This window comes from Streptomyces sp. NPDC051322 (assembly GCF_040689485.1).
Lineage (GTDB): Bacteria > Actinomycetota > Actinomycetes > Streptomycetales > Streptomycetaceae > Streptomyces.
The window spans coordinates 244,878-302,548 of the sequence record NZ_JBFBAK010000001.1 but is presented as its reverse complement, the minus strand read 5'-3'; the positions used below and the strand labels follow the sequence as shown (position 1 = coordinate 302,548).

The 57,671-nt window shown below is 70.2% G+C and carries 55 protein-coding genes (2 of these 55 cut by a window edge); 44 read left to right on the top strand and 11 right to left on the bottom strand.

What is annotated here, in order from left to right; genetic code table 11:
* The 16 genes from rsmH to AB0436_RS01315 all read left to right on the top strand — a co-directional run.
* Positions 1-728 carry the 3' portion of a 16S rRNA (cytosine(1402)-N(4))-methyltransferase RsmH gene (gene rsmH, locus AB0436_RS01390; protein ID WP_366465581.1) on the top strand. 229 nt of this gene lie to the left of the window's left edge, so 728 of the gene's 957 nt are visible here — the last part of the coding sequence; its start codon lies off the left edge, out of view; its stop codon occupies positions 726-728.
* Positions 725-1,342, top strand: coding sequence for a hypothetical protein (locus AB0436_RS01385; protein WP_366465580.1), 618 nt, complete (start codon positions 725-727; stop codon positions 1,340-1,342). The genes rsmH and AB0436_RS01385 overlap by 4 nt, the downstream gene beginning before the upstream one ends.
* Before the next feature lie 4 nt (positions 1,343-1,346).
* Positions 1,347-3,284: a penicillin-binding protein 2 gene (locus AB0436_RS01380; RefSeq protein WP_366465579.1), complete on the top strand. Its 1,938-nt coding sequence runs from the start codon at positions 1,347-1,349 to the stop codon at positions 3,282-3,284.
* Between the two features lie 51 nt (positions 3,285-3,335).
* Positions 3,336-5,009, top strand: a complete 1,674-nt coding sequence (locus AB0436_RS01375; RefSeq protein WP_366465578.1) for a UDP-N-acetylmuramoyl-L-alanyl-D-glutamate--2,6-diaminopimelate ligase — start codon at positions 3,336-3,338, stop codon at positions 5,007-5,009.
* A 4-nt stretch (positions 5,010-5,013) separates the two neighbouring features.
* Positions 5,014-6,447: a UDP-N-acetylmuramoyl-tripeptide--D-alanyl-D-alanine ligase gene (gene murF, locus AB0436_RS01370; RefSeq protein WP_366465576.1), complete on the top strand. Its 1,434-nt coding sequence runs from the start codon at positions 5,014-5,016 to the stop codon at positions 6,445-6,447.
* Entirely contained in the window at positions 6,444-7,514 is a 1,071-nt protein-coding gene (mraY, locus tag AB0436_RS01365; RefSeq protein WP_365855489.1) for a phospho-N-acetylmuramoyl-pentapeptide-transferase, read from the top strand. The genes murF and mraY overlap by 4 nt, the downstream gene beginning before the upstream one ends.
* A complete protein-coding gene (gene murD / locus AB0436_RS01360; protein ID WP_366465575.1) occupies positions 7,511-8,926 on the top strand; it encodes a UDP-N-acetylmuramoyl-L-alanine--D-glutamate ligase in 1,416 nt (471 codons plus the stop codon). The genes mraY and murD overlap by 4 nt, the downstream gene beginning before the upstream one ends.
* A 62-nt stretch (positions 8,927-8,988) precedes the next feature.
* Positions 8,989-10,323: a putative lipid II flippase FtsW gene (gene ftsW / locus AB0436_RS01355; RefSeq protein ID WP_366465574.1), complete on the top strand. Its 1,335-nt coding sequence runs from the start codon at positions 8,989-8,991 to the stop codon at positions 10,321-10,323.
* A 6-nt stretch (positions 10,324-10,329) separates the two neighbouring features.
* Positions 10,330-11,418 carry an undecaprenyldiphospho-muramoylpentapeptide beta-N-acetylglucosaminyltransferase gene (gene murG, locus AB0436_RS01350; RefSeq protein ID WP_365855495.1) on the top strand — a complete coding sequence of 363 codons (1,089 nt, stop codon included), beginning with the start codon at positions 10,330-10,332 and terminating at the stop codon, positions 11,416-11,418.
* Positions 11,419-11,452: 34 nt separating this feature from the next.
* Positions 11,453-12,253, top strand: coding sequence for an FtsQ-type POTRA domain-containing protein (locus tag AB0436_RS01345; RefSeq protein WP_366465572.1), 801 nt, complete (start codon positions 11,453-11,455; stop codon positions 12,251-12,253).
* Positions 12,254-12,528: 275 nt separating this feature from the next.
* Positions 12,529-13,737 (top strand): cell division protein FtsZ, encoded by a 1,209-nt coding sequence (ftsZ, locus tag AB0436_RS01340; protein ID WP_366465571.1) that lies wholly within the window; start codon positions 12,529-12,531, stop codon positions 13,735-13,737.
* Between the two features lie 36 nt (positions 13,738-13,773).
* Positions 13,774-14,499, top strand: a complete 726-nt coding sequence (pgeF, locus tag AB0436_RS01335; RefSeq protein WP_366465570.1) for a peptidoglycan editing factor PgeF — start codon at positions 13,774-13,776, stop codon at positions 14,497-14,499.
* Between the two features lie 6 nt (positions 14,500-14,505).
* The gene (locus tag AB0436_RS01330) at positions 14,506-15,225 is read left to right on the top strand and encodes a YggS family pyridoxal phosphate-dependent enzyme (RefSeq protein WP_366465569.1); all 720 of its coding nucleotides are present in this window, start codon (positions 14,506-14,508) and stop codon (positions 15,223-15,225) included.
* Between the two features lie 140 nt (positions 15,226-15,365).
* Complete coding sequence (gene sepF / locus AB0436_RS01325; protein WP_366465568.1) at positions 15,366-15,971, top strand: cell division protein SepF; 606 nt, start codon at positions 15,366-15,368, stop codon at positions 15,969-15,971.
* 70 nt (positions 15,972-16,041) lie between these two features.
* Positions 16,042-16,326, top strand: coding sequence for a YggT family protein (locus AB0436_RS01320; protein WP_365855507.1), 285 nt, complete (start codon positions 16,042-16,044; stop codon positions 16,324-16,326).
* Positions 16,327-16,375: 49 nt separating this feature from the next.
* Positions 16,376-17,614, top strand: a complete 1,239-nt coding sequence (locus AB0436_RS01315; RefSeq protein ID WP_366465567.1) for a DivIVA domain-containing protein — start codon at positions 16,376-16,378, stop codon at positions 17,612-17,614.
* Positions 17,615-17,793: 179 nt separating this feature from the next.
* Here AB0436_RS01315 and ileS read toward each other — a convergent pair whose 3' ends face one another.
* Positions 17,794-20,970, bottom strand: a complete 3,177-nt coding sequence (ileS, locus tag AB0436_RS01310; RefSeq protein ID WP_366465565.1) for an isoleucine--tRNA ligase — start codon at positions 20,968-20,970, stop codon at positions 17,794-17,796.
* A 557-nt stretch (positions 20,971-21,527) separates the two neighbouring features.
* Between ileS and AB0436_RS01305 the strand changes: the two genes are divergently transcribed.
* From AB0436_RS01305 to AB0436_RS01285, 5 genes are all read left to right on the top strand, one after another.
* A complete protein-coding gene (locus AB0436_RS01305) occupies positions 21,528-22,094 on the top strand; it encodes a TraR/DksA family transcriptional regulator (RefSeq protein ID WP_366465564.1) in 567 nt (188 codons plus the stop codon).
* Between the two features lie 85 nt (positions 22,095-22,179).
* On the top strand, positions 22,180-22,821 hold the full coding sequence (lspA, locus tag AB0436_RS01300; RefSeq protein WP_366465563.1) for a signal peptidase II: 642 nt from the start codon (positions 22,180-22,182) through the stop codon (positions 22,819-22,821).
* 58 nt (positions 22,822-22,879) lie between these two features.
* Positions 22,880-23,821 (top strand): RluA family pseudouridine synthase, encoded by a 942-nt coding sequence (locus AB0436_RS01295; RefSeq protein ID WP_365855515.1) that lies wholly within the window; start codon positions 22,880-22,882, stop codon positions 23,819-23,821.
* Positions 23,821-24,297, top strand: a complete 477-nt coding sequence (locus tag AB0436_RS01290) for a GNAT family N-acetyltransferase (protein WP_366465562.1) — start codon at positions 23,821-23,823, stop codon at positions 24,295-24,297. The genes AB0436_RS01295 and AB0436_RS01290 overlap by 1 nt, the downstream gene beginning before the upstream one ends.
* Positions 24,298-24,397: 100 nt before the next feature.
* Positions 24,398-25,981 (top strand): Na+/H+ antiporter, encoded by a 1,584-nt coding sequence (locus tag AB0436_RS01285; RefSeq protein WP_366465561.1) that lies wholly within the window; start codon positions 24,398-24,400, stop codon positions 25,979-25,981.
* A gap of 43 nt (positions 25,982-26,024) precedes the next feature.
* Here AB0436_RS01285 and AB0436_RS01280 read toward each other — a convergent pair whose 3' ends face one another.
* Entirely contained in the window at positions 26,025-27,173 is a 1,149-nt protein-coding gene (locus AB0436_RS01280; RefSeq protein ID WP_366466110.1) for a mechanosensitive ion channel domain-containing protein, read from the bottom strand.
* Between the two features lie 9 nt (positions 27,174-27,182).
* Here AB0436_RS01280 and AB0436_RS01275 point away from each other — a divergent pair, with 9 nt between their 5' ends.
* On the top strand, positions 27,183-27,752 hold the full coding sequence (locus tag AB0436_RS01275) for a dienelactone hydrolase family protein (protein WP_366465560.1): 570 nt from the start codon (positions 27,183-27,185) through the stop codon (positions 27,750-27,752).
* A gap of 41 nt (positions 27,753-27,793) precedes the next feature.
* Here AB0436_RS01275 and AB0436_RS01270 read toward each other — a convergent pair whose 3' ends face one another.
* From AB0436_RS01270 to AB0436_RS01260, 3 genes are all read right to left on the bottom strand, one after another.
* Entirely contained in the window at positions 27,794-28,603 is an 810-nt protein-coding gene (locus tag AB0436_RS01270; RefSeq protein WP_366465559.1) for a thioredoxin domain-containing protein, read from the bottom strand.
* 46 nt (positions 28,604-28,649) lie between these two features.
* Entirely contained in the window at positions 28,650-29,342 is a 693-nt protein-coding gene (locus AB0436_RS01265) for a hypothetical protein (protein ID WP_366465558.1), read from the bottom strand.
* Positions 29,343-29,405: 63 nt separating this feature from the next.
* Complete coding sequence (locus AB0436_RS01260; protein ID WP_366465557.1) at positions 29,406-30,731, bottom strand: DUF2252 domain-containing protein; 1,326 nt, start codon at positions 30,729-30,731, stop codon at positions 29,406-29,408.
* A gap of 181 nt (positions 30,732-30,912) precedes the next feature.
* Here AB0436_RS01260 and dnaE point away from each other — a divergent pair, with 181 nt between their 5' ends.
* On the top strand, positions 30,913-34,449 hold the full coding sequence (dnaE, locus tag AB0436_RS01255) for a DNA polymerase III subunit alpha (RefSeq protein WP_366465556.1): 3,537 nt from the start codon (positions 30,913-30,915) through the stop codon (positions 34,447-34,449).
* A 98-nt stretch (positions 34,450-34,547) separates the two neighbouring features.
* On the opposite strand, the gene AB0436_RS01250 is transcribed toward dnaE, so the two are convergent.
* Entirely contained in the window at positions 34,548-34,736 is a 189-nt protein-coding gene (locus AB0436_RS01250) for a hypothetical protein (RefSeq protein ID WP_366465555.1), read from the bottom strand.
* 247 nt (positions 34,737-34,983) lie between these two features.
* Between AB0436_RS01250 and AB0436_RS01245 the strand changes: the two genes are divergently transcribed.
* From AB0436_RS01245 to AB0436_RS01230, 4 genes are all read left to right on the top strand, one after another.
* Positions 34,984-36,237 (top strand): NYN domain-containing protein, encoded by a 1,254-nt coding sequence (locus AB0436_RS01245; RefSeq protein WP_366465553.1) that lies wholly within the window; start codon positions 34,984-34,986, stop codon positions 36,235-36,237.
* Positions 36,238-36,324: 87 nt separating this feature from the next.
* Positions 36,325-37,296 (top strand): ABC transporter ATP-binding protein, encoded by a 972-nt coding sequence (locus tag AB0436_RS01240; protein WP_366466109.1) that lies wholly within the window; start codon positions 36,325-36,327, stop codon positions 37,294-37,296.
* An 8-nt stretch (positions 37,297-37,304) separates the two neighbouring features.
* The gene (locus AB0436_RS01235; protein ID WP_366466108.1) at positions 37,305-38,114 is read left to right on the top strand and encodes an ABC transporter permease; all 810 of its coding nucleotides are present in this window, start codon (positions 37,305-37,307) and stop codon (positions 38,112-38,114) included.
* Positions 38,115-38,148: 34 nt separating this feature from the next.
* On the top strand, positions 38,149-38,829 hold the full coding sequence (locus AB0436_RS01230; RefSeq protein ID WP_366465552.1) for a hypothetical protein: 681 nt from the start codon (positions 38,149-38,151) through the stop codon (positions 38,827-38,829).
* Positions 38,830-39,025: 196 nt separating this feature from the next.
* Here AB0436_RS01230 and ybaK read toward each other — a convergent pair whose 3' ends face one another.
* The 4 genes from ybaK to AB0436_RS01210 form a co-directional block, all read right to left on the bottom strand.
* Entirely contained in the window at positions 39,026-39,523 is a 498-nt protein-coding gene (ybaK, locus tag AB0436_RS01225; RefSeq protein WP_366465551.1) for a Cys-tRNA(Pro) deacylase, read from the bottom strand.
* 37 nt (positions 39,524-39,560) lie between these two features.
* Positions 39,561-40,304 carry an LON peptidase substrate-binding domain-containing protein gene (locus tag AB0436_RS01220; protein ID WP_366465550.1) on the bottom strand — a complete coding sequence of 248 codons (744 nt, stop codon included), beginning with the start codon at positions 40,302-40,304 and terminating at the stop codon, positions 39,561-39,563.
* Between the two features lie 5 nt (positions 40,305-40,309).
* Positions 40,310-41,338 carry a hypothetical protein gene (locus AB0436_RS01215; protein ID WP_366465549.1) on the bottom strand — a complete coding sequence of 343 codons (1,029 nt, stop codon included), beginning with the start codon at positions 41,336-41,338 and terminating at the stop codon, positions 40,310-40,312.
* 153 nt (positions 41,339-41,491) lie between these two features.
* Positions 41,492-43,090, bottom strand: coding sequence for an oxidoreductase (locus tag AB0436_RS01210; RefSeq protein ID WP_366465548.1), 1,599 nt, complete (start codon positions 43,088-43,090; stop codon positions 41,492-41,494).
* Between the two features lie 124 nt (positions 43,091-43,214).
* Between AB0436_RS01210 and hisD the strand changes: the two genes are divergently transcribed.
* From hisD to AB0436_RS01165, 9 genes are read left to right on the top strand one after another with little or no spacing between them, the layout of a single operon-like run.
* Positions 43,215-44,552 carry a histidinol dehydrogenase gene (gene hisD, locus AB0436_RS01205; RefSeq protein ID WP_366465547.1) on the top strand — a complete coding sequence of 446 codons (1,338 nt, stop codon included), beginning with the start codon at positions 43,215-43,217 and terminating at the stop codon, positions 44,550-44,552.
* Positions 44,549-45,685: a histidinol-phosphate transaminase gene (locus AB0436_RS01200; RefSeq protein WP_366465546.1), complete on the top strand. Its 1,137-nt coding sequence runs from the start codon at positions 44,549-44,551 to the stop codon at positions 45,683-45,685. The genes hisD and AB0436_RS01200 overlap by 4 nt, the downstream gene beginning before the upstream one ends.
* A 5-nt stretch (positions 45,686-45,690) precedes the next feature.
* Positions 45,691-46,284, top strand: a complete 594-nt coding sequence (gene hisB / locus AB0436_RS01195) for an imidazoleglycerol-phosphate dehydratase HisB (RefSeq protein ID WP_365855934.1) — start codon at positions 45,691-45,693, stop codon at positions 46,282-46,284.
* Between the two features lie 2 nt (positions 46,285-46,286).
* The gene (locus AB0436_RS01190) at positions 46,287-46,454 is read left to right on the top strand and encodes a hypothetical protein (protein ID WP_365855549.1); all 168 of its coding nucleotides are present in this window, start codon (positions 46,287-46,289) and stop codon (positions 46,452-46,454) included.
* Positions 46,445-47,107, top strand: a complete 663-nt coding sequence (gene hisH / locus AB0436_RS01185; protein ID WP_366466107.1) for an imidazole glycerol phosphate synthase subunit HisH — start codon at positions 46,445-46,447, stop codon at positions 47,105-47,107. The genes AB0436_RS01190 and hisH overlap by 10 nt, the downstream gene beginning before the upstream one ends.
* Positions 47,107-47,844 carry a bifunctional 1-(5-phosphoribosyl)-5-((5-phosphoribosylamino)methylideneamino)imidazole-4-carboxamide isomerase/phosphoribosylanthranilate isomerase PriA gene (priA, locus tag AB0436_RS01180; protein WP_366465545.1) on the top strand — a complete coding sequence of 246 codons (738 nt, stop codon included), beginning with the start codon at positions 47,107-47,109 and terminating at the stop codon, positions 47,842-47,844. Before hisH ends, priA begins: the two co-directional genes overlap by 1 nt.
* On the top strand, positions 47,841-48,236 hold the full coding sequence (locus AB0436_RS01175) for a RidA family protein (protein WP_366465544.1): 396 nt from the start codon (positions 47,841-47,843) through the stop codon (positions 48,234-48,236). The genes priA and AB0436_RS01175 overlap by 4 nt, the downstream gene beginning before the upstream one ends.
* Entirely contained in the window at positions 48,233-48,988 is a 756-nt protein-coding gene (hisF, locus tag AB0436_RS01170; RefSeq protein WP_366465543.1) for an imidazole glycerol phosphate synthase subunit HisF, read from the top strand. Before AB0436_RS01175 ends, hisF begins: the two co-directional genes overlap by 4 nt.
* Before the next feature lie 4 nt (positions 48,989-48,992).
* Positions 48,993-50,246, top strand: coding sequence for an MFS transporter (locus AB0436_RS01165; protein ID WP_366465541.1), 1,254 nt, complete (start codon positions 48,993-48,995; stop codon positions 50,244-50,246).
* A gap of 58 nt (positions 50,247-50,304) precedes the next feature.
* On the opposite strand, the gene AB0436_RS01160 is transcribed toward AB0436_RS01165, so the two are convergent.
* Positions 50,305-50,937, bottom strand: a complete 633-nt coding sequence (locus AB0436_RS01160; protein WP_366465539.1) for a TIGR03085 family metal-binding protein — start codon at positions 50,935-50,937, stop codon at positions 50,305-50,307.
* Positions 50,938-51,020: 83 nt separating this feature from the next.
* On the opposite strand from AB0436_RS01160, the gene hisI reads away from it, so the two are divergent.
* The 8 genes from hisI to trpA form a co-directional block, all read left to right on the top strand.
* Positions 51,021-51,380: a phosphoribosyl-AMP cyclohydrolase gene (gene hisI / locus AB0436_RS01155; protein WP_366465538.1), complete on the top strand. Its 360-nt coding sequence runs from the start codon at positions 51,021-51,023 to the stop codon at positions 51,378-51,380.
* A 50-nt stretch (positions 51,381-51,430) separates the two neighbouring features.
* Complete coding sequence (locus tag AB0436_RS01150; RefSeq protein WP_366465537.1) at positions 51,431-52,915, top strand: anthranilate synthase component I; 1,485 nt, start codon at positions 51,431-51,433, stop codon at positions 52,913-52,915.
* Between the two features lie 86 nt (positions 52,916-53,001).
* Positions 53,002-53,658, top strand: coding sequence for a TIGR02234 family membrane protein (locus AB0436_RS01145; protein ID WP_366465536.1), 657 nt, complete (start codon positions 53,002-53,004; stop codon positions 53,656-53,658).
* A gap of 135 nt (positions 53,659-53,793) precedes the next feature.
* A complete protein-coding gene (locus tag AB0436_RS01140) occupies positions 53,794-54,042 on the top strand; it encodes an HGxxPAAW family protein (protein ID WP_366465535.1) in 249 nt (82 codons plus the stop codon).
* A gap of 95 nt (positions 54,043-54,137) precedes the next feature.
* Positions 54,138-54,593, top strand: coding sequence for a DUF2752 domain-containing protein (locus AB0436_RS01135; protein WP_366465534.1), 456 nt, complete (start codon positions 54,138-54,140; stop codon positions 54,591-54,593).
* A gap of 115 nt (positions 54,594-54,708) precedes the next feature.
* A complete protein-coding gene (gene trpC, locus AB0436_RS01130; RefSeq protein WP_366465533.1) occupies positions 54,709-55,518 on the top strand; it encodes an indole-3-glycerol phosphate synthase TrpC in 810 nt (269 codons plus the stop codon).
* A gap of 237 nt (positions 55,519-55,755) precedes the next feature.
* Positions 55,756-57,000 carry a tryptophan synthase subunit beta gene (gene trpB / locus AB0436_RS01125; protein WP_366465532.1) on the top strand — a complete coding sequence of 415 codons (1,245 nt, stop codon included), beginning with the start codon at positions 55,756-55,758 and terminating at the stop codon, positions 56,998-57,000.
* A protein-coding gene (trpA, locus tag AB0436_RS01120) for a tryptophan synthase subunit alpha (protein WP_366465531.1) crosses the window boundary here: on the top strand, positions 56,997-57,671 show its 5' portion. It continues 138 nt past the right edge of the window; only the first 675 of its 813 coding nucleotides appear in the window; it begins with the start codon at positions 56,997-56,999; the stop codon falls past the right edge of the window. Before trpB ends, trpA begins: the two co-directional genes overlap by 4 nt.

Genomic DNA, 57,671 nt, shown 5'->3' with positions numbered 1-57,671 from the left:
CGCTGGTGCACGCGGTCTACGACGAACTGCCCGACGTCCTCGACCGCCTGGCGATTCCGCGCGTCCAGGGAGTCCTCTTCGACCTCGGTGTCTCCTCGATGCAACTGGACGAGGCGGACCGCGGGTTCGCGTACGCGCAGGACGCTCCGCTCGACATGCGCATGGACCAGACGACCGGGATCGGCGCCGCCGAGGTGCTCAACACCTACCCGCCCGGCGAACTCGTCCGAATCCTCCGGGCGTACGGCGAGGAGAAGCAGGCCAAGCGCATTGTGTCGGCCATCGTGCGGGAGCGCGAGAAGGAGCCCTTCACCAACAGCGCCCGGCTGGTCGAGCTGATCCGTGACTCCCTGCCGCAGGCCGCCAAGCGGACCGGCGGCAACCCGGCCAAGCGCACCTTCCAGGCGCTGCGGATCGAGGTCAACGGGGAGCTCACCGTGCTGGAGCGGGCGATCCCCGCCGCGGTGGCCTCGCTGGCGGTGGGCGGCCGTATCGCCGTCCTCTCGTACCACTCGCTCGAGGACCGCCTGGTCAAGCAGGTCTTCGCGGCCGGGGCCGCCAACACGGCGCCGGCCGGCCTGCCGGTCGTGCCCGAGCGCTACCAGCCACGGCTGAAGCTGCTCACCCGCGGCGCGGAACTCCCGACGGAGGAGGAGATCGCGGAGAACCGGCGTGCGGCCCCCGCGCGTCTGCGGGGTGCGCAGCGGATTCGCGAGGAGGCCCCGTGAGCACACCGGCCAAGGAGCTGAAAGGCCGTGCCGCCCGGCTGGCCAGGCTGCTGCCCGCCCGACCGAGCAGAGCGGCCCGGACACCTTTCGTCCTCCTGGTCGTGCTGCTGCTCGGCGGCGGGCTGATCGGCCTGCTGATGCTGAATTCCGCGCTCAACGCGGGGTCCTTCCAGCTGAGCAAGTACGAGAAACGGAACACCGAGCTCACCGACGAGGAGCAGGCGCTGCAGCGGGATGTGGACGACCGCTCGGCGCCCGGGGCGCTGGCGAAACGCGCCGGTGAACTCGGCATGGTGCCGGGCGGCGGTCCGGTCTTCCTCAATCCGGACGGCACGGTCCGGGGCGTCCCCGCGCAGGTCACGGCGGAGCCCGCCAGGGCGTTCGCACCGGAATCCGAGCCCGCCGCGACACCGGACGCGACCCTGCCCGACACCGCGCCCGACACCACGCCCGGGACGCCGAGCGGAACACCGGCCGGGACACCGGCCGGGATGCCCGGCGCGGACTCGCCCGTGACCCCGCGGGGGACGGCGGCGAACGGCGCGTCGGCGCCCGCCGCATCGCTCGCCCCGGCCGATCCGACCACAGAGCCGACCCCGACCCCCGGCAGGTGACGCAGTGCCGTCCAAGGAACCACCGCGCCGCCGAGTACCGGTCCCCGCGCGCTCGGCGAGGCCGGCAGCACCGGCGCGCCCGGTGCGGCGCCGGCCGGCCCCGCCCGGAAAGAGCACCCGGACGCTGCGACTCGGCAGCCCGCGCCCCAGGCTGCGGCTCATCAGCCTCTGTCTGACCCTGGTGATGGGGATCTTCGTCGTACGGCTGCTCCAGGTGCAGGCCGTCGACGCAAGCGCCTACGCGACCAAGGCCGACAAGAACCGCTATCTCAGCCACACACTGACCGCGGACCGCGGTGAGATCACCGACCGCAGCGGTGTTGCGCTCGCCGCCAGTGTCGATGCCTACGACATCACCGCCGACCCCACGATGTTCACTCCGAAGCAGACCCACGTGGCGGACGCCCCTCAGCAGGCGGGCGCGCTGCTCGCACCGATCCTCGGTGTGGACGCCGACACCCTCGCCAAAAAGCTCGCCACCCCCCGAACCCGCTATGTGCGGCTGGCGCGCAGGCAGACCCCCCAGGTCTGGAACCAGATCAAGGACCTGCAGAGCGTGCTGCTGCAGAAGGCGAGCGCGAAGAAGGGCGCCAACGTGCTGGCCGGAGTCTTCCACGAGCCGACCACCAAGCGGGTGTACCCGAACGGTGACCTCGCCGCCGGGGTACTCGGCTGGGTCAACGCCGCGGGCAAGGGCGCGGGCGGCCTCGAGTCCTCCCTGAACAAGGAGTTGGCCGGGCAGAACGGCAAGATCACCTACGCCCAGTCCGGCGGCCGTCAGGTGCCCACCGCGGGCCGGAGCGAGGTCCCCGCCGTCGCCGGCTCGGACGTCCAGCTCACCCTGGACCGGGACATCCAGTGGGCCGCGCAGAGCGCCATCTCGGCCCAGGTGAAGAAGTCCAAGGCCGACCGCGGCTACGTGGTGGTGCAGGACACCAGGACCGGCGAGGTCCTCGCCATGGCCGACGCCCCCGGCTTCGACCCCAACGACCTCCGCCATGCGAGCCCGGCCAACCTGGGCAACGCCGCGCTCCAGGACGCCTTCGAGCCGGGTTCCACCAGCAAGGTCATGTCCATGGCCGCCGTCATCGAGGAGGGGGTGGCCACCCCCCGTACCCACGTGACCGTACCCAACCGGCTGCACCGTGGTGACCGGCTGTTCCACGACGACATCGACCACGACACCTGGTCGCTGACGCTCAACGGGGTACTGGCCAAGTCCAGCAACATCGGCACGATCCTGGCCGCCGGACAGCTGGGGAAGACCCAGCCGGAGGCCAACAAGGTCCTTTACTCGTACCTGCGCAAATTCGGAATCGGGCGCCCCAGCGGCGTCGGCTTCCCCGGTGAGACCCCCGGCATTCTCGCCAAGCCGCAGGACTGGTCGACCTCCCAGCAGTACACCATCCCGTTCGGCCAGGGTCTCTCGCTCAACGCGCTGCAGGCCGCGTCGATCTACTCCACGATCGGCAACGGCGGTGTCCGGGTGGAACCCTCCCTGATCCGCGGTACGAAGGGCCCCGACGGCCGTTTCGACCCCGCGCCCGAGCCCGGCAGGACCCGGGTGGTGAGCGAGAAGACAGCGAAGACGCTCTCCCGCATGCTGGAGTCCGTGGTCGGCGACGAGGAAGGCACCGGAGCCTCCGCCCGTATCCCCGGATACCGGGTCGCGGGCAAAACCGGAACGGCCAACCGGGTGGATCCCACAACGGGTCGCTACCGCGGTTACACCGCCTCGTTCGCGGGCTTCGCGCCGGCCGACAATCCGCGGGTCACGGTCTACTGCGCCATCCAGAACCCGACGAGCGGGCCCTACTTCGGCGGCTCGATCTGCGGCCCCATCTACAAGAAGGTCATGGAGTTCGCCCTCAAGTCGCTCCAGGTGCCGCCGACCGGCAAGAAGGCCGCCCCCCTGCCGGTCACCTTCGATCCCGAACAGTGATCCTTCGAGTGACCCCGCGAGGGGCCACCACGAGTCATCCAGGAACCATCAGTGACGACCATCACCAGCGATCCGGGGAACCGAAACGCTCCACACCCCTCACTTCGCGACAAGCCCGGTGAGCCCGGTACGCTCACCGCCGTGCCACAAGCTGATCAGTCCCAAACCACCCAGAAGGACGCCTCTGTGACCTACCCCGGAGCGCCCCGTCCGGCCGAGGTACGGCCGACCCCCTTGGGGGAACTGGCACGACAACTGGGCATCGCGTCACCCGGCGCCGGTGAGGTCACCGGCATCACCCACGATTCCAGGGCGGTCCGCCCCGGAGACCTGTACGCGGCCCTGCCCGGCGCCCGCTTCCACGGCGCCGACTTCGTCGTGCAGGCGGCCGGTCTCGGAGCCGCCGCCGTACTGACCGACCCGACCGGCACCGAACGCGCCGCGGCGACCGGCCTGCCGGTGCTCACCGTCGACAACCCCCGGTCCCTGATGGGCGAACTGGCCGCCGAGATCTACGGCCACCCCGGACGCGAGCTGCTCCAGATCGGCATCACCGGCACCTCGGGCAAAACCACCACCGCCTATCTGGTCGAGGGGGGTATCCGGGCCGCAGGGCATCTCAGCGGTCTCATCGGCACGGTGGAGATGCGGATCGGTGACGAACGCATCAAGTCGGAGCGCACCACCCCCGAAGCCACCGACCTCCAGGCGCTCTTCGCGGTGATGCGCGAACGCGGCGTCGACTCGGTCGCCATGGAGGTGTCCAGCCACGCCTTGGTGCTCGGCCGGGTCGACGGCTGCGTCTTCGACGTCGCCGTCTTCAACAACCTCAGCCCCGAGCACATGGAATTCCACTCCGACATGGAGGACTACTTCCAGGCGAAGGCGCGGCTGTTCACCCCGGAGCGCAGCAGACTCGCGGTCGTCAACCTCGACGACGAGTACGGGCGCAGGCTCGTCCACGAGGCCACCGTGCCGGTGACCACCTTCTCCGCAGAGGGACACCCGGACGCCGACTGGCGGGCCGAGAACGTCGAAGTCTCGCCCTTCACCAGCACGTTCACCGTGCTCGGCCCCAAGGGCGAGCGCATCGCGGCCACCTCGCCGCTGCCCGGACCCTTCAACGTCGCCAACACCCTGGCCGCGATCGCCACCCTCGCCGTCGCCGGCGTCGACCCGCAGACCGCCGCCGACGGTATCGCCGCCGTACCCGGCGTACCCGGCCGCCTGGAACGGGTGGACGCGGGCCAGCCGTATCTGGCCGTCGTCGACTACGCGCACAAGACCGACGCCGTCGAATCGGTGCTGCGCGCTCTGCGCAAGGTCACCGAGGGCAGGCTGCACATCGTGCTCGGCTGCGGCGGCGACCGGGACCGGACCAAACGCGGTCCGATGGGAGCGGCCGCCGCGCGGCTCGCCGACACCGCCGTGCTGACCTCCGACAACCCCCGCTCCGAGGACCCTCTCGCGATCCTCGCGACCATGGTCGCGGGCGCCGCCGAGGTGCCGGTGCACGAGCGCGGCGACGTCCTGATCGACTCCGACCGGGCCGCCGCCATCCGGGCAGCCGTGGCCAGGGCCCGGCCGGGCGACACCGTGCTGGTCGCCGGCAAGGGCCATGAGCAGGGTCAGGACATCGCCGGAGTGGTACGCCCCTTCGACGACCGCCAGGTTCTGCGCGCGGCCATCGAGCGCGCGGCCATCGAGAACAACAGTCAGGGATGACCAAGTGATCACCCTCTCCCTCACCGAGATCGCCGAAATCGTCGGCGGGCATACGTACGACATACCGGATCCCGCCGTCCAGGTCACCGGCCCGGTCGTCACCGACTCCCGTGCCGTGCAGCCCGGCGGCCTCTTCGTCGCCTTCGCCGGTGAACACGCCGACGGCCACGACTTCGCACAGCGTGCGGTGGCCGCGGGCGCGGTGGCGGTGCTCGCCACCCGCCGGATCGGCGCCCCCGCGATCGTGGTGGACGACGTCACCGTCGCCCTCGGCGCACTGGCCCGTACCGTCGTCGAGCGTCTCGGCACCGAGGTCGTCGCCCTCACCGGCTCGGCCGGCAAGACGTCCACCAAGGACCTGATCGCCCAACTCCTGCAGCGCAAGGGCCCGACGGTCTACCCGGAGGGCAACCTCAACAACGAGATCGGTCTGCCGCTCACCGCACTCCGCGCGGAGCGGGACACCCGGTATCTGGTGCTCGAAATGGGCGCACGGTACATCGGCGACATCCGTTACCTCACCGGACTCGTACCGCCGAAGACCGGACTCGTACTGAATGTCGGGACCGCGCACATCGGCGAGTTCGGCGGCCGTGAGCAGATCGCTCAGGCCAAGGGCGAAATGGTCGAGTCGCTCCCGGAGTCCGGTGTCGCCGTGCTCAACGCCGACGATCCGCTGGTCCGCGCGATGGCGTCACGCACCAAGGCGCGGGTGCTGCTCTTCGGAGAGGCGGACGAAGCGGACGTGCGCGCCGAGAATGTCCGGCTCACAGCTACCGGACAGCCCGCTTTCACGCTGCACACACCCACCGGGTGCAGCGATGTGACCTTGCGCCTGTACGGTGAGCACCACGTGTCGAACGCGCTCGCCGCAGCCGCCGTCGCGCATGAGCAGGGCATGTCCGTGGACGAGATCGCACCGGCGCTCTCCGAGGCGGGCACGCTGTCCCGCTGGCGCATGGAGGTCACCGAGCGTCCGGACGGCGTGACGGTCGTCAACGACGCCTACAACGCGAACCCTGAATCCATGCGAGCCGCGCTGCGTGCACTGGCCGCGATGGGCGAAGCCTCGCGGGCCCGAGGGGGACGCACGTGGGCGGTGCTCGGCCAGATGGCCGAGCTCGGTGACGAGTCGTTCGCCGAGCACGACGCGGTCGGGCGGCTTGCCGTCCGGCTCAACGTGAGCAAGCTCGTGGCAGTCGGGGGCAGGGAAGCATCCTGGCTGCAGCTGGGCGCCTATAACGAGGGTTCGTGGGGTGAGGAGTCGGTGCACGTGTCCGACGCAGAGGCGGCCGTCGACCTGCTGCGCAGGGAACTGCGGGCGGGAGACGTCGTGCTGGTGAAGGCGTCCAGGTCGGTGGGGTTGGAGCAGGTCGCGGACGCGCTGCTCGACAGGGGCACCGGGACCGGCACCGAGGGCGAGGTCGCCGCCCGATGAAGCAGATTCTCTTCTCGGGAGTCATCGGACTCTTCCTGACCCTGGTCGGCACCCCGCTGCTGATCAAGCTGCTGGCCCACAAGGGTTACGGACAGTTCATCCGGGACGACGGACCGCGCGGCCACCACGGCAAGCGCGGCACCCCGACCATGGGTGGGATCGCCTTCATCCTGGCCACGATCATCGCCTACTTCGCCACCAAGGCGATCACCGGCGCCCCGCTGACGTTCTCCGGGGTGCTGGTGCTGTTCCTGATGACGGGGATGGGACTGGTCGGGTTCCTCGACGACTACATCAAGATCGTCAAACAGCGTTCGCTGGGTCTGCGGGCGAAGGCGAAGATGGCCGGCCAGCTGATCGTGGGCATCGCCTTCGCCGTGCTGGCCATGCAGTTCAAGGACATCCACGGCAACGCCCCGGCCTCCACCAAGCTGTCGTTCGTCACGGACTTCGGCTGGACGCTCGGCCCGGTGATCTTCGTCGTCTGGGCACTGTTCATGATCCTGGCGATGTCGAACGGCGTGAACCTCACCGACGGCCTCGACGGCCTGGCCACCGGCGCCTCGGTGATGGTCTTCGGCGCGTACACCTTCATCGGCGTCTGGCAGTTCCAGGAGTCCTGCGCGAACGCGGCGACCCTGACCAACCCCAGCGCCTGCTTCGAGGTCAGAGACCCGCTCGACCTGGCGGTCGTCGCCTCGGCCCTGATGGGCGCCTGCTTCGGCTTCCTGTGGTGGAACACCTCACCGGCCAAGATCTTCATGGGCGACACCGGATCGCTCGCCCTCGGCGGCGCCCTCGCGGGTCTGGCCATCTGCTCCCGTACGGAGTTCCTGATGGCCATCCTCGGCGGCCTCTTCGTGCTGATCACGCTGTCCGTCGTGATCCAGGTCGGCTCCTTCAAGATGACGCGCAAGCGGGTCTTCAAGATGGCACCGCTGCAACACCACTTCGAACTCAAGGGGTGGTCCGAGGTCCTTGTGGTGGTCCGCTTCTGGATCATTCAGGGCATGTGTGTGATCGTCGGTCTCGGCCTCTTCTACGCGGGCTGGGCGGCCGACAAGTGACGTGGCAGGACAAGCGGGTCACCGTCGCGGGGCTGGGAGTCTCCGGGCTGCCGGCGGCGCGGGTCCTGCACGGGCTCGGCGCGGCGGTCACCGTCGTCAACGAGGGCGACGACGCACGCTCCCGGGCGCAGGCCGACGAACTCGAGGCGCTGGGCGTCACGGTGCGCCTCGGCGAGGCTCTGCTGCCGGAGGGCACCGAACTGGTCGTCACGGCCCCGGGCTGGCGGCCGGACAAGCCACTGTTCCAGGCCGCGGCCGCCGCGGGCGTCCCGGTGTGGGGCGATGTCGAACTGGCCTGGCAACTGCGCGACCTGAACGGCAGGAAGCCGGCCCCCTGGCTCGCGGTCACCGGCACCAACGGCAAGACCACCACGGTACGGATGCTCGCATCGATGCTGCGCGCGGCCGGTCTGCGCACCGCTGCGGTCGGCAACATCGGCGTCTCGCTGCTCGACGCGGTGCTCGGCGACGAGCCGTACGACGTACTGGCGGTGGAGCTCTCCAGCTACCAACTGCACTGGGCGCCCAGCCTGCGGGTGCACTCCGCGGCGGTCCTCAACATCGCCCCCGACCACCTCGACTGGCACGGCTCCATGGCGGCGTACGCGGCCGACAAGGGCCGTGTCTACGAAGGCAACACCGTCGCGTGTGTCTACAACGCGGCCGACCCGGCCACCGAGGAACTGGTCCGTGCGGCGGACGTCGAGGAGGGCTGCCGCGCCATCGGCTTCACCCTCGGCACCCCCGGGCCGTCCCAGCTCGGTGTCGTGGATGGCATCCTGGTGGACCGTGCCTTCGTGGCGGACCGCCACCAGCAGGCCCAGGAACTGGCCGAAGTCACCGACATCGCGTCACCCGCCCCGCACAACATCGCCAACGCCCTTGCCGCTGCCGCCCTGGCGCGCGGCTTCGGCGTCGAGCCCGCCGCGGTCCGTGACGGACTGCGTGATTTTCGTCCCGACGCGCACCGGATCGAGCATGTCGACGAGGTGGCGGGCGTCACGTTCATCGACGACTCCAAGGCCACCAACACCCATGCTGCCGAAGCCTCGCTGGCCGCATACGATCCGATTGTCTGGATTGCGGGGGGTCTTGCCAAGGGTGCGCGGTTCGATGATCTCGTTATCGGTGCGGCGAAGCGGCTGCGCGGAGTTGTACTGATCGGCGCCGAGCGGGCCCTGATCGCCGAAGCCCTTGCGCGACACGCGCCGGAAGTCCCGGTGGTCGACCTCGACCGGACCGACACTGGGGCGATGTCGGCGGCGGTCCGGGAAGCGGCACGTCTCGCCCGGCCCGGGGACACCGTCCTGCTGGCCCCGGCCTGTGCCTCGATGGACATGTTCGCCAACTACAACAAGCGCGGCGAGGCATTCGCCGACGCGGTACGCGAGTTGGCTGCCGAGACCGACTGAGCGGCTGCGAGGCCCCGCGCCGGGACCCGGCAGAGCCGGGCACGAGTGGAGGGGACAGGGACATGCCGGTCAGGGACAGCAACGGGCATGGTGGCACCGGGACGGCACGTCGTCCCGCCGCCTCGGGACGCAGCCCGGCGCCCCAACGTGCCGGGCGCGGCATCGCCGGACTGCGCAGGTCGTTCGAGCAGGCGCGCAGCGCCTGGGACCGGCCGCTGACCGCCTACTACCTCATCACCGGCTCCGGCGTCCTGATCACCGTGCTCGGCCTCGTCATGGTCTACTCCGCATCAATGATCAAGGCGCTGGAAATCTCCGAGCCGGGGTCGTACTTCTTCCGCAAACAGCTGTTCGCCGCGTTCCTCGGCGGAATTCTGCTGTTCATCGCGACCCGGATGCCGGTGAAACTGCACCGGGCCTTCGCCTACCCGCTCCTCGCCTGCACCATCTTCCTGATGGTGCTGGTGCAGGTACCGGGGATAGGGCAGGCGGTCAACGGCAACCAGAACTGGATCTCGCTGGGCGGTCCCTTCATGCTCCAGCCGAGCGAGTTCGGCAAACTCGCCCTGATCCTCTGGGGCGCCGACCTGCTCGCGCGTAAACAGGACAAGAAGCTGCTGACCCAGTGGAAACACATGCTGGTCCCGCTCGTTCCTGTGACTTTCATCCTGCTCGGGCTGATCATGCTCGGTGGCGACATGGGCACCGCGATCATTCTGACCGCGATTCTTTTCGGACTGCTGTGGCTGGCCGGAGCACCCACCCGGATGTTCGCCGGCGTGCTCGGCATCGCGGCAGTGATGATTTTCCTGCTCATCAAGACCAGCCCGAACCGGATGGGACGGCTGGCCTGCATCGGGGCCAGTGACCCCGGACCGCAGGACCAGTGCTGGCAGGCGGTGCACGGGATCTACGCCCTGGCCTCGGGTGGTTGGTTCGGATCCGGCCTCGGCGCAAGTGTGGAAAAATGGGGCCAACTACCGGAGCCGCACACCGACTTCATCTTCGCGGTCACCGGTGAGGAACTGGGTCTCGCCGGGACGCTGTCGGTACTCGCCCTCTTCGCGGCTCTAGGCTATGCGGGTATCCGCGTGGCCGGACGCACGGAGGACCCCTTCGTGAGGTACGCAGCGGGAGGTGTGACCACCTGGATCACGGCGCAGGCCGTGATCAATATCGGTGCGGTGCTCGGTCTGCTGCCGATCGCCGGTGTCCCGCTCCCGCTGTTCTCCTACGGGGGTTCGGCGCTGCTGCCGACCATGTTCGCCGTGGGGCTGCTGATCGCCTTCGCGCGGCAGGACCCCGCAGCGAAGATGGCTCTGGCCCTGCGGAGGCCCCGGGTGAGATGGAAGTCGATGAGACGGCGCGTCAAGAAGCGTCCGTCCGGAGAGCGGTGAATTTCGGTGCATGTCGTACTCGCCGGTGGGGGGACCGCCGGCCATATCGAGCCTGCGCTCGCCCTCGCGGATGCCCTGCGCAGGCAGGACCCGACCGTGGGTATCACGGCCCTCGGCACGGAACGCGGCCTGGAGACGCGTCTGGTGCCCGAGCGGGGTTACGAGTTGGGGCTCATCCCCGCCGTTCCGCTGCCCCGCAGGCCCACCCCGGAGCTGATCACCGTTCCCGGGCGGCTGCGCGGCACCATCAAGGCGGCCGAGCAGATCCTGGAACGGACCAAGGCCGACTGCGTGGTCGGCTTCGGCGGCTACGTGGCGCTGCCCGGTTATCTGGCGGCCAAGCGCCTCGGAGTGCCGATCATCGTGCATGAGGCCAACGCCCGCCCCGGCCTTGCCAACAAGATCGGCTCGCGGTACGCGGCCGCCGTGGCGGTGTCCACGCCGGACAGCAAGCTGCGCGGCGCCCGATACATCGGCATTCCGCTGCGCCGCACCATCGCCACCCTCGACCGGGCCAGAGTCCGTCCCGAGGCGCGTGCCGCGTTCGGCCTCGATCCCAATCTGCCGACCCTACTGGTCTCCGGTGGCTCCCAGGGCGCCCGCAGGCTCAACGAGGTGGTCCAGCAGGCCGCTCCGGTGCTCCAGCGCTCCGGGATCCAGGTCCTGCACGTGGTCGGTCCCAAGAACGAACTGCCGCGTGTCGACAACATGCCCGGAATGCCGCCGTACATCCCGGTACCGTATGTGGACCGGATGGACCTCGCGTACGCCGCGGCCGACATGATGCTCTGCCGGGCCGGCGCGATGACCGTCGCCGAACTCTCCGCCGTCGGGCTGCCCGCCGCTTACGTCCCGTTGCCCATCGGCAACGGTGAACAGCGGCTCAACGCCCAGCCGGTGGTGAACGCGGGCGGTGGCCTGCTGGTGGACGACGCCCAGCTGACCCCCGAGTGGGTCCAGGGCAACGTCCTGCCGGTACTCGCCGATCCGCACCGGCTCTTCGAGATGTCCCGCGCCGCAGCCGAGTTCGGCCGCAGGGACGCCGACGACCTGCTCGTCGGCATGGTGTACGAGGCGATTGCCGCACGCCGCTAGGACAGGACCTGGGCGTGACCTTTAAGGAGCGAGTGTGGCCGGACCGACGACCGCCCAGCGCGGCGAACGCAAGCCATCGGCGGGCTCCGGCCGTGCTCGCTCCTCGAAACCCCGGCGCCCGGGCCGGTCGACCCGCAGAGGGCGACTGCTGATCCTGGTGGTCGCCGTGCTGCTCGCCCTGACCGGCGGCGGAGTCTGGCTGCTCTACGGCTCCTCGTGGCTGCGCCTGGAGCGGGTCCGGACCTCGGGGGAGCTCGTGCTGACCCGGGACCAGGTGGAGTCGGCGGCGGCCGTGCCCGTCGGCGCCCCGCTGATTTCCGTCGATACGGCGGCGATCGCCGACCGTCTTCGGAAGAAATTGCCGCGTATCGACTCGGTGGATGTCACCCGTTCGTGGCCGCACGGCATCAACCTGAAAGTGACCGAGCGAAAGCCGGTGCTGCTCATGAAGTCGGGCGGAAAATACACCGAAGTGGACACGAAGGGAGTCCGTTTCGCCACCGTGGACCGTGCTCCCCGACGGGTGCCGGTACTGGAATTGACCCCTGAACAGTCGCCGAGCCTGCGTCGTTTCGGCGTAGACAGACTACGTCTGGAAGCGGTGAAGGTGGCCGGGGAGCTCCCGTCCGCGGTAGCCGATGACACCCTTATCGTCCAAGTCCGTTCATATGACTCAATCTCCCTGCGGCTGACGGGCGGTCGCACGGTGGCGTGGGGGAGCAGTGAGTTCGGCGCGGCGAAGGCCCGCGCGCTCGGCGCGCTGCTGAAAGCCGCTCCCAAGGCCGAGCGCTTCGACGTGAGTGCTCCCACCGCCCCTGCCGTGTCAGGGAGTTGACGCACATACTTGCTGGCCAGCACCCTGGTTGGGCAGCGCAACGGCTGATCACATAGGGTGAAAAGAAAAACGGGAGGTTCGGCGTGTTCGTTGAACGTGCGCCGCTTGTCGACTTAGTGTCCTGTTCGGAGAGTCCAAGGAGCAGACACACTGGTAACCCTGAACTTCACCGTTAGGGTTCGGGTCGGCGTTCGGACCGTCCCATCGGCATCCGTCGTCGCGACGCGACAAACCGCGAAGCGGCGACACGTAACTCGAGGCGAGAGGCCTTCGACGTGGCAGCACCGCAGAACTACCTCGCAGTCATCAAGGTCATCGGTGTCGGCGGCGGTGGTGTCAATGCCATCAACCGAATGATCGAGGTCGGCCTCAAGGGCGTCGAGTTCATCGCGATCAACACTGACGCACAAGCCCTGTTGATGAGCGACGCCGACGTCAAGCTCGACGTCGGCCGTGAACTGACCCGCGGCCTCGGGGCCGGAGCCAACCCGGCAGTCGGTCGCAAGGCGGCAGAGGACCACCGTGAGGAGATCGAGGAGGTCCTCAAGGGGGCCGACATGGTCTTCGTCACCGCAGGAGAAGGCGGCGGCACCGGTACCGGTGGCGCACCCGTCGTCGCCAACATCGCCCGTTCACTGGGCGCACTCACCATCGGCGTGGTGACCCGGCCCTTCACCTTCGAGGGCAGGCGTCGCGCCAACCAGGCGGAGGACGGCATCGCCGAACTCCGCGAAGAAGTCGACACCCTCATCGTCATCCCCAACGACCGGCTGCTGTCCATCTCGGACCGTCAGGTCAGCGTGCTGGACGCGTTCAAGTCCGCGGACCAGGTACTGCTGTCCGGTGTCCAGGGCATCACCGACCTGATCACCACGCCCGGCCTGATCAACCTCGACTTCGCCGACGTCAAGTCCGTGATGTCCGAGGCCGGATCGGCGCTCATGGGCATCGGCTCGGCCCGCGGCGACGACCGGGCGGTCGCCGCCGCCGAGATGGCGATCTCCTCGCCGCTGCTCGAGGCGTCCATCGACGGCGCCCGCGGTGTGCTGCTCTCCATCTCGGGTGGTTCGGACCTCGGTCTCTTCGAGATCAACGAGGCCGCACAACTGGTGAGCGAGGCCGCGCACCCCGAAGCCAACATCATCTTCGGCGCCGTCATCGACGACGCCCTCGGTGACGAGGTGCGGGTCACGGTCATCGCGGCGGGCTTCGACGGCGGACAGCCGCCGACCCGCCGGGAGAACGTCATCGGGGGCAACACCGCCAAGCGCGAGGAAGCGACCCCGGTCAGGGCGAGCGAGCCGCAGCGTTCACTCGGCGGTCTCGGTGCGGTGACCCAGCGCGACGAGCTCCCGGTCCAGGCCGATGCGGAGCGGCGGGACGAGGCCCCGGCGACGCCGGTCACCCCGCCGCAGATCCCGCCGGCCCGGCCGTACCAGGACACCCAGGCCGAAGAGCTGGACGTCCCGGACTTCTTGAAGTGATCCGGGCTTCCTGAAGTGATAACGCAGCACGACGCAGTGAGCGGCGCGCACTTCGCCTTCACCGACAGGTGGGGCGGGGTGAGCGCCGTTCCGTACGAAGAGCTCAACCTCGGCGGCGCGGTCGGCGACGACCCCGCTTCCGTGCGGGACAACCGGGCGCTCGCGGCCACTTCGCTCGGCCTGGAGCACGCGCAGGTCGTCTGGATGAACCAGGTGCACGGGCGCGAGGTGGCAGTGGTGGAAGGCCCTTGGGACGCGAACGGTTCCGGCGGCACGCAGCCGGTTCCCGCCGTGGACGCGATCGTGACCGCCCGTCGGGGCGTGCCGCTGGCCGTACTCACCGCGGACTGCACCCCGGTGCTGCTCGCCGACCCCGTGGCGGGGGTGGCTGCCGCGGTCCATGCCGGCCGCCCCGGACTGGTGGCCGGCGTCGTCCCGGCAGCCGTCGCCGCCATGACGCGTCTCGGCGCCGACCCGGCCGCGATCGTCGCCCGGACCGGACCCGCGGTCTGCGGGCGCTGCTACGAAGTCCCGGCGGCGATGCGGGCCGAGGTGGCGGCGCGCGTTCCCGGCGCCTGGTCCGAGACCAGCTGGCACACCCCTGCGGTGGACGTCACCGCCGGGGTGATGGCGCAGCTCGAAGCGCTCGCAGTCACCGACCGGCAGCAGTCGCCGGTCTGCACGCTGGAATCGCTCGACCACTTCTCGTATCGTCGCGACCGCACCACCGGGCGGCTCGCCGGATATGTCTGGCTGGACTGATAGGACATGACGGACCGTAAGCACGAACTCGCCGCAAACCTGGCCCGGGTGGAGGAACGGATCGCCTCCGCCTGTGCGGCGGCCGGTCGCAAGCGGGCAGACGTGACGCTGATCGTGGTCACCAAGACGTACCCCGCGAGCGATGTGCGGCTGCTGTCCGGCCTCGGGGTGCGTCATGTCGCGGAGAACCGCGACCAGGACGCCGCGCCCAAGGCCGCGTCGTGCGCGGACCTTTCGCTTCACTGGCACTTTGTCGGTCAGTTGCAGACGAACAAGGTCCGTTCTGTGGCGGGTTATGCGCATACGGTGCAGTCGGTCGACCGAGCGCGACTTGTCACGGCTCTCTCCGGAGCGTCGGTCGGAGCGGGCCGCGAACTCGGCTGCCTGATCCAGGTGGCGCTCGACGCGGAGTCCGGTGAGCGCGGCGTGCGCGGCGGCGTCGGGCCGGACGGCGTCGAGGAGTTGGCCGACCGGGTGGCCGGCGCACCAGGACTGCGGCTCGACGGACTGATGACCGTCGCGCCACTGGCCGGACCGTACGCGGGACGGCAACGGGCGGCATTCGAGCGGCTGATGGAAATCTCATCCGGCCTGCGCGCGGCTCATCCGGCTGCGAACATGGTGTCGGCAGGGATGAGTGCGGATCTCGAAGAGGCGGTGGCGGCGGGTGCGACACATGTCCGCGTCGGCACTGCGGTACTCGGCGTGCGCCCCCGGCTCGGGTAACGTCGCGAAGCAAGTCGGACCACAGCAGAAAATATGGTCATTTCCGCCGATTGGCGGGCAGACCCAGTGGATCGTGGGCACTTGGTGACGCTGCGACCTTGGCACAAGGGCGATCCACCACAGAGCGGAGGACTCAGAGAATGGCCGGCGCGATGCGCAAGATGGCGGTCTACCTCGGCCTCGTGGAGGACGATGGATACGACGGCCCGGGGTTCGACCCCGACGACGAGTTCGAACCTGAGCCGGAGCCCGAACGGGACCGGCGGCGGCACCAGCCTTCACATCAGTCACAGCAGGACGAATCGGTACGAGCGGTACAACCGCCCGCCCAGCGCGAACCAGTTGCGCTACCGGCGGAAAGCGGACGTCCCGCCCGAATCGCCCCCGTGGCATCCATCACACCTGAACGCCCGAGTATGGAGAAGAACGCCCCGGTGATCATGCCCAAGGTTGTGTCCGAGCGGGAGCCCTACCGCATCACCACACTGCACCCCCGGACCTACAACGAGGCCCGTACCATCGGGGAACACTTCCGCGAGGGCACTCCGGTGATCATGAATCTCACGGAGATGGACGACACGGACGCGAAGCGACTTGTCGACTTTGCGGCAGGACTTGTCTTCGGTTTGCATGGCAGCATTGAGCGGGTGACGCAGAAGGTGTTCCTGTTGTCGCCTGCTAACGTCGATGTCACGGCGGAGGACAAGGCCCGTATCGCAGAGGGCGGTTTCTTCAACCAGAGCTGAGACGAGACACCGGGACTACCCCGGCCGGGAGGCCGGAAGACGAAAGCATCAGGGGAGAGGGAAGCGCTGGATGGGCATCGCATTGCAGGTGATCTACATCGCGCTGATGTGTTTCCTCATCGTGTTGATCTTCCGGCTTGTCATGGACTACGTCTTCCAGTTCGCCCGTTCATGGCAACCTGGGAAGGCGATGGTGGTCGTTCTGGAGGCCACCTACACTGTCACCGATCCACCGCTCAAGCTTCTGCGGCGGTTCATTCCGCCGCTGCGTCTCGGGGGCGTGGCACTCGACCTGTCCTTCTTCGTTCTGATGATCATCGTCTACATCCTCATCACCATTGTGAGCCGGGTGTGAACGATTCGGTCCTGCCGACTGCCGACGACTACGTAGAGGTGAAGAAGAGATGCCGCTGACCCCCGAGGACGTGCGGAACAAGCAGTTCACGACTGTCCGGCTGCGAGAAGGCTATGACGAGGACGAGGTTGACGCCTTCCTCGACGAGGTCGAAGCCGAACTGACCCGGCTGCTCCGTGAGAACGAGGACCTGCGCGCCAAGCTGGCAGCTGCCACCCGTGCCGCCGCGCAGAATCAGCAGCAGGGCATGCGCAAGCCGGAGCCGCCGGACGGCCGTGGCGGTCCGAACGCCCCGGTGCCCGCCGCCATATCCGGTCCACCGCAGGTCCAGCAGCAGCCGCAGATGGGCCCGCCCCAGCTTCCGGGCGGCCAGCCGCAGTTGCCGGCAGGACCTGGCGGTCACGGTCCCCAGGGCCAGCACGGCCCGGGGCCCCAGGGCCAGCACGGCCCCGGGCCGCAGGGCCAGCACGGTCCCGGCCCGATGGGCCAGGCGCCGATGGGCGGCCAGGGCCAGCTCGGTCAGGGCCCGATGGGTCAGGGCCCGATGGGCCAGGGCCCCATGGGCGGTCAGGGCCAGCTCCAGGGCCCCATGGGTGGTCAGGGCCAGCTCGGCCAGGGCCCCATGGGCGGTCCGATGGGCGGCCACGGCGGTCCCCCGCAGATGCAGCAGCAGGGTCCCGGCGGCGACAGTGCGGCCCGGGTGCTCTCGCTCGCCCAGCAGACCGCCGACCAGGCGATCGCGGAGGCCCGTTCCGAGGCCAACAAGATTGTCGGCGAGGCCCGCAGCCGCGCCGAAGGCCTGGAGCGCGATGCCCGAGCCAAGGCGGACGCACTGGAGCGGGACGCACAGGAGAAGCACCGCGTCGCGATGGGCTCGCTGGAGTCCGCCCGCGCGACGCTGGAGCGCAAGGTCGAGGATCTGCGCGGCTTCGAGCGTGAGTACCGGACGCGTCTGAAGTCCTACCTGGAGAGCCAGCTGCGCCAGCTGGAGACCCAGGCCGACGACTCACTGGCACCGCCGCGGACCCCGGCGACCGCCTCGCTGCCGCCGTCGCCCTCGATGGCTCAGGCCGGAGCGGGCGCGATGGGGCACACCCAGCACACGATGGGGGGCAGCCCGTCGATGGGCAGCCAGCCGTCCATGGGTTCCCCGTCGTACGGCGGACAGCAGCAGATGTCGCCGGCCATGACACAGCCGATGGCACCGGTGCGGCCGCAGGCGCCGCAGCCGATGCAGCAGGCGCCTTCGCCGATGCGGGGCTTCCTGATCGACGAGGACGACAACTGACGGCGGGCGCCGCGCGCGCACCGCAGTCGGCAGACTGAGGGCCGGGCCCCGGGGTTTCCCCGGGGCCCGGCCCTTTTGCCGTAGCAGGCCGCCCGGATCGGGTCTCCCCGGACGGAGTCTGGGGGAGATCGAGGAGCGGGGTCCGGGGCGGAGCCCCGGCGGGCCCCGCCCCGTGCGGGTTACGCGTTCGTGCGGCGGAGCCGGAACGCGAGGGACAAGCCCTCGTCCTCGAAGGCCGCCCCGTACGTGGCGTCGCCCTCGCCCTCCGCGTAGTCCACCGCCAGCACCTCGTCCGCGATCAACCCCGCATGCTCGCCGAGCGCCTCCGCGACCGTCGCGTCCTTGGCGGACCAGCGGACCGCGATACGGTCCGCGACGTCCAGGCCGCTGTTCTTCCGGGCCTCCTGGATCAGGCGGATCACGTCACGGGCCAGCCCCGCCCGTCGCAGCTCCGCGGTGATCTCCAGGTCCAGGGCGACCGTGGCGCCCGAGTCGGACGCCACCGACCAGCCCTCGCGGGGGGTTTCGGTGATGATGACCTCTTCCGGGGTGAGGGTGACGGACTCGCCGTCGACCGTCACCGTGGCGGTGCCCTCGCGCAGGGCCAGCGAGAGGGCCGCCGCGTCGGCCTCGGCCACCGCCTTCGCCACCGCCTGGACGCCCTTGCCGAAACGCCTGCCCAGCGCCCGGAAGTTGGCCTTGGCCGTGGTGTCGACCAGCGAGCCGCCCACCTCCGAGAGGGAGGCCAGCGAGGAGACGTTCAGCTCCTCGGCGATCTGCGCCCGCAGCTCCGGGGACAGCGCCTCGAAGCCGGCCGCCGCCACCAGCGCCCGGGAGAGCGGCTGGCGGGTCTTCACGCCGGACTCGGCGCGGGTGGCCCGGCCCAGTTCCACCAACCGCCGCACCAGCGCCATCTGCTGGGAGAGCGACGGGTCGATCATGGTCAGGTCGGCCTTCGGCCAGCTGGAGAGGTGCACCGACTCCGGGGCGTCCTCGGTGACCGGCACCACCATGTCCTGCCAGACCCGCTCGGTGATGAACGGGGTGATCGGCGCCATCAGCCGGGTCACCGTCTCGATGACCTCGTGCAGCGTCCGCAGCGCCGCGGCGTCACCGTGCCAGAAGCGGCGGCGGGAGCGGCGCACGTACCAGTTGGAGAGATCGTCGACGAAGGCGGAGAGCAGCTTGCCGGCCCGCTGGGTGTCGAACCCGTCCAGCGCCTGCGTGACCTGGTCCACCAGGGCATTGAGCTCGCTCAGCAGCCAGCGGTCGAGCACCGTGCGGTCGGCGGGCGCCGGGTCGGCGGCGGACGGGGCCCAGCCGGAGGTACGGGCGTAGAGGGCCTGGAAGGCCACCGTGTTCCAGTAGGTCAGGAGGGTCTTGCGGACCACCTCCTGGATCGTGCCGTGACCGACCCGGCGGGCCGCCCAGGGTGAACCCCCGGCCGCCATGAACCAGCGCACCGCGTCCGCGCCGTGCTGGTCCATGAGCGGGATCGGCTGCAGGGTGTTGCCCAGGTGCTTGGACATCTTCCGGCCGTCCTCGGCGAGGATGTGACCGAGGCAGACGACGTTCTCGTAACTCGACTTGTCGAACACCAGGGTGCCGACCGCCATCAGGGTGTAGAACCACCCGCGCGTCTGGTCGATCGCCTCCGAGATGAACTGCGCCGGGTAGCGCCGCTCGAAGAGCTCCTTGTTCTGATACGGGTAGCCGTACTGGGCGAAGGGCATCGAACCCGAGTCGTACCAGGCGTCGATGACCTCGGGGACCCGCGTGGCGGTCTGCGCGCACTGCGGGCAGCCGAAGGTGACCTCGTCGATGTACGGGCGGTGCGGGTCGAGCCCCGAGTGATCGGTGCCGGTGAGATCGGACAGCTCGGCGCGTGATCCGACCACGGTGAGGTGGTCCTGTTCGCAGCGCCAGATCGGCAGCGGGGTGCCCCAGTAACGGTTGCGGGAGAGCGCCCAGTCGACGTTGTTGTGCAGCCAGTCGCCGAAGCGGCCCTGCTTCACGGAGTCCGGGAACCAGTTGGTCTTCTCGTTCTCCCGCAGCATCGCGTCCTTGACCGCGGTGGTCCTGATGTACCAGGAAGGCTGCGCGTAGTAGAGCAGCGCGGTGTGACAGCGCCAGCAGTGCGGATAGCTGTGCTCGTAGGGGACGTGCCGGAAGAGCATGCCGCGCGCCTGGAGGTCGGCGACCAGGGTCTCGTCGGCCTTCTTGAAGAAGACGCCGCCGACCAGCGGCACGTCCTCATCGAACGTGCCGTCCGGACGGACCGGGTTGACGACGGGCAGTCCGTACGCCCGGCAGACCTTGAGGTCGTCCTCACCGAAGGCGGGGGACTGGTGAACGAGACCGGTGCCGTCCTCGGTCGTGACGTAGTCCGCGTTGACGATGTAGTGCGCCTCTGCCGGGCTGTGCTCATTGCTTCCCTCGCTGACGCTCGGAAAGGGAATCAGCGCGAACGGCCGCTGATAAGCCCAGCGCTCCATCTCCGCGCCGGTGAAGCTCTGCCCGGTGAGCTCCCAGCCCTCGCCCAGCGCCTTCTCGACCAGCGGCTGGGCGACGACCAGCTTCTCCTGGCCGTCGGTCGCCACCACGTACGTGACGTCGGGGTGTGCGGCGACCGCCGTGTTGGAGACCAGGGTCCAGGGGGTGGTCGTCCAGACCAGCAGCGCGGCCTCGCCCGCGAGTGGACCGCTGGTCAGCGGGAAGCGTACGAAGACGGACGGGTCGACGACCGTTTCGTAGCCCTGGGCCAGCTCGTGGTCCGAGAGACCGGTGCCGCAGCGTGGACACCACGGCGCGACCCGGTGGTCCTGGACCAGCAGGCCCTTGTTGAAGATCTCCTTCAGCGACCACCAGACGCTTTCCACGTAGCTGGGGTCCATCGTGCGGTACGCGTTGTCGAGGTCGATCCAGTAACCCATGCGGGTCGTCAGCTCGGCGAAGGCGTCGGTGTGCCGGGTCACCGACTCCCGGCACTTGTCGTTGAACGCGGCGATGCCGTACGCCTCGATCTCCGGTTTGCCGCTGAAGCCCAGTTCCTTCTCGACCGCGAGCTCGACGGGCAGTCCGTGGCAGTCCCAGCCGGCCTTGCGGGGCACGTGGTAGCCCTGCATCGTGCGGAAGCGGGGGAAGACGTCCTTGAAGACCCGGGCCTCGATATGGTGCGCGCCGGGCATGCCGTTCGCCGTGGGCGGACCTTCGTAGAACACCCACTCGGGGCGCCCCTCGGACTGCTCGAGACTCTTCGAGAAGACCTGCGCCTCGCGCCAGAAATCGAGCACGGCGTGCTCGAGCGCGGGCAGGTCGACCTGGGCGGGCACCTGGCTGTACTGCGGCAGTGTCATGGGCGAGCTCCTCCAACGGACGTTTCTCTCTCCGTCGGAGGGACGAGAGCCCAGTCGCTCCCGCGGTACCACCCTCCTTGGCCCCGTGCGTGTGCCCGTGGCCCCCTCATTGGGGTCGCGACGCCGGTTCTACTCGCCCACCGGTCCCGCTGGGCTTTCTTCCGACAGCTCCGGGGTGATCTTCACATCGCGCCTGCCTCCGGGCTCGCACCGTCCCCGGATCGCTGATGGCCGCCTGCGACGCTACTCGTCCCATCCATGCCGTTCGCTGGGCCCAGTGTACGGGCCGGTGCGATGGGTATCCCACCGCTTTTCGTGCGGCCGCGCCGGGTCGGGCCCTTGGTCCGAATGGCCACTCGGATTCCGCCGTGGCCCGGGCGGCTTCGTGGCGGCGGATTACCGGGCGGGGAGCTGGGCACAACGGATGGAGGCTTTCCTTGTCGCGGCGGTGAGGGCGGCTGACCGGGCGGCGTGCCCGGTTGCCGCCGAGCGCATGTCGACTTATCGTCCCAGGACGGCTTGCGCGCAAGATCACAAAATGTGAAGGGGCCGCGGCCATGGTGGCGAAGCAGGCCGCAGCCGCGGCCCAGGGGGCGGCTCAGGCCGCGGAACAGACGGGAGCCAAGACGGTGGTTGCGAAGAAGACTGCTGGCCGTACTACGGCGGCCAGGAAGCGTGCTGCCGCGTCGGCACCCCCCAAAGCAGGGGTGGCGGCGCCGGTGGCACCGGGTGAGCTGCCGGTACGTCCCGGCGAGGACCCCTGGACCCCGGAAGAGGTCGCCGAGGCACGCGCCGGGCTGCAGAGCGAGGACGCCCGGCTGGAAGCCGAGATCGCCTCGGCCGAGACGGCGCTCGCCGGGCTGATGCGGGACTCCGGGGACGGCGCGGGCGACGACCAGGCCGACACCGGTACCAAGAACATCACCAGGGAGAGCGAGCTGGCGCTGGCCGCCAACGCCCGCGAGATGCTCGAGCAGACCGAGCGGGCCCTGGAGCGACTGGACGCGGGCACCTACGGGCTCTGCGAGAACTGCGGCAATCCCATCGGGAAGGCCCGCATGCAGGCCTTCCCGCGCGCCACGCTCTGTGTGGAGTGCAAACAGAAGCAGGAGCGCAGGTATTAACAGGCGCCTGAGCAGGTGCTGAGGGTTTCCGGTACCGGTGTGTCGTACCCTCGTTCTCAGTCAGGTACTAGGGCGAGGGACTCACGTGGCAGAGGCGGAGCGCATCATCGGTACGCCGGACACCCCCGAGGCCGCCGGGGCGGGGCCGGAGCGGTTCCCCGAGGAGCGGCAGGCCGGGGCTCAGCCGTCCGGTGAGGAGCTGTCCGCAACGGACGGTACGGCGGACGCCGAGCGGCCCCGGGGCAGGCGCAAACTCCCGGTGCTCTTCGCCGTGGCGGTTTTCGCCTACCTGCTCGACCTGGTCAGCAAGACGATCGTGGTCGCCAAGCTGGAGCACCACGCACCGGTCAGCGTGATCGGTGATGCGCTGAAGTTCGAGGCGATCCGCAACCCCGGCGCCGCCTTCGGGGTGGGCGCGGCCTTCACCGTGATCTTCACCTGCATCGCAGCGGTGGTGATCTTCGTGATCGCCCGGCTGGCCCGCAAGCTCTACAGCGTGCCCTGGGCCATCGCCCTGGGGCTGCTGCTCGGCGGGGCACTGGGCAATCTCACGGACAGGATCTTCCGTTCACCCAGTCCCTTCCAGGGCGCGGTCGTCGACTTCATCTCCGTCGCGCACTTCTCCGTCTTCAATCTCGCCGACTCCGCGATCTGCTGTGGTGGGGTCCTGATCGTGCTGCTCTCCTTCAGGGGACTGGACCCCGACGGCACGCTGCACAAGGACTGAACGCACGCGACCACCTCTCGCGGACCGGCGGACGCCGGGGGCAAGGCATACTCGACGCGTGAGCACAGTTCCCGATATCCGCACCCTGCCCGTTCCCGACGGCCTGGAGGGCGAGCGCGTCGACGCCGCCATCTCGCGCATGTTCGGGTTTTCCCGTACCAAGGCGGCCGAGCTGGCCGCTACGGGAAAGGTGCAGGTCGACGGGTCGGTGGTCGGCAAGTCGGAGCGGGTTCACGGCGGTGCCTGGCTGGAGGTCGTGATGCCCCAGGCGGCCGCTCCGGTGCAGATCGTCGCCGAGCCCGTGGAGGGCATGGAGATCGTCCATGACGACGACGACATCGTGGTGATCGTGAAACCTGTCGGTGTCGCCGCCCATCCCAGCCCCGGCTGGACCGGCACCACCGTCATCGGCGGTCTCGCCGCCGCCGGATACCGGATCTCCACCTCGGGCGCGGCGGAGCGCCAGGGCATCGTGCACCGGCTGGACGTCGGTACGTCCGGGCTGATGGTCGTCGCCAAGTCCGAGCGTGCGTACACCCTGCTCAAGCAGCAGTTCCGGGAACGCACGGTGGACAAGCGCTACCACGCACTGGTGCAGGGCCACCCGGATCCGATGAGCGGCACGATCGACGCCCCCATCGGTCGCCACCCCCAGCACGACTACAAGTGGGCCGTGACGGCCGACGGCAAACCGTCCGTCACCCACTACGACCTGATCGAGGCGTTCCGGGCGGCCTCGCTGCTCGACATCAAGCTGGAGACCGGGCGCACCCACCAGATCCGGGTGCACATGTCCGCCCACCGGCACCCCTGTGTCGGCGACCTCACCTACGGCGCCGACCCCACCATGGCCAAGCGGCTGGGGCTGACACGGCAGTGGCTGCACGCGATGCGGCTGAGCTTCGAGCACCCGTCGGACGGCCGCTGGGTGGAGTTCGAGAGTGCGTACCCGGACGACCTGCAGCACGCGCTGGACGCGATCAGGGCGGAGAGCGAGTGATGCCGGTCACAGATCGTCAGGTGCGGGTCGTCTCCGACCCGGCCGGCCTCGCCGCATGCTTCGCGGTGCGCAAGGCGGTCTTCGTCGACGAGCAGGGCGTGCCCGCCGACATCGAGTACGACGACCACGACGCGGACGCGGTCCACGTGCTGGCCGAAGGCCCGGAAGGACCGATGGGCACCGGCCGGCTGCTCCTGCCGGGCCCCGCCGCCCCGCACGCCTCAGCGGGCTCCGGTGCCGGCACCGTCGGCTCACTCGGCAGGCTGGCGGTCACCGCCGCGGGCCGCGGCCGGGGCATCGGCGCCGCGCTGGTGCGGGCGATCGAGGGCGCCGCGCGGGCACGCGGGCTGACCGCGGTGGACCTGCACGCGCAGACCCACGCACTGGGTTTCTACGAACGCCTGGGGTACGAGGCGTACGGACCCGAGTTCCCGGACGCCGGAATTCCGCACCGGGCGATGCGCCGCACCATCTGAGACGGCACCGCGGCCGGGCCCCGTTGAGCGATTCGCGGCGTCTGCCATGGCACCCTTGGGCCCTGATCACCAGGTATTCGATCGGCTCGGAGGGTGTCCCGTGGACCAACTGGCGCTGCTGCTCGCGCTGTTGATCGGCGCGGTGATCTCGGTGCCGATCGGGGAGCGGCTCGGGCTGCCCGCGCCGGTTCTGATGACGCTCGCCGGGATCGCTCTGGCGTTGCTGCCCTTCGTGCCGAACGTGCAGGTCCCCTCGGATTTCATCCTTCCGCTGGTGCTGCCGCCGCTGCTGTACGCCGCGGTGCAGCGCACCTCCTGGCGGCAGTTCACCGCGAACATCCGGCCGATCCTGCTGCTCGCCGTGGCGCTGGTCTTCGTGACGACCGCGGCGGTGGCCACCGTGGCGAGCGCGATCGTGCCGGGTCTGCCGATCGCCGCGGCCGTGGCGCTCGGCGCGCTGGTGGCCCCGCCCGACCCGGTGGCGGCCACCGCCGTCGCGGGCTCCATCGGCCTGCCCAGGCGTCTGGTCTCCATCCTGGAGGGCGAAGGGCTGTTCAACGACGTGACCGCGATCGTGCTGTACCACGTGGCGATCGCGGCAGCCGTCACCGGGACGTTCTCCTGGCCGGTCGCGGCCGGCCGACTGGTGCTCTCCGGGGTGGTGGCGGTGGTGGTCGGTCTGGTGCTCGGCTGGCTCACCAACAAACTGCTGGGACTGCTTGACGACACCACCCTGCAGATCGGGCTGACGCTGATGGTGCCGTTCGTCGCCTATGTGCTCGCCGAGGAGCTGCTGGGTTCGGGCGTGCTCGCCGTCCTGGTGACGGCGCTCTCCCTCGCCGAGCACACGGCCGACGCCGACGACGTACGGGGCCGGCTCGAGGGCAACGCGTTCTGGAGCATCGTCGACACCCTGGTCACCGGAGTGGCCTTCGGACTCATCGGCCTCGAACTGCACGTGGTCTTCGGATCGGCCACCGCACATCTCGGCCGGATGATCAGCTGGGGCGCCGTGATCGTGGCGGTGGTCGTCGGCGTACGCCTGCTCTATCTGCTGCCCGCCACCTGGCTGGCGAAGCGACTGCACCGGCTGAACCTGCAGGAGGACATCCCCACCAGCTGGCGCGAAACCGTCGTGATGTGGTGGTCCGGAATGCGCGGGGTGGCGTCCGTGGCCCTGGCGCTGGCCATTCCGACGACCAAGGACAACGGAGATCCGTTCCCCGGCCGCGGTGAGATGATCTTCATTGCGTTCGCCGTGATCATGGTCACCCTGGTCTTCCAGGGGCTCAGCCTGCCCTGGCTGGTGAAGCGGCTCGGGGTCCGCTCCGACACCGATGCCGAACGCGAACTCGAGCGGAGCCTGGCGATCCGGGCGTCCAAGGCGGCCAGACGCCGGCTCAAGGACATCCAGGAGGTCGAGGAGCTGCCCGAGGACGTCCTGGAACGGATGTCCCGCAGCGCGTTCGAGATCGGCGTCCGGATCAGCCCCGACATGGTCGACGAGGAACGGCACCAGGCGTACCTGAAGCGCGCCGAGCGGCTCAAGTCCGTCCAGCGGATCCAGCGCGAGATGATGTCCGCCGCCCGCCACGAGGTGCTCTCCGCCCGGAACGAGCCCGGCTCCGACCCCGAGATCGTCGACCGGGTGCTGCGCCACCTGGACGTGCGCAGCCTGCGCTGAACACGGCCGCGCCGCCTCCCGTCAGGGCGCCCGGAAGCGGGTGTCAGCCCTGCCCGGTGCGTAGGGACCCGTTGTGCTTGGACCCGTTGTGCTTGGAGCCGTTGTGCTTGGACAGGTCCGGCCCGGGGTCGGCCCGTTCGGCCGCGGGGCCGGTGGAGATCCGCGGCAGCGCGTAGGGGTGCCGGTCGCACAGCCAGGCGATCAACTGCTCCCGCACCGCGCACCGCACCGTCCAGATGTCGTCCGCGTTCTTCGCGGTGATCACGGCACGGACCTCCACGGTGCTCGGCGTGCTGTCGGTGACCGCCAGCGACCAGTTCCGGCCGTCCCAGGCCGGGCACTCCCGCAGAATGTCGCGGAGCTTGTCGCGCATCTGCGGAACCGGGGCCGAATGGTCCAGCTGGAGGTAGACGGTCCCGGTCATCTCCGCGCCACCGCGCGACCAGTTCTCGAAGGGCTTGCTGGTGAAGTAGGAGACCGGCATGGTGATCCGGCGCTCGTCCCAGGTCCGGACGGCGAGGAAGGTCAGGGTGATCTCCTCGACCGTGCCCCACTCACCGTCCACCACCACGGTGTCCCCGATCCGCACCATGTCGCCGAAGGCGATCTGCAGCCCGGCGAACAGGTTGCCGAGAGTCGACTGGGCTGCGACACCGGCGACGATGCCGAGAAGTCCGGCGGAGGCTAGCAGCGAGGTGCCCGCGGCCCGCATCGCGGGGAACGTCAGCAGCATGGCGGCGACAGCCACCGTGCCGACGATCGCGCTCACCACCCGCTGGATGAGGGTGACCTGGGTACGCACCCGGCGCACCCGGGCCGGGTCGCGGGTGGAGGCGGCGTACCGGGCATACGACGAATTGACGATGGCAGCGGCGATATGTACCAAAAGCCACGCGGCGGACCCGATCAGGATCAGCGTCAGCAGCCGTCCGATCCCCACCTGGTGTTCCTGCAGCCACGCTATTCTCAGCTGGTCGTACGAGCCGCGGAGCAGCGCCACGCAGAGCATGACCTGCAACGGGAACCCGCAGCGGCGCAGCATCCCCCACAGCGGGGTCTCACGGTGGCGCGCGTCGGCCCGCCTGAGCATCCGGTCGACCAGCCACCCCACCAGCAGGGTGAACCCGACCGAGCCACCGAGAACGATCAGGGGGCGCAGCACATTCTCCGTGCCCCCGAACGTATCTGGCACGATGGCCACGTGAACATCATCCTTTTCCATTCGACGTACGGATTGCGACCGGCGGTCGGCGCGGCGGCCGAGAAGCTCCGCGAAGCCGGCCACCAGGTGCGTGTGCCCGATCTTTTCGACGGCAAGACTTTCGCCACCATCGAGGAGGGAATGGCGTTCAAGGAGGAGCTCGGTTCCGAGGAACTGCTCAAGCGCGCCGTCACCGCCTCGGCCCCCCACTCGGACCAGGGGCTGGTGTACGCGGGATTCTCGCTCGGCGGTTCACTCGCACAGAATGTGGCCCTGGCCGACGAGAAGGCCCGCGGGCTGCTGCTCCTGCACGGCACCTCGGACATCGCCGAGGACGCGTCGGTGGACGAGCTGCCCGTACAGCTGCATGTCGCCGACCCCGATCCGTTCGAGTCGCACGACTGGCTGACCGCCTGGTACCTGCGGATGCAGCGGATCGGGGCCGATGTGGAAGTGCACCGCTATCCGGGCGCCGGCCACCTCTACACCGACCCCGAGCTGGCCGACTACGACGCCGAGGCCGCCGAGCGGACCTGGCAGACCGCGCTCGGCTTCCTCGACAGCCTTTAGGTCCCGGGAAGCCGTCCGGAAGCCTTTCGGTTCGCGGACCCTCAGGCCTTGAGCGCCGTGTCGAGTGCGGTGTTGAAGTCCGCGACCGTCATGGGAGCGTTGTCGCTGCCCGCCTGGGTGAGCTTCTTGCCGTCCATCTTGAGGGTCGGCGTGCCGGTGACGCCGCTCTTGTCGAACTTCGCGGACATCTTCATCGCCCACGCGTCGTAGGTGCCGTTCTTCACGGCCTTCTGGAAGGTCGCGTTGCCCTTCAGCGCCGGCACGGTCTGTGCGACCTTGATGAGGTACGCGTCGTCCTTGAACTTGTCGGTGGTCTCGTCCGGGTGCCACTTCGCGGAGTACAGCGCGGTCTTGTAGGCCATGAAGGCGTCGGGGCTCACGTTCAGCGCGGCGCCCAGCGCGCTCAGCCCGTTCTTCGAGCCCTCGCCGCCGTTGTTGTCGATGAACGTGGCGCCGATGTACTGGATCTTGAACTTGCCGGCGTCGAGGTCCTTCTTGACCGTCGGCCCGACCGCCTGCTCGAAGCTGGCGCAGATCGGGCAGCGCGGGTCCTCATACATCTGCAGCGTCTTCTTGGCGGAGGCCTTGCCGATGGTGACTGTGGTGCCGTCGCTGCCCGAGGTGTTCTTCGGCGCGACGACCTTGGCGTCCTTCGCCGCTTCCCACTGACCCGGCTTGTTCGCCTGCATGATGCCGTACCCGGCGCCGGCGGCTATCGCCAGCACGACGACGATGGATCCGGCGACGATGAACTGCCGGCGGACCTTGTCCTTCTTCGCCTGCCGCTCGCGCTCGGCGCGCAGCCGCTCGCGGGCGGCAGCCTTGTTGGCCTGGCTGTTGCGTGAACTCATGGTGATGCACTCCGATGGGGACGTGTGGTGTACGGGACTGTCCTGCTCAGGCGAGGGAGAGAGCCGGGCAGGGTGGTCCGCGCAGTCCCACGGAGTGCACCAGGAGCCGGTCGCGCGAGGTGCGCGGCCGGGAGGTGGGAAGGGCCGCGCAGCGTACGGTGCCGAGCCCCGCGGTGACCACCGCGACGGCGACCAGCAGCGGCCGGAAGGCGAAGGCGCCCACCGAGCGCAGCAGCGCGGCCAGTGCGCGTTCGCCGTTGCGCAGCCAGCACGCGGCCAGCAGTCCGACCGTCACATGGGCGCCGAGCAGCAGCCACGGCAGGGCCGGGTCGGGGGTGTCGAACAGGGCGGTCGCCGCGGCCCTGCCGGGGCCGGCGACGGAGGCCAGCGGCGTACCGACGTCGTGGCCGCCGCCGCAGAGCACGTCCACCCCGACCGAGCGCAGCGCCCCGGTGACCGGGCCGCCCGACGGGCCGTAACAGACCTGCTGACCGGTCGTGAAGACCGTGTCGGCGGCGAGCTCCAGCGGGATCAGTACGGTCGCTATCGCCCCGAAACCGCGCTCCCGGCCGGCCAGCGCGAAGGCGACACCGAAGACGCCGGCCGACAGCAGGGCCACGGTGGTCAGCGGCAGAGGGACCTGGGAGAGCAGTACATGGGACGCAGCGGAGAGGGTCACGACGAGCGCTGTGAAAAGCGCCGCGCGAACCGCTCTGAGCTGCGTCCCGGATATGTCCATCGGGCCCGAGTGTGCCATGGGTCTCGGTAAACGCCTCTTAAAGACCCATGAGATCCGGTGAGATCACAGGCCGGGGATCCGTCCATTGCGGAACAAGTCGACGAAGATCTGATGGTCGGCCCGGGCCCGCGCGCCGTAGGTGTGCGCGAAATCGACCAGCAGTTTGGCGAATCCCGCCTCGTCGGCCGCGATCGCCGCGTCGATGGCCCGCTCGGTGGAGAACGGCACCAGCGAGTGCCCGCTCTCGTCGTCCGCCGCCGCGTGCATGGTCGCGGTGGCCCGTCCGAGGTCGGCTACGACCGCCGCGATGTCCTCCGGGTCGTCGATATCCCCCCAGTCCAGGTCCACCGCGTACGGCGAGACCTCGGCCACCAGCTGGCCGGTCCCGTCCAGTTCCGTCCAGCCCAGCCACGGGTCGGCGGCCGCCTGCAACGCCCGCTGCGAGATCACCGTGCGGTGTCCCTCGTGCTGGAAGTACTGCCGGACCACGGGGTCGGTGATGTGCCGGGAGACTGCCGGTGTCTGCGCCTGCTTCATGTAGATGATCACATCGTTCTCGAGGGCGTCGCTGTGCCCTTCGAGCAGGATGTTGTACGACGGCAGCCCGGCCGATCCGATGCCGATGCCCCGCCGGCCGACGACGTCCTTCACGCGGTAGGAGTCGGGGCGCCCCAGGCTGGACTCGGGCAGCGTCTCCAGATAGCCGTCGAAGGCGGCGAGGATCTTGTAGCGGGTGGCGGCGTCCAGTTCGATGGCGCCCCCGTCGGAGCTGAAGCGCCGCTCGTGGTCCCGTATCTCGGTCATCGAGTCGAGCAGCGAGAAGCGGGTGCGGGACCGGGCCGAGCGCAGCGCGCCGAGCAGCGCGCCGTCGGCGGTGTCCAGCATGAAGGGGGGCACGTCGTCGTCCTTGGCTCCGGTGGCCAGCACGTGGACGCGCTCGCGGTAGGCGGCCGCGTAGATCCGCACCAGCTCGGTGATCTGGTCGTCGCTCAGCGCCTTGGCGTGGCCGATCAGCGCCAGGGAGGCGGCGAAGCGCTGCACGTCCCAGGTGAACGGACCCACGAAAGCCTCGTCGAAGTCGTTCACGTTGAAGATCAGCCGGCCGTTGGCGTCCATGTAGGTGCCGAAGTTCTCCGCGTGCAGATCCCCGTGCACCCAGACCCTGCTGGTGCGCTCGTCCAGATACGGGCCGCCGTCCGCGGTGTCCCGCAGGTCCTCGTAGAAGAGACAGGCCGCGCCCCGGTAGAAGGCGAAGGCCGAGGCGGCCATCTTCCGGAACTTGACCCGGAAAGCGGCCGGATCGGCGGCCAGCAGCTCGCCGAAGGCGGTACCGAAAACGGCGAGTATCTGTTCGCCACGCTGCTCGACGCTGGGCTGCGGGACCGACATCGCGGGGTGCCTCCTGGTACATGACAAATGGGACAGGTGTTCCGTACGGCTCAACGCACGAGGAAGGCGCTGAGTGCCCGTGTGCCCCTTGGGCTGTCGGACCGCCGACGTAGAATTCCAGACTGATCGCATTTGTCCCGCCGACCCGTCCTGCCACGCAGATCGTCCGGAGGTACGCACCGTGGCCAAGCCGCCCTTCACGCATCTGCACGTCCACACCCAGTACTCGCTGCTGGACGGTGCCGCGCGGCTCACGGACCTGTTCGATGCCTGCCACGCGATGGGCATGTCGCACCTCGCCATCTCCGACCACGGCAACCTCCACGGCGCTTACGACTTCTTCCATCAGGCGAAGAAGGCCGGCGTGACACCGGTCATCGGCATCGAGGCGTACGTCGCCCCGGAGTCCCGGCGTAACAAGCGCAAGATCCAGTGGGGCCGGCCGCACCAGAAGCGCGACGACGTGTCCGGCTCCGGCGCCTACACCCATAAGACGATCTGGGCCGCCGACAGCACCGGTCTGCACAACCTCTTCCGGCTCTCCTCCGACGCGTACGCCGAGGGCTGGCTCACGAAGTGGCCGCGGATGGACAAGGAGACCATCGCCCAGTGGTCCGATGGTCTCATCGCCTCCACCGGCTGCCCCTCCGGCGAGGTACAGACCAGGCTGCGGCTCGGCCAGTTCGACGAAGCGGTGCAGGCGGCCTCCGACTACAAGGACATTTTCGGCGGCGGCAGGTACTTCCTGGAGCTGATGGACCACGGCATCGAGCTCGAGCGCCGGGTCCGCGAAGGCCTCCTGGAAATCGGCAGGAAGCTCGGCATCCCTCCGCTGGTCACCAACGACTCGCATTACACCTACGCGCACGAGGCGGCCGCGCACGACGCCCTGCTCTGCATCCAGACCGGCAAGAACCTCACCGACCCGGACCGCTTCCGTTTCGACGGCACCGGCTACTACCTCAAATCCACCGACGAGATGTACGCCATCGACTCCTCGGACGCCTGGCAGCAGGGCTGCGCCAACACCCTGCTGGTCGCCGAGCAGATCGACCCCGACGGCATGTTCGTCGAGCGCGGCCTGATGCCCGGGTTCGACGTCCCCGAGGGGTTCACCGAGGTCAGCTGGTTCCGCGAGGAGACCATGCGCGGGATGGCCCGCCGCTACCCGAACGGCATCCCCGAGGACCGGCGCAAGCAGGTCGAGCACGAAATGCGGGTCATCATCGAGATGGGCTTCCCCGGGTACTTCCTGGTGGTCGCCGACTTCATCATGTGGGCCAAGAACAACGGCATCCCGGTGGCCCCCGGCCGTGGCTCCGCGGCCGGGTCGATCGTCGCGTACGCCCTGGGCATCACCGACCTGGACCCGATCGAGCACGGCCTGATCTTCGAGCGCTTCCTCAACCCCGAGCGCGTCTCGATGCCCGACGTCGACATCGACTTCGACGAACGCCGGCGCTCCGAGGTGGTCAGGTACGTCACCGAGAAGTACGGCGCCGACAAGGTCGCCATGATCGGTACCTACGGCAAGATCAAGGCCAAGAACGCGATCAAGGACTCGGCCCGCCTCCTCGGTTACCCCTATGCCATGGGCGACCGGCTCACCAAGGCGATGCCCGCCGACGTCCTGGGCAAGAGCATCGATCTCAACGGCATCACCGACCCCCGGCATCCGCGCTACGGCGAGGCGGGCGAGATCCGGGGGATGTACGAGAACGAGCCGGACGTGAGGAAGGTCATCGACACCGCGAAGGGCGTCGAGGGCCTGGTCCGGCAGATGGGCGTGCACGCGGCGGGCGTGATCATGTCCAGCGAGACGATCACCGACCACGTACCGGTCTGGGTCAGGCACACCGACGGCGTGACCATCACGCAGTGGGACTACCCGAGCTGCGAATCGCTCGGCCTGCTGAAGATGGACTTCCTCGGCCTGCGCAACCTCACGATCATGGACGACGCCGTCAAGATGGTGAAGGCCAACAAGGGCATCGATCTCGAGCTGTTGAGCCTCCCGCTGACGGACCCCAAGACCTACGAGCTGCTCCGCCGCGGTGACACGCTCGGTGTCTTCCAGTTCGACGGCGGCCCGATGCGCGCGCTGCTGCGCCTGATGAAGCCCGACAACTTCGAGGACATCTCCGCCGTCTCGGCCCTGTACCGGCCGGGCCCGATGGGCATGGACTCGCACACCAACTACGCGCTGCGCAAGAACGGCCGGCAGGAGATCACCCCGATCCACCCGGAGCTGGCGGAGCCCCTCAAGGAGGTCCTCGGGGTCACCTACGGCCTGATCGTCTACCAGGAGCAGGTGCAGAAGGCCGCCCAGATCATCGCCGGCTACTCACTGGGCGAGGCCGACGTCCTGCGCCGGGTGATGAGCAAGAAGAAGGCCGACGAGCTGGCGAAGAACTTCGTCCTGTTCCAGGAGGGCGCCAGGAAGAACGGCTACTCCGATGCGGCGATCAAGGCGCTGTGGGACGTCCTGGTGCCGTTCGCCGGCTATGCCTTCAACAAGGCGCACTCGTCCGCCTACGGTCTGGTCACCTACTGGACCGCCTATCTCAGGGCCAACTACCCGGCCGAGTACATGGCGGCGCTGCTCACCTCGGTGTGTGACGACAAGGACAAGTCCGCCGTCTACCTCAACGAGTGCCGTCGCATGGGCATCAAGGTGCTGCCGCCCGACGTCAACGCATCCGAGGCGTACTTCACCGCCCGGGGCGACGACGTGATCCTCTTCGGTCTCACCGCAGTCCGCAACGTCGGCGCCCACGTCGTCGACTCGATCGTCAGCTCGCGCCGGGCCAAGGGGAAGTACACGTCCTTCCCCGACTACCTCGACAAGGTCGACGCGGCCGCCTGCACCAAGCGCGCCACGGAATCGCTCATCAAGGCAGGCGCCTTCGACGAGATGGGGCACACCCGCAAGGGCCTCACCGCCCGGTTCGAGCCGATGATCGACGCCGTGGTCGCGGTCAAGCGCAAGGAGGCGGAGGGGCAGTTCGACCTCTTCGGCCGCGGCGAGGAGGAGAGCGTCGAGCCCGGCTCCGGACCCGACGCCGAGTTCTCCGACACCGAGTGGGAGAAGTCGTATCTGCTCGCCCAGGAGCGGGAGATGCTCGGCCTCTACGTCTCCGACCATCCGCTTTTCGGCCTGGAACACGTCCTGTCGGACAACAGCGACGCGGCGATCGCCCAGTTGACCGGCGGCGAGCACGCCGACGGCGCGGTGGTCACCATCGGCGGGATCATTTCGGGACTTCAGCGCAAGATGACCAAACAGGGCAACCCCTGGGCGATCGCGACCGTCGAGGACCTCGCGGGCTCCATCGAGTGCATGTTCTTCCCCGCCGCCTACCAGCTGGTCTCGACCCGGTTGGCCGAGGACGCCGTGGTGTTCGTCAAGGGCCGCCTCGACAAGCGGGAGGACGTCCCGCGGCTGGTCGCCATGGAGCTGCGGGTCCCGGATCTGTCGTCGGCAGGCACCGACGCGCCCGTGACGATCACCATCCCGACCGTGCAGGTCACTCCGCCCATGGTCAGCAGGCTCGGCGAGGTCCTCTCCCACCACCGGGGCAACGCGGAAGTACGGATCAAGCTCCAAGGAGCCGGGAAAACCACGGTGCTCCGGCTGGACCGGCACCGGGTGCGGCCGGACCCGGCGCTCTTCGGCGATCTGAAAGTGCTGCTCGGCCCGGGCTGCCTGACGGGCTGACCCGCTCGGCCCCTGCCCCGTCCGGCCCGGTCCGGCTCGCGGTAACGCCCGAGGGGCGCGCCGTGCACGGCGCGCCCCTCGATGCCTTGCGGGTGCGGTCAGTTGTGACCGAAGCGCCGCTGGTGCTTACGCGCAACATCAGCCGGGCTGCCCTGCGGCATCGACTGCGGCTGTGACTGGTTCTGCGACTCGTAGGCGTGGGACTGCGCCTCCTGCCGGCCGCGCTCCGAGGCGGAGGATCGATCGTGCTGGCTGTCCTGCTTGCTGCGGTTCTTGTTCTTGGCCATGGGGTGCCTCCTTGAGGGGGACTAGGGGCCAGGGCCGCTGCCAGACTCACATACCGAGCATAACGCCGCATTTTGGATCATTACCGTGCGTAATATGGGCCAAGAAGGCGCTGGTACAAGGCGACTTCGAAGGAACTTCGCGCTGCGCCACGCCGATGATCGAGTTCCGGCCGTTAACCCCCGCGCGGTCGGGCAGACTCGAAGGAACCCGAAGAACTTCCCCTTCTCCCGAGGTACCCGAAAGAGGGTGGATCGCGTGGACCGCTGCGTAGTCCTGGTGGACGCCGGATACCTGCTGGGCGCCGCCGCGAGTCTGCTCGCAGGGGAGCCGGCCCGCTCCCGCATCACCGTCGACCACGCCGCCCTCATCCAGGGTCTGCGGGAACGGGCCGAGGACGACACGGAGCAGCCCCTGCTGCGTATCTACTGGTTCGACGGTGCTCCCGACCGGGTGCCGCAGCCCGAGCACCGCAGACTGCGGGTGATGCCCCGGGTGACCGTCCGGCTCGGCGCACTGACCCGCAGCGACGGACGCTGGGCACAGAAGGGCGTCGACGCGGCGATGCACGCCGAACTGACCGAACTGGCCAGGAACCGCGCCTGTTCGGACATCGTGCTGGTCACCGGGGACGGCGATCTGCTGCCCGGTCTGATGTCCGCCAAGGAGCACGGCGTCGCCGTGCACCTCTGGGCGGTGCAGGCCGCCGACGGCGACTACAACCAGTCCGAGGACCTGGTCGCCGAGGCCGACGAGCGCCGGGTCCTGGACCGGACCTGGATCACCAAAGCGGTGCGCGCCAAGGAAATCGGCGGGGTCTGCGCGCCATCACCGGCGCCCCGCCCGGAGATCGCCGCGATTCTCTCCGCCCCGCTGCCGGAATCCGCACTCGCCGCCTCGGCCGAACGAGCCGCCCGGGCCGCCGACGTGCAGCACGGCTCGACGTCCGCCCGGACCGCGGAACCACCCACCGAGGAGGAGCGGGAACACGCCGCGGGCAAGGGCGTACCCACCCCCAAGGACCTGGCCGGCCTGCGCGGCCCGGGCGCGCAGCCCGCCGCCCCGCAGCCGGCCAGTGCGACGCTGCGCTGGTCCTCCGAGCGCGGCTGGGTCGAGCGGCCCGGCGGTGGGCCGGCCGGGGAGCCGCCGGAGACCGCGTCGCTGCCGACCCTGGCCCAGCTGACCAGTGCCGAGCAGCGTTGGGCGGACCGTGAGGAGGACATCACCACGGTGGGCGGCGACCCCTTCGAGGTGGGGCAGGTCTTCGCCAGGCGCTGGATGGCACGGCTGCCGGACCCCGGACACGTGCAGACGCTGTCCACGATGTACCCGCGGATTCCGCACCGGGTCGACGGCGAGTTGCTGCGGTACGCGGCCCGGTTCGGTCTGCTCGCGCACAAGGACGACCAGATCGACGAACACGACCGCTACGCGATCCGCGCGGGGTTCTGGCGGGAGATCGATGTCAGGGCGGCGGCAGAACGGCCCGCCGCAGGGGAGTAGCCGGTCGCCGGATGCGGGATGAGCGGCCCCCGGGGGCGTCGCAACCGGCTGAACCCCGTAGGCTCGTACCTCGTGAGTACGGGCGATGTGTGTGTGGTGCGGGATCTGGTGAAGACGTACCCCGCCACGCCCGGCAGGCGCGGCGCCCCCGCCACCGCCGAGATCCGGGCCACCGACGGAATCTCGCTCTCGGTGCACCGCGGTGAGATCTTCGGCCTGCTCGGACCCAACGGCGCCGGCAAAACCACCCTGGTGCGGCAGCTCACCGGGCTTATGCGGCCCGATTCCGGGAGCGTAGAAGTCCTCGGTCACGACCTGGTACGGCACCCGGAGCGCGCCGCCCGGCTGCTCGGATACCTGGGGCAGGAGTCGACCGCGCTCGACGAGCTGACCGTCGCCCTCGCCGCCGAGACGACCGGGCGACTGCGCGGGCTGCCGGTGGCGGACGCGCGGCGGGAGCGGGACGCGGTCATCGAGGAGCTCGGGCTCACCGAGATCGCCGGGCGGCCGCTGAAGAAGCTTTCCGGCGGCCAGCGCCGGCTGGCCTGCTTCGCGGCCACCCTCGTCGGGGACCGGGACATCCTGGTGCTGGACGAGCCGACCACCGGAATGGACCCCGTCGCCCGACGCGCGGTGTGGGCGGCGGTCGACCGGCGGCGCGCCGAGCGCGGCGCCACCGTGCTGCTCGTCACCCACAACGTCATCGAGGCGGAGACCGTACTCGACCGGGTCGCTGTGATCGAACGCGGCCAGGTGATCGCCTGCGACACCCCCGCCGGACTCAAGGCGGAGATCGCCGGTGAGGTACGGGTCGAGCTGGTCTGGCGCGAACAGGCACCGATCGATCTCCCCGAGATCGCCGCACTCCGCGCATCCGCTCAGGAAGCCGGCCGCCGCTGGGTGCTGCGCCTGGCGCCCGAAGCGGCCCGCGCCGCCGTCGCGACGGTGACCGGCGGTCCCGCCTTCGCCGCACTCGACGACTTCACCTTGTCCACGCCGAGCCTTGAGGACGTCTACCTGGCGCTCGGCGGCCGTACGAAGGGGCTGGTGAAGGCGTGACCGCCGCGATGCCCGCCGAAACGGTGCAGACCACCGCCGCGGCCGGCGGCGCCGAGAGCTCCGCGGCGCCGCTCGCCCCCCGTGCGCGGCTGCTGCCGGCGCTCGCGGCCGTCTACCGGGCGCAGCTGTCCCGGGCGCGGGTGGCTCGTATCCCGCTGTTGTTCGTCGCCACCTTCCAGTCCATCGGGATCATGATCCTGATGCGCGGGGTCGTCGACGGCGGACCCGAGGCACGGGCCGTGGTCGCCGGCTCCTCGGTGCTGGTCGTCGCCTTCGTCGCGCTGAACCTGCTCGCCCAGTACTTCGGGCAACTGCGGGCGAGCGGCGGACTCGACCACTACGCCACCCTGCCGGTGCCGCCCGCGTCCGTGGTCCTCGGCACGGCGGGAGCCTATGCCTCCTTCACCGTGCCGGGCACCGTGGTCACCGCCGTGGCCGGCTCGGTGCTCTTCCAGCTGCCGCTGGCCCACCTCTGGGTGCTTGCCGCCGTGATTCCGCTCGCCGGCGCAGCGCTCGCCGGTCTCGGCGCGGCACTGGGGCTGCTCGCACCGCGCCAGGAACTGGCCACCCTGCTCGGCCAGTTGGGCATGTCGGCCGCGCTGCTGCTGGGCGTACTGCCGGCCGGACGGCTGCCCGAACCGATCGTCTACGCCCGTGATCTGCTGCCGTCGACCTACGGAGTCGAGGCACTCGCCCGTACCTTCGGCTCCCATCCCGACTGGTCCGCCGTCGGTCTCGATCTGGCGGTCTGCGCCGCCGTCGGCGTGGCATCGCTGGCCGTCGCGACCTGGGCGTACCGCCGGGCGGCAGTCCGGTGAGGCGGCACACAGCGCCGCCTGGCACGATGGCAGGGTGACCGCGCCGCTGACACCTCCCCACCAGCCACCGCCCAACGACGACCCCTGGCAGAAGGGCCCGTCGGGAGCCACCCGCTGGCCGGGTCCGGCCGAGGACCCCGCGCCGGGCCCCGGGACCCGGGCCGAGCTGGGGCAGGCGGCGATCGTCGCGGTCCTGCTCACGGTGGCCGGTGTCCTGCTCGGCCTGCTCTGGGTGTGGCTCGCCCCGCGCGTCCCGCTGGTCTCCGACGGCAAGAACGTCTTCCTCCAGGACTCCGAGGGCGAGCAGGCGATCGGTGCCGACGGCACGTTCGCCCTGCTGGCGCTGGGATTCGGCCTGGTGAGCGCACTCGCCGCCTTCTTCTTCCGCAGGCACGGCGGGGTAGCGCTGGTGCTCGCCCTGGCAGTGGGCGGACTGCTCGGCTCCCTGGTCGCCTGGCGTCTCGGTCTCTGGCTCGGCCCGTCCGACGACGTGGTCGGCGCCGCGAAGCACGCGGGCAAGGGCGTCACCTTCGACGCGCCGTTGCGGCTGGCGGCGAAGGGGGCGTTGCTGGCGTGGCCGGTGGCGGCGATGGTGGTCCACCTCGGGGTCACAGCGGTGTTCGGGCCCCGGGATCCCGAGCCGGTGTGGACGCCCGGCGGATACGCCGCGACGCCCCCGCCGCCGGGTCCCGGAGACGGCCCGGCCGGGACGTAGCGCCTGCGGCGGGCCTCGTCCCCTTCCCGCCCCTTCCCGCAACTGGGGCTCCGCCCCAGGCCCCCTGTGTCCTCAATCGCCGGACGGGCTTGATTTCGGCTCTTGTCAGCCTCACCGTGCGGGTGCTCGAGCCATATCCAGCCCCTCCGGCGTTCGGGGCGGAGCCCCAGTCCGGGAACAGGCCCGCCGCAGGCGTCTACGCCCGGCCGATGGCCGCGAGCACCGCCCCCGTGAGCCGCACCAGATCCCCCGGCGCAAGCTCGACCTCCAGTCCCCGCCGCCCCGCGGACACACAGACCGTCGCGTGCCCGGACGCCGACGCGTCGACCACCGTCCGCAGCCGCCTCCGCTGGCCCAGCGGAGAAATGCCGCCCAGCACATACCCGGTGGCCCGCTCCGCCGCCCCGGGATCCGCCATCGTGGCGCGCTTGCCGCCCACCGCGGACGCCAGCGCCTTGAGGTCGAGGGAACCCGACACGGGGACGACGGCGACGGTGAGGTCGCCGTCGACGTCGGCGATCAGGGTCTTGAACACCCGGCCGGGGGCGACACCGAGCGCCTCGGCCGCTTCCTCGCCGTAGGACGCCGCGGCGGGATCATGCGCGTACGCGTGCACGGTGTAGTCGGTGCCCGCCGCGGTCAGCGCGACGGTGGCGGGCGTACCGCCCGGCTGCTTCTTCAGCTTCTTCGCCACAGGTGGCTGCTCCTTGTACGGGGGCGACGGCGGCCGGTCAGTTGAGATGGGTGCGGGCGCGCGTCAGATCCGTGGCGGGCAGCGAGGGAAGATGGCGGATCACCGCGGTCTCCGCGCGCAGCAACGTGAGCTCCGCGCGCAGTCGGCTCCCGATGTCCGGAGCCTCCAGCAGCCGTTGCTTCGCGGGGACGTCCAGTACGGCCGCGGCGGCCACCAGGTAGGAGACCACCGAAGGATCGTCGGGCAGCTCCGCTCCGGTGGCGAGCGAACGCTCGGTCGCCCCCGCCAGCCGCTTCTGGTAGGCGCGGAAGGCCCGCAGTACGCCCTCGGCGAGCGTGGCCGCCTCGTCGCCCTCCTCCTCCGGGAGCTCCTCGACCTCGGCCGTCAGATAGGGGCCGCTCGCGTCCACCGAGTGGATCCTGATCCGGGCGGTGCCGGTCGCCAGCACCTCGAAGCTGCCGTCGGCGCGCTCGCGGATCGTCGCGGCGTCCGCGGTGCAGCCCACCTGGTGGAAGGACCGGATCGGATCGTCGCCGAATCCCGCCGTCGGACCGGGTTCGGGCGCCGGGGCCCCGTCGGGCAGCCCGGCCTCGGTCGGGGCCACCTCGTGGCCGTCGCGGATGGCGACCACGGCGAAGCGACGCGGCTCCGCCTCGTCGTCCACCTTGAGCAGGTCGCGCATCATGGCGCGATACCGCTCCTCGAAGACGTTCAGCGGCAGCACGAGGCCCGGGAACAGTACCGAGTTCAGCGGAAAGAGGGGCAGGCGCGCGGTGGTCACAGCGGTCAAGCGTAATGGCCGTTGGCGCGGCTGTGCTCCGGCCTGCCGCGAGGTCCTCGCCCGGAGCCCGCGGCACGCCGTGCGGCGTACCGCAGTTCGAGGAACCGGCCGAGCGGATCATCGCTCAGCTGGGCCCAGGGAAACGACGTCACATCCGGGCCGATCAGCCGGAACTGCTCCTCCGCCTCGTCCCACCGCTCCCGGCTGACCAGCACGTACACCAGCAGATTGCGTATCTCTGCCTGCCAGGTGTTGCCAGGACCGAACGAGGCGGACAGGGCTATCGCACGGTCCGCCGCCTCGTCGATCCGCTCCCGGGCGACCGGCAGTCGGCCGCCACTGAGCAGGTAGGCGAAGGCCGCCCTGACCGGCAGCGCCTGGATCAGCGAACCCGGCAGCGCGTCGTCGGCGGCCTGTTCGGCGAAGTCGAAGCACTCGCGATGCGATCCGTACCACTGCGCCGAGAGGTACTGCAGGGCCGCCACATGGCAGCCGTAATGCCGGGAGGAGCGGCGCAGCGCCTGCTCCCACAGCCTTTCGAAATCCGTGTGCGGGGTGTGCACTCCCCGGGCGTGGTCCAGGGCGATACGCCAGGGCACCGGGTCGCGCGGATCACCGTCGGCGGCCGCGTCGATCAGCGGGCCGACCTCGCGCAGCCGCTCGGCCCGCGCGGGTGAGTCCCAGGCCTGCAGGACCGCCAGTTCCGCCTTGAGCAGCCGCGCGTCCGGATCGTAGGGGGCGGCGGCGAGCCACTCGGCGAGCCAGTCCTCCCGGCTGAGCGTGAAGGCGGCGAGCCGCGCGGTGTACCGGTCGCGGTCCTCCCATTCGGCCGCTTCCCGCGTGGTGGCCAGCAGCTTGGCGGCCGGTTCGTACTCACCGTTCGCGGCGGCGACGAGCGCGGGAGCCAGCCGCTCGTCGGGGACGTCGAGGAGCACCTCAGTGTCACAGGGCAGCCCGGCCGGAGATGGTGGCCCGGGCCGCAGCCTGCGCGCGGTGCCGATCAGGGAGCGAAGGTAAGACATGGTGCGGACCATTGAAAACCGCAGGTGAGGAGGGCGCCAGGGGCAAGCTGTGAAGAGTTCGTATCGGCCGTGATGGTTGTACGACAGACAGTCAAGGCGCGGTAAAGGCATCGGGCAACTTCCGGGCGGGGGGCGGCTTTCGCGGAGAAACACCCACCGGAACCACTAACCTCTGCGCAGCAGCCGGGAAGCCCCCGCGGCGACCGTGGTGGCGAGAATCCAGCCGAGCAGGATCAGCGCGGCCGCGACCCACTGCCAGCCGCCGCTGAGCTTCCAGTAGCCGTCCTGGCCGAGATTGATCACCGGTATCAGCAGATCCAGGGAGTAGAGGGCGGCGTTCCACTGCGGATGCTCGCTGCCTCTGATGGCTTGCGGGTCGTAGCGCGAGAACGCCACGGCGCCCGCGGCCCACAGCACCGCCATCCACAGCGCCGCCCGACCGGGGCGATAGCCGTACGCCACCGTCCAGTCCTGCAGATAACCCCACAGCTTGGCGGCGAGCGGCAGCGTCTCGCGGCGCCTGCGCTGCTTGGCCAGCAGCACCTCCCGGGCGTCCGCGTCCTCGCCGCTGCTGCGCAGCACCGACGCCAGGCGTTCGTAGGGCTCGGGGGCGTACTCCGGGGTCGCCGCAGTCACCCACTCCAGCCGGCGGTCCAGCGGGAAGTGACCGACCGGGACGAGGTTCTCGTAGGTGAATCCGCCCATCGCGAGCCCGCCCGGGCCCGGCCAGCTGGTCGACATGTCGACCAGATTGACCACCTTGGCGCCCGACAGCACCACCCTGCCCTGTTCGGGGCGCTCGCCGAGGAAGCGCAACTCCGGGGTCTGTATCCGGCGCAGCGACAATTCCTGGTCGCCGCGCATCCGGAAGCGCGCGCTGCGGAGATCCACCGCATCACCGAAGCGCCCGTCGTCGAGCCGCACCCCGCCGTCACATTCGAACGGCTGGAGCCGGGTGCCGAAACGCGGGGTCGAGCCCGTTCCGTACGGGGGAGTGGCGCCGGGGCCGGCGCCCCCCGGAGCCGCCGCGGCGGCCGTCAGATAGAGCGTGCGCTCGACCGAGAGCTGCGGGGCGTTCAGCGCCCGGCGTCCGGCGGGGTTGAGCAGCCTGCTGCCGTTGAGACTCAGCGAGACACCGATCCGCGCCGCGCGCAGACTGACCTCGCCGTGCGATTCGATCATCTCGGCCTGCAGGTCCTGGGCGACCTTCAGCCCGTCGGCCGCGATCGACCGGCCCATCCGGTCGGGGTGCACCACCAGCATGTTGAGCAGCAGGTCGGTGCCGATCTGCGCATCGGTGAGGCGGATACCCCGGGCCACATGGCAGCGCGGCAGATGGAGGTCCCCCCGGGTGTGCAGCCGGGCCGCCTCCAGACGCGGAATCGCGCAGCCGACCATCCGCACCGTGTTCACCCGGCACTCCGGCATCAGCACTTCGTTCTCGAAGCGGCAGCTGTTCAGCTCCATGTACGGCTCGATCAGGCCACCCGCGAGATCCAGCGCTCCGCTGATCTGCACGCCTCGGAGCTTGAGCGCCGCGACCCGCCCGGCCAGCGCCTGCGGTCCGTCGAGCAGCAGCAGCGCGACGACCCGGGCGCGGACCGTCCGTTCCGGCCCCCAGGCGCGGGTGGACAGCGGGTCGTCCAGGACCGGATTGCGGGTGCGCAGATCGTAGGTGCTGCCGTTGCGGAAGGCCTGCCACATGCCGACTTCGGCACCGGTCAGCCAGTCGGGCGCATCGTCCTCGTGCTGCGCCTCGGTCACTGCCGCCCCTTCCTGCCCACGAGTGATGGACTGAACGCTAATGGTCACCGGAGTGATGCGGGGTATGTATCAGCCACTGATACGGGCGTCCGGCACCCTCCGCCGGTCTGAGAGAATTGGCCCCGTGATCTCACGAATCGATCTGCGCGGCAAGGCCCTCCCCGAGGGGGGCGCCCTGCGCGACCTGCTGCCCCGAGCCGACTTCGACGTACAGGCCGCCCTGGAAAAGGTGCGGCCGATCTGCGAGGACGTGCATCATCGTGGCGACGCGGCGCTGATCGAGTACGCGGAGAAATTCGACGGTGTGCAGCTCGACCGGGTGCGCGTGCCCGCCGAGGCGCTGAGCGCCGCCCTCGAACAGCTCGACCCGCAGATCAGGGAAGCGCTCGAGGAGTCGATCCGGCGGGCCAGGCTGGTGCACCGCGCGCAGCGCCGCAAGGACCACACCACCCAGGTCGTCCCGGGCGGCAGGGTCACCGAGAAGTGGGTACCGGTCGGCCGGGTGGGCCTGTACGCACCGGGCGGGCGTTCCGTCTACCCGTCCTCCGTGATCATGAACGTGGTCCCCGCGCAGGAAGCCGGCGTCGAATCGATCGCGCTGGCCTCCCCCGCGCAGCCGTCAACCGGCGGCGGGAACGCCGGCGGTCTGCCGCACCCGACGATCCTGGCGGCCTGCGCGCTGCTCGGCGTCGACGAGGTGTACGCGGCCGGCGGCGCGACCGCCGTCGCGATGTTCGCGTACGGCACGGAGTCCTGTGCCCCGGCGAACATGGTCACCGGGCCGGGCAACATCTGGGTCGCCGCCGCCAAGCGCTACTTCACCGGCCGGATCGGCATCGACACCGAGGCCGGCCCCACCGAGATCGCGGTACTCGCCGACGCCACCGCCGACCCGGTGCATGTCGCCGCCGATCTGATCAGCCAGGCCGAGCACGACCCGCTGGCCGCCGCGGTCCTGGTCACCGACTCGGCGGACCTCGCCGACGCGGTCGAGCGGGAGCTGGTGCCGCAGATCGCGGCCACCCGGCACGTCGAGGACCGGATCGTCCCCGCGCTCGAGGGCAAGCAGTCCGCGATCGTGCTGGTCGACTCCGTCGACGACGGCCTGAAGGTCGTCGACGCGTACGGCGCCGAGCACCTGGAGGTCCAGACCGCAGACGCCGCAGCGGTGGCCGACCGGGTCCGCAACGCCGGCGCGATCTTCGTCGGCCCCTGGGCCCCGGTCTCGCTCGGCGACTACTGCGCCGGCTCCAACCACGTGCTGCCCACCGGCGGCTGCGCCTGCCACTCGTCCGGACTGTCGGTCCAGTCGTTCCTGCGCGGTATCCACGTCGTCGACTACACCCGTCAGGCACTCGCGGACGTCACCCACCACGTGGTGACCCTCGCCGAGGCCGAGGACCTGCCCGCGCACGGCGCCGCCATGAAGGCACGCTTCGACTGGAAGGTGCCCACGCCATGAGCGGCCCCGACACGACCCGACTCGCCGTGACAGGCGTCGACGATCTGCCGGTACGGGACGAGCTGCGCGGCAAGTCCGCCTACGGCGCACCCCAGCTGGACGTGGCCGTGCGGCTGAACACCAACGAGAATCCGTACCCGCTGCCCGAGGCACTCGTCGAGCGCATCGCCGAGCGGGTCCGTGACGCGGCCCGCACCCTCAACCGCTACCCGGACCGGGACGCCGTCGAACTGCGCACCGAGCTCGCCAAGTACCTCACCCGGTCCGGCGGACACCGGGTGGCGACCGAGAACGTCTGGGCGGCCAACGGCTCCAACGAGGTCATCCAGCAGCTGCTGCAGACCTTCGGCGGTCCCGGACGTACCGCCATCGGCTTCGAACCGTCGTACTCGATGCACGCGCTCATCGCGCGGGGCACCGGCACCGGCTGGATCTCCGGCCCGCGCCACGAGGACTTCACCATCGACGTCCGGGCGGCGGTGCGCGCCATCGCCGAGCACCGGCCGGACGTCGTCTTCATCACCTCACCCAACAACCCCACCGGCACCGCGGTCGGCGCCGACACGGTCCTCGCCCTGTACGAGGCCGCGCAGGCGGCAGGCCCGTCGATGGTCGTACTGGACGAGGCGTACGGCGAATTCAGCCACGAGCCGTCGCTGCTCCCGCTGATCGAGGGCCGCCCGCACCTGGTGCTCTCCCGCACGATGTCCAAGGCGTTCGGCGCGGCGGGCCTGCGGCTCGGCTATCTCGCCGCGCACCCCGCCGTGGTGGACGCGGTCCAGCTGGTCCGGCTGCCGTATCACCTGTCGTCCGTCACCCAGGCCACCGCGCTCGCCGCCCTGGAGCACACAGATACCCTGCTGCAGTACGTCGAGCAGCTGAAGACCGAACGCGACAGGATCGTCACCGAGCTGCGCGCCATCGGCTACGACGTCACCGCGTCCGACGCCAACTTCATCCAGTTCGGCCGCTTCGAGGACGCCCACGCCGCCTGGCGCGCGATCCTCGACCACGGTGTCCTGATCAGGGACAACGGGGTCCCCGGATGGCTGCGCGTCTCCGTGGGCACCCCGGCCGAGAACGACGCGTTCCTCGAAACGGCACGCGCACTGCACAAGGAGATCACCGCATGACTCGCGTGGGCCGCATCGGACGGGTGGAACGGACCACCAAGGAGACCTCGGTGGTCGTCGAGGTCAACCTCGACGGCACCGGCAAGGTCGACGTGTCGACCGGCGTCGGCTTCTACGACCACATGCTCGACCAGCTCGGCCGGCACGGCCTCTTCGACCTCACGGTCAAGACCGACGGCGATCTGCACATCGACTCGCACCACACCATCGAGGACACCGCCCTCGCGATCGGTGCCGCCTTCAAGCAGGCGCTCGGCGACAAGGTCGGCATCTACCGGTTCGGCAACTGCACGGTGCCGCTGGACGAATCGCTCGCCCAGGTCACCGTGGACCTCTCGGGCCGCCCCTACCTGGTGCACACCGAGCCGGAGAACATGGCGCCGATGATCGGCTCCTACGACACGACGATGACCCGGCACATCCTGGAGTCCTTCGTCGCCCAGGCGCAGATCGCGCTGCACGTCCACGTACCGTACGGACGCAACGCCCACCACATCGTGGAGTGCCAGTTCAAGGCCCTGGCCCGCGCGCTGCGTTACGCCTGCGAACACGACCCGCGTGCGGCGGGCATCCTTCCTTCGACCAAGGGCGCACTGTAAGCATGACTGGCCTCAACACCATCCTGATCGTCGTCGGACTCTTCCTGCTCGGCGGCGTCTACTCCTTCTACAAGCAGAAGATGCCCGCGAGCTTGCTCGTCCTGCTCTCCATCGGCTCGGTGATGTGCCTGGCCGCGGGTGTGATGCGGATCCAGGGGATCTGGTCGTGACCGCCCCCGGCAAGCCGGCCTCGAAGAAGGTCGTGGTCTTCGACTACGGCTTCGGCAACGTCCGGTCCGCGGAACGGGCTCTCGCCCATGTCGGGGCGGATGTCGAGATCACCCGCGACTTCGACCGGGCGATGAACGCCGACGGGCTGCTGGTCCCCGGGGTCGGCGCCTTCTCCGCCTGCATGCAGGGACTCAAGGAGGCCCGCGGTGACTGGATCATCGGCCGCAGGCTGGCCGGCGGGCGCCCCGTCATGGGCATCTGCGTCGGCATGCAGATCCTCTTCGGCCGCGGCATCGAACACGGCGTGGAGACCGAAGGGCTCGACGAATGGCCCGGCACGGTGGGCCCGCTGCAGGCCGATGTCGTACCGCACATGGGATGGAACACCGTGGAGTCCCCCGAGGACTCCCAGCTCTTCGCGGGTCTCGACCCGGAGGCGCGTTTCTACTTCGTGCACTCCTACGCCGCGCACGACTGGTCGCTGGAAGTCACCAACGCCCGGATCCGCGCGCCCCGCGTCACCTGGGCCACCCACGGCGAACGTTTCGTCGCGGCCGTGGAGAACGGCCCGCTGCGGGCCACCCAGTTCCACCCCGAGAAGTCCGGCGACGCCGGCGCCCAGCTGCTGACCAACTGGATCGGAACCCTGTGATGTCTGCGTTGCAGAAGAAGCTCGAACTCCTCCCCGCCGTCGACGTCCGCGACGGCCAGGCGGTCCGTCTGGTGCACGGCGAGTCCGGCTCCGAGACCTCCTACGGCTCCCCGCTCGAAGCCGCGCTCGCCTGGCAGCGCGCGGGCGCCGAGTGGCTGCATCTCGTCGACCTGGACGCCGCCTTCGGCACCGGCGACAACCGGGAGCTGATCTCCGAGGTGGCCTCGGCGATGGACATCAAGGTCGAACTGTCGGGCGGCATCCGCGACGACGCCTCGCTGGCCGCGGCCCTCGCCACCGGCTGCACCCGGGTCAACCTCGGCACCGCGGCACTGGAGACTCCCGAGTGGGTCGCCAAGATCATCGCTGAGCACGGCGAGAAGATCGCGGTCGGCCTCGACGTACGCGGCACCACACTGCGCGGCCGCGGCTGGACCCGCGACGGCGGCGACCTCTACGAGACGCTGGCCCGCCTCGACTCCGAGGGCTGCGCCCGCTACGTGGTCACCGACATCGCCAAGGACGGCACCCTCCAGGGCCCCAACCTGGAGCTGCTGAAGAACGTTTGCGCGGCCACCGACAAGCCCGTCGTCGCCTCCGGCGGCGTCTCGTCCCTCGACGACCTGCGGGCCATCTCCTCGCTGGTTCCCGCCGGTGTGGAGGGCGCGATCGTCGGCAAGGCGCTGTATGCCGAGGCGTTCACCCTGGAGGAGGCGCTCGCGGTGGTGTCCGGATGACCGGCATTCGCCGTATCGCATCGGACGGCCCCTGGGAGGAGAGCATCGGCTACTCCCGTGCGGTGGAACTCCCCAACGGCCTCGTCCTGGTCTCCGGTTGCACGTCCGTCGTCAACGGCCAGATCGCCGCAGGCGGCCCCTACGACCAGGCCGTCACCGCCTTCGGCGTCGCCATCGACGCGCTCAAGGAGCTCGGCCTCGGCGTCGAAGACGTGGTGCGCACCCGGATGTACATCACCCACGCCAGAGACGTGGACGACGTCGGACGCGCCCACAAGGCACTGTTCGACACGGTGCGCCCGGCCACATCAATGATCATCGTCGCCGGCTTCATCGACCCCAGCCTGGTCGTCGAGGTCGAGGTCGAGGCCTACCGGGGGGACCCCGCATGACACTCGCCGTACGGGTCATCCCCTGCCTCGACGTGGACAACGGCCGAGTCGTCAAGGGCGTCAACTTCCAGAACCTGCGCGACGCGGGCGACCCCGTCGAGATGGCCAAGCTGTACGACGCCGAGGGCGCCGACGAGCTGACATTCCTCGATATCACCGCGTCCTCCGGCAACCGCGAGACGACCTACGACGTGGTGCGCCGCACCGCCGAACAGGTCTTCATCCCGCTCACCGTGGGCGGCGGCATCCGGACCACCGAGGACGTCGACAAGCTGTTGCGGGCCGGCGCGGACAAGGTGGGCGTGAACACCGCGGCCATCGCCCGCCCCGAGCTCATCCGGGAGATCGCCGAACGCTTCGGCCGCCAGGTCCTGGTCCTGTCGGTCGACGCCAGGCGCACCGCCGACGGCTCCTTCGAGGTCACCACGCACGGCGGCCGCGAAGGCACCGGCATCGACGCCGTGGAATGGGCCCACCGGGCGGCCGAGCTCGGCGCCGGCGAGATCCTGCTCAACTCGATGGACGCGGACGGCACCAAGGACGGCTACGACACCGAAATGATCGCGGCAGTCCGCAAACACGTCACCGTCCCGGTCATCGCCAGCGGCGGCGCGGGCGCCCTGCCGCACTTCCCGCCGGCCATCGCGGCGGGCGCGGACGCGGTGCTCGCCGCCTCCGTCTTCCATTTCGGTGATCTGCGGGTCTCGCAGGTCAAGGAGACGCTGCGGGGCGCGGGGCACCCGGTGCGGTAGCGCCGTGACCGGGACGAGCACGGCCACTGTCGTATCCGCCGAACTTCCCGAGCGGTCCGCGCACCGGGACGCCAACGTGCTGCGCTGGCTCGGTGCGTACACCGCTTCGACGGTCGGCGACAGCGTCTACTACCTGGCGCTCTCCTGGGCGGCGGCCCGCTCCGGCAGTCCCGCCCAGGCCGGGCTCGTCCTCGCCGTCGGCGCGGTACCGCGTGCTCTGTTGATGCTCGGCGGGGGAGTGGTGGCCGACCGCTTCGGGCCGCGCCGGGTCGTCATCGGCAGCGACGCGGCCCGCTCGGTGATCATCCTGGGGATGGTGGCCCTGCTGCTGGTCACCGGCCCGGCGCTCGGCCTGCTGATTGCGGTCGCCCTGGTCTTCGGCGTGGTCGACGCGCTGTTCCTGCCCGCGGTGGGCGCACTGCCACCGCGGATCACCACGGAGGGCCAGCTCGGCCGGGTCCAGGGGCTCCGCGGCCTCGCCTCCCGCGTCGCCTATGTCACCGGCGCCCCGGCCGGTGGACTCGCGGTCGCGCTCGGCGGGTCGGCGACCGCGTTCGCCGCGGCCGGCCTGCTCTTCGCACTCTCGCTGGCGCTGCTGCTCCGGGTGCGGATCGCGCCGCCCCCCGCGACCGGTGTGAAGAGCGAAGGCACCGCCTGGCGCGAGCTCGGCGACGGGCTGCGCTACATCCGGGGCCACGCGGTGCTGGCGCCGCTGATGCTGGTCCTCGCCATCGGTGAGCTGGGATTCGTCGGACCGCTGAACATCGGCCTCACGCTGCTCGCCCAGCACCGCGGCTGGGGAGCGGCCGGGATGGGCTGGATTCTCGCGGCCTTCGGGGCCGGCGCCGGAGCCGCCTCGCTGCTGCTCGCGGTACGAGGACGCATACCGCGGGCCGGACTGGTGCAGTCGTGCGCTCTGCTCGGCGGAGCCGTTTCCACCGCGGGGCTGGCCTTCGCCCCCTCGGTCGCCCTCGCCGCCGTAGCGGGCGCCCTCATCGGCGCGCTGGCCGGGCTCAGCGGGGCGATCTGCGGAGCGCTGCTGCAGACGGTGACCGAAGCCGCCTACCTGGGCCGGGTCACCTCGGTCGCCACCCTCTTCACCCTCGGCATCGCACCGCTCAGCTACCCGGTGACGGGCGCCGCGATCGGGGCGTGCGGCACCGGCCCGGTCTTCGTCACCAGCGCCGCCGTCTGCGCGACGGGCGCGCTGATCGGACTGGCCTCCAGGGTGCTGCGCCGAGCGGAACTCGCACGCTGAGCCGAGCGACGCATCGCGCCGCCGCATCGCGCGACCGCAACGCGCCGCCCCGCGGGTCTCACATGCCGAGCTTGGCCTCGATCGCCTTGGCCGAGGCGTCCTTGTCCCCTTCCAGGTCCACCCGCGCCGCGTCCTGCCGGCCGAAGGCGAACATGGTCAGCTCACCCGGCTCCCCGGTGACCGTCACCACCGGGGTGCCGCGGTGGGCCACCGCGGTCTGGCCGTCGGGGCGGCGCAGCACCAGGCCCACCGGTGCCTTGCGACCGATCATCCTGGCCGTCTTCTCCAGTCGCTTCCACAGCGCCTCCGCGAACACCGGGTCCAGCTCACGCGCCGTCCAGTCGGGCTGCGCCCGCCGGACGTCCTCCGTGTGCACATAGAACTCCACGGCGTTGGCACCCTCGTCGACCTGCTTGACCGAAAAGGGGGAGAACTTCGGCGGCCCGGTACGGATCAGCTGGATCAGCTCCTCGTACGGCTTCGAGGCGAATTCGCCCTGTACCCGGTCGAGACGCCCCTTGAGCGCGCCGATCATGATTCCGCCCGCCGCGTCGAGGCGCCGCTCCCGGACCACCACATGGGCGGCGAGATCGCGGGTTTTCCAGCCGTGGCAGAGCGTCGCGGCGTCGGGTCCAGCCGCCTCCAAGAGGTCGGCCAGGAGGAGTCGTTCGCGCTTCGCATGGGTCGACATGCCCGCCAGAGTACGGCGGCCGCCCCCGTTCCGCCCAGTGGACGCGGCCCTGGCGTGCCCCCTTCGCACGGCACAATGGGCCCATGACCAGCACGCCGGGCCCCAGCGGTCTCGCCCCCGACATCACCGCCCGTCTCAAGCGCACCGCGGACGGCCTGATTCCGGCCATCGCCCAGCAGTACGACACCGGCGAGGTCCTCATGCTCGGCTGGATGGACGACGAGGCCCTGCACCGCACACTCACCACCGGCCGCTGCACCTACTGGTCGCGCAGCCGCCAGGAGTACTGGGTGAAGGGCGACACCTCCGGCCACGTCCAGCACGTCAAGTCGGTGGCGCTGGACTGCGACGCGGACACGGTCCTGGTCAAGGTGGACCAGGTGGGAGCGGCCTGTCACACGGGTGAGCGCACGTGCTTCGACGCGGACGTGCTCCTCGGCTGAGCCGGCTTGCGCTGCCGAGCCGGCTTGCGCTGCGCCCTAAGCTTTCCGCCATGGACCTGGAGACCTTCCGCAAACTCGCCGCAGACCGCCGCGTCATCCCCGTCAGCCGCAAACTCCTCGCCGACGGCGACACCCCGGTGGGCCTGTACCGCAAGCTCGCGGCCGAGCGGCCGGGGACGTTTCTCCTCGAGTCGGCGGTGAACGGACGTGCCTGGTCCCGTTACTCGTTCATCGGGGTGCGGTCCGCCGCCACCCTCACCGAGCGCGAGGGGCGGACGCACTGGGAGGGCACCCCGCCGGTCGGCGTCCCCGTGGACGGCGACCCGCTCCAGGCGCTGCGCGCCACCGTGCAGGCCCTGCACACCCCGCACGACCTCGCGGCGGGACTGCCGCCGTTCACCGGGGGAATGGTCGGCTATCTGGGGTACGACATCGTGCGCCGGCTGGAGAAGATCGGCCCGGGCGAGCGCGACGACCTACGGCTCCCCGAGCTGACCATGCTGCTCACCTCGGACCTCGCGGTGCTCGACCACTGGGACGGATCGGTCCTCCTGATCGCCAACGCGATCAACCACAACGACCTCGACACCGGCGTCGACGAGGCGTACGCCGACGCCGTGGCCCGGCTCGACGCCATGGAGGCCGACCTCGCACAGCCCGCCAGGACCGCTCCGGTGACGCTGCCGGCCTCCGAACTGCCGGAGTACACCGCACTGTGGGGCGGCACGGCATACCAGGACGCGGTCGACGACATCAAGGAACGGATCAGGGCCGGAGAGGCCTTCCAGGTCGTGCCCTCGCAGCGCTTCGAAACCCCGTGCACGGCGAGCGCACTCGACGTCTACCGGGTGCTGCGCGCCACCAACCCGTCGCCGTACATGTACCTGTTCCGCTTCGACGGCTTCGATGTCGTCGGGTCGAGCCCCGAGGCCCTGGTCAAGGTCGAGGACGGGCGCGCGATGGTCCACCCGATCGCGGGCACCCGCCACCGGGGCGCCACCCCGCAGGAGGACCAGGCGCTGGCCGAGGAACTGCTCGCGGACCCGAAGGAGCGTGCCGAGCATCTGATGCTCGTCGACCTGGGCCGCAACGACCTGGGGCGGGTCTGCGAGCCGGGTTCCGTCGAGGTCGTGGACTTCATGTCGGTCGAGAAGTACTCGCATGTCATGCACATCGTGTCCACCGTCACAGGCCGGGTGGCCGAAGGCCGTACCGCTTTCGACGTGCTGACCGCGTGCTTCCCCGCAGGCACCCTCTCCGGAGCCCCCAAGCCCCGCGCGATGCAGATCATCGACGAACTCGAGCCGTCGCGGCGCGGACTCTACGGCGGCTGCGTCGGCTACCTGGACTTTGCCGGCGACTCCGACACCGCCATTGCCATCCGCACCGCGCTGCTCCGCGACGGCACGGCATATGTGCAGGCCGGAGCCGGTGTGGTGGCCGACTCCGACCCGGTCGCGGAGGACACGGAGTGCCGTAACAAGGCAGCCGCGGTGCTCCGCGCGGTGCACACGGCCGGCCGGCTCGGCCGGTGAAGGAGCCGTACCGTTCGGCACGGGGCGCGGGGCCGGCCGGGTTGTCTCGGGCCCCGGGTGTCGGCCGGTGCGCTTCTCGGGGGATAGTGGAGTACGTGAGTGCCGTCCCTACGCCCCGATCCGAAACAGGACCGGCCGCCGCCTCCACGGGCGGCCGCCGCAGTCTTGCCACCGCCCTGGTGCTCGGCGCCATCGGCGCCGCCGTCGTGCTGCTCTCCTCGGGGCAGACCTGGGCCGAGGGCAAGGCCGCCATCGGCGCCGGCGGTTCGCTGCCGCTCTCGGCCGACGGAGGCGACGTCACCGGTCTCCCCACCGCACTGGCGATAGTGGGCCTGGCCGCACTTGTCGCGGTCTTCGCGGTACGCAGCGCCGGGCGGCTGCTGGTCTCCGCGATACTGGCTCTCTGCGGAGCCGGCGCGGCCACCTCGGCCTTCATCGGCGCCGGGGACAGCAGCGCGCTGGACGAGAAGGCCGCCCGGGTGGCCGGCAACACCGCAGCCACCATCGACTCGCTCTCCCACACCGCATGGCCCTACGTGACAGCCGTCGGCAGCCTGCTGATCCTGATGGCGGGACTGCTCGCTCTGCGGTACGGCAAACAATGGCCTGCCATGTCCGGACGCTACGAGCGCGACGGCACACCCCGACCGCGTCGGGCCCCCCGCCGGGCCCCGGACCCGGAACGGCCCGAGGAGATCTGGAAGGCACTCGACCGCGGTGAGGACCCGACCCGCGAAGCATGACGGACGGCTCGCCCCCCAGTTCGGTGGGTGGTGAGCGGGTGCGAGACAATGCGTGCACAGATCTTTGACGTCAGCTTTTGACGCACAGCATTTTTGACGTACAGCTTTTGACGTACAGCTAACGAGGAGCAGCTCATGGCGGGCACCAGCCACGGACACACCCCGGCCGCCTGGACCGGCGTCATCATCGCCTTCATCGGCTTCTGCGTGGCGGGCGCCTTCATGGTCGCGGCCAATCCGTTCGGTTTCTGGGCCGGTCTGGTCGTGGTCGCCATCGGCGGCATCGTCGGATACGCCATGAAGCTCGCCGGACTGGGCATGCCCAAGGAGAGCGAAGAGAGCGTCCGCGCCAGGAACCAGGCCGCTCAGTACCAGCAGCACTGACCGCGGACCGCGGACTTCCGGGTCAGCGGACTTCCGATGCGAGGCGCAGCCCCCCACGGGCTGCGCCTTCTCGCGTGAACGGGGAGAATCACCGAGTGGATCCATACGCAACGCCCGCCGCCTTCCGGCCCCGGCGGTCGGCCCCCTCATCGGAATCGCCGGTCCGGCGACTCCTCACCCCGATCGGCACCCTGATCGCCGTGGGCGCCGCCTTCGGATACGTGGGCTCGGTCGACCCGAACCACCCCGGCCACTACCCGGTCTGCCCGCTGCTCGCCCTCACCGGGATCTACTGCCCCGGCTGCGGCGGGCTGCGCAGCGCCCATGCGGTCGCGCACGGCGATTTCCGGGCCGCTCTCGGTGACAACGCGCTCGCCGTCATCGGCTACGGCGTCTTCGCCGTGGTGATGGCCGTGTGGCTGATTCGTGCCGTACGGGGGCGCCCCACACAGGTCACGCTCCGTCCGGCGTACTGGTGGGCGATCGGGGCCGTGATCCTGGTTTTCACCGTTGTACGGAACCTTCCCATGGGGTCCGCACTGGCTCCGTGAACGCCCACCCAGTGGGACTCCCACCGGCTTGATGCGGAGCCCGCGCCCCGATGCGGATAACATCGGACTGGCTGAACCTGATCCATCCACACCGTCCCGGAAGGGGGCCGCTCGCGTGAGTGTGCTCGACGAGATCATCGAAGGCGTACGCGCCGACCTCGCGGAACGTCAGGCGAGCGTCAGCCTCGATGAGCTCAAGGAGCGCGCGGCGAAGGCCCGCCCGGCGCAGGACGGGGTCGCCGCGCTGCGTGGCGACAGCGTGAAGGTGATCTGCGAGGTCAAACGCTCCAGCCCGTCGAAGGGCGCGCTGGCCGCGATCGCCGACCCCGCCGCGCTCGCCGCCGACTACGAGGCCGGCGGAGCCTCGGTGATCTCCGTGCTCACCGAGCAGCGCCGCTTCGGCGGATCGCTCGCCGATTTGGAGGCGGTCCGGGCCAAGGTCGACATCCCGGTCCTGCGCAAGGACTTCATCGTCACCGCCTACCAGCTCTGGGAGGCGCGGGCCTACGGCGCCGACCTGGTGCTGCTGATCGTCGCGGCGCTGGAGCAGGAGGCGCTGGTCTCGCTGATCGAGCGCGCCGAGTCGATCGGGCTCACCCCGCTGGTCGAGGCGCACGACGAGGACGAGGCCGAACGAGCCGTCGAGGCCGGCGCCCGGATCGTCGGGGTCAACGCGCGCAACCTCAAGACGCTCAAGGTCGACCGCGGCACCTTCGAACGGGTCGCCCCCGAGATCCCGGCGCACGTCGTCAAGGTCGCCGAGTCCGGGGTCCGCGGCCCGCACGACCTGATCGCCTACGCCAACGCGGGCGCCGACGCGGTCCTGGTCGGCGAGTCGCTGGTCACCGGCGGAAACCCGAAGTCGGCCGTCGCCGACCTCGTCGCCGCCGGCGCCCACCCCGCGCTGCGCCACGGGCGGGGCTGACCCGCCATGACCGCCTTCGCCGCCCTCCTCCGCGGGTGCAAGCCGCGCGGCTGCCGTGCGCCCGCACGGCGGGTGCGGGGGCGGCGGGTGCGCTATCACATCGGCTCCGAGCCCGGCCAGATCAACGGCATGCGATGGCGTCGCTGAGCGAACCGCTCAGCGACACCGCCCACCTCCCCCGTACGCGACCCGTCGTACCCGGTCGTGTACCCGTACGTGTACCCGTGGAGATCACGCATGTCTTCAGATTTCTTCATTCCCGACCCCGACGGCCGGATCCCCGGCACCGACGGCTATTTCGGTGAATTCGGCGGCAAGTTCATCCCCGAGGCGCTGGTCGCCGCGGTGGACGAAGTCGCCGTCGAGTACGACAAGGCCAAGGCCGACCCGTCGTTCGCGGCCGAACTCAACGAGCTCATGGCCGACTACACAGGACGGCCGAGCGCCCTCACCGAGGTCCCGCGTTTCGCCGAGCACGCCGGCGGCGTGCGGATGTTCCTCAAGCGCGAGGACCTCAACCACACCGGATCACACAAGATCAACAACGTGCTCGGCCAGGCACTGCTCACCAAGCGGATGGGCAAGACCCGGGTCATCGCCGAGACCGGTGCCGGCCAGCACGGCGTCGCGACGGCGACCGCCTGCGCGTTGTTCGGCCTCGAGTGCACCATCTACATGGGCGAGATCGACACCGAACGCCAGGCACTCAACGTCGCCCGGATGCGCATGCTCGGCGCCGAGGTCATCGCCGTGAAGTCGGGCAGCCGCACCCTCAAGGACGCCATCAACGAAGCGTTCCGCGACTGGGTCGCCAATGTGGACCGCACGCACTACCTCTTCGGTACGGTCGCGGGACCGCACCCCTTCCCCGCCATGGTGCGCGACTTCCACCGGGTGATCGGGGTGGAGGCGCGGCGGCAGATCCTGCAGCGGACCGGGCGGCTGCCCGACGCGGTCGCCGCCTGCGTCGGCGGCGGTTCCAACGCCATCGGCCTCTTCCACGCGTTCCTTCCGGACGCCGGGGTCCGGCTGCTCGGCTTCGAGCCGGCCGGCCACGGCATCGAGACCGGCGAGCACGCGGCCACCCTCTCCGCCGGTGAGCCGGGTATTCTGCACGGCTCCCGGTCGTACGTCCTGCAGGACGAGGAGGGCCAGATCACCGAGCCCTACTCGATCTCGGCCGGCCTCGACTACCCGGGAATCGGCCCGGAGCACGCCTACCTGAAGGACATCGGGCGGGGCGAATACCGCGCGATCACCGACGACCAGGCCATGCAGGCGCTGCGGCTGCTCTCGCGTACCGAAGGAATCATCCCGGCCATCGAGTCCGCGCACGCGCTGGCCGGTGCGCTGGATCTCGGCAAGGAACTCGGCAAGGACGGCCTGATCGTGGTCAATCTGTCCGGCCGCGGTGACAAGGACATGGACACGGCTGCCCGCTACTTCGGGCTGTACGGCGCGGATGCGGAGGTCACCAAGTGAGCGGCAACATCGAACTGCTGAGTTCGGTCCTCGACCGGGCGAGGACCGAGGACCGGGCCGCGCTCATCGCGTACCTGCCGGCCGGGTTCCCCACCGTCGACGGCGGGATCGCCGCCGTGCAGGCGGTCATCGACGGCGGGGCCGACATCGTCGAGGTCGGTCTGCCGCACAGCGACCCGGTCCTCGACGGACCGGTCATCCAGACCGCCGACGATATCGCCCTCAAGGGCGGGGTGAAGATTGCCGACGTGCTCCGCACGGTGCGTGAGGCCTACCGGGCGACCGGCGCGCCGATCCTGGTGATGACGTACTGGAATCCGGTCGACCGGTACGGCGTCGAGCGCTTCACCGCGGAGCTGGCCGAGGCGGGCGGGGCCGGCTGCATCCTGCCCGATCTGCCGGTCCAGGAGTCCGCGCTGTGGCGTGAGCACGCGGAGAAGCACGGTCTGGCCACCGTCTTCGTCGTCGCCCCGAGCAGCAAGGACGAACGCCTCGCGACGATCACCGCCGCCGGGTCCGGTTTCGTGTACGCGGCCTCGCTGATGGGCGTCACCGGCACCAGGACCTCGGTGGGCGAGCAGGCCCAGGACCTGGTCCGGCGCACCCGGGCCACCACCGCACTGCCCGTCTGTGTGGGGCTCGGCGTCTCGAACGCCGCGCAGGCCGCGGAG

Excerpts from the sequence above, each read along its gene's own strand:
- mraY (WP_365855489.1), top strand. The coding sequence starts at position 6,444 with ATGAAGCAGATTCTCTTCTCGGGAGTCATCGGACTCTTCCTGACCCTG.
- ftsW (WP_366465574.1), top strand. The coding sequence starts at position 8,989 with ATGCCGGTCAGGGACAGCAACGGGCATGGTGGCACCGGGACGGCACGT.
- AB0436_RS01330 (WP_366465569.1), top strand. The coding sequence starts at position 14,506 with ATGACGGACCGTAAGCACGAACTCGCCGCAAACCTGGCCCGGGTGGAG.
- sepF (WP_366465568.1), top strand. The coding sequence starts at position 15,366 with ATGGCCGGCGCGATGCGCAAGATGGCGGTCTACCTCGGCCTCGTGGAG.
- AB0436_RS01320 (WP_365855507.1), top strand. The coding sequence starts at position 16,042 with ATGGGCATCGCATTGCAGGTGATCTACATCGCGCTGATGTGTTTCCTC.
- AB0436_RS01315 (WP_366465567.1), top strand. The coding sequence starts at position 16,376 with ATGCCGCTGACCCCCGAGGACGTGCGGAACAAGCAGTTCACGACTGTC.
- ileS (WP_366465565.1), bottom strand. The coding sequence starts at position 20,970 with ATGACACTGCCGCAGTACAGCCAGGTGCCCGCCCAGGTCGACCTGCCC.
- AB0436_RS01305 (WP_366465564.1), top strand. The coding sequence starts at position 21,528 with ATGGTGGCGAAGCAGGCCGCAGCCGCGGCCCAGGGGGCGGCTCAGGCC.
- AB0436_RS01290 (WP_366465562.1), top strand. The coding sequence starts at position 23,821 with ATGCCGGTCACAGATCGTCAGGTGCGGGTCGTCTCCGACCCGGCCGGC.
- AB0436_RS01270 (WP_366465559.1), bottom strand. The coding sequence starts at position 28,603 with ATGAGTTCACGCAACAGCCAGGCCAACAAGGCTGCCGCCCGCGAGCGG.
- AB0436_RS01265 (WP_366465558.1), bottom strand. The coding sequence starts at position 29,342 with ATGGACATATCCGGGACGCAGCTCAGAGCGGTTCGCGCGGCGCTTTTC.
- AB0436_RS01260 (WP_366465557.1), bottom strand. The coding sequence starts at position 30,731 with ATGTCGGTCCCGCAGCCCAGCGTCGAGCAGCGTGGCGAACAGATACTC.
- AB0436_RS01250 (WP_366465555.1), bottom strand. The coding sequence starts at position 34,736 with ATGGCCAAGAACAAGAACCGCAGCAAGCAGGACAGCCAGCACGATCGA.
- AB0436_RS01235 (WP_366466108.1), top strand. The coding sequence starts at position 37,305 with ATGCCCGCCGAAACGGTGCAGACCACCGCCGCGGCCGGCGGCGCCGAG.
- AB0436_RS01215 (WP_366465549.1), bottom strand. The coding sequence starts at position 41,338 with ATGGTCCGCACCATGTCTTACCTTCGCTCCCTGATCGGCACCGCGCGC.
- AB0436_RS01200 (WP_366465546.1), top strand. The coding sequence starts at position 44,549 with ATGAGCGGCCCCGACACGACCCGACTCGCCGTGACAGGCGTCGACGAT.
- AB0436_RS01190 (WP_365855549.1), top strand. The coding sequence starts at position 46,287 with ATGACTGGCCTCAACACCATCCTGATCGTCGTCGGACTCTTCCTGCTC.
- priA (WP_366465545.1), top strand. The coding sequence starts at position 47,107 with ATGTCTGCGTTGCAGAAGAAGCTCGAACTCCTCCCCGCCGTCGACGTC.
- AB0436_RS01175 (WP_366465544.1), top strand. The coding sequence starts at position 47,841 with ATGACCGGCATTCGCCGTATCGCATCGGACGGCCCCTGGGAGGAGAGC.
- hisF (WP_366465543.1), top strand. The coding sequence starts at position 48,233 with ATGACACTCGCCGTACGGGTCATCCCCTGCCTCGACGTGGACAACGGC.
- AB0436_RS01160 (WP_366465539.1), bottom strand. The coding sequence starts at position 50,937 with ATGTCGACCCATGCGAAGCGCGAACGACTCCTCCTGGCCGACCTCTTG.
- hisI (WP_366465538.1), top strand. The coding sequence starts at position 51,021 with ATGACCAGCACGCCGGGCCCCAGCGGTCTCGCCCCCGACATCACCGCC.
- AB0436_RS01150 (WP_366465537.1), top strand. The coding sequence starts at position 51,431 with ATGGACCTGGAGACCTTCCGCAAACTCGCCGCAGACCGCCGCGTCATC.
- AB0436_RS01140 (WP_366465535.1), top strand. The coding sequence starts at position 53,794 with ATGGCGGGCACCAGCCACGGACACACCCCGGCCGCCTGGACCGGCGTC.
- trpB (WP_366465532.1), top strand. The coding sequence starts at position 55,756 with ATGTCTTCAGATTTCTTCATTCCCGACCCCGACGGCCGGATCCCCGGC.